The sequence below is a fragment of the Aquimarina addita genome, assembly GCF_039539305.1.
In the GTDB taxonomy this organism is placed as follows: Bacteria; Bacteroidota; Bacteroidia; order Flavobacteriales; family Flavobacteriaceae; genus Aquimarina; species Aquimarina addita.
In genome coordinates this window covers 288,358-346,028 of record NZ_BAABCW010000003.1, presented here as the reverse complement: position 1 = coordinate 346,028, position 57,671 = coordinate 288,358, and the positions used below count along the sequence as shown (strand labels likewise).

The following is a 57,671-nucleotide window of genomic DNA, read 5'->3' as shown; positions in this document are numbered from 1 at the left end:
TGGTGCCAACATCACCAAAATTTTGAGCTACGATGAGATAATCTAATTTTTCTGGATCTATCTTAGCATCCTTAATAGCTTTTTCTGCAGCAAAAAATGCCAAATCAGATGTTTTATATTGATTTGCAGCATATCTACGCTCTTCAATACCAGTGATTTTTTTAAACTTCTCAATAATAACAGGAGTAGGATGTGCTATGAGGGAACCATCTGTATTTAAAAATTGATGGTTTATAAAGTCTTGGTTTTTTCGTATCTCAGAAGGAATATAGCTACCAGTCCCTGTTATTTTAATGTTCATGTTTTTTTAGTTAGTTACAGGAGGTAAGATAGGAGTAAGAAAGGTAGGTGTTATGCGTGCATATTAAATTTTACGATGCCTACCGAGAATATTACCTGATCTTTATTTGTATAACCGTTGCAATAGAGCGCGCTCTTGTTTTCATAAGGTCAGCGTTTTTTCCGCTAAAGTTACTGTCAATTGTAGTATTAAATAAAGATAACCAGGTATCAAAATGTGTTTTATCTAATATCTTCTTTACGTGTAGATCTTTATGGATTTGGAGAACATTTTTCTTATAATCACCTGTGTAGAATAACTGTTGTTCCCAGAAACTAGTAATATGAGGAATATGATCTTCTAGATTGATTTGTGCTATTTCAGTAAAGAATACTCCAATTATTGGATCTTTTAGAGCTTTACTATAAAATAAACGTATAAGATATTCTATATCTTCTTTAGTAATAATATCTCTTAATTGCTCATTGCGATTCTTGTTCAAAATACCTTGTACTTGTTATTAATCTATAAAATTAAACAAATTATATGACTAGGTATTTTGACAAGACATCGGCTCTGGGCTACGGGGTTATGATTTTTGTTTCGATACTAATAGATCACGAAGTTCTTGTTGCTTTTCGTTTTCTATCATCTTCTGATGAGCATAAGCAAAAATAGCATTCTCAATAATTTCGTTTTCTCGTTCTCCGGAAACAATATAGGAGATTACTGTCTTAGAATATGGTTTTTTGTTTTGGTTAAAAATTTTGTTTTGTGATAGATACGCTTGTATTTTTTTTAAATGTTTGGTTCCGATAACTTTTAAAATAGCGGCGCGTTCTTCAGTTGTGATCATAAATAAGTTGGTTAATGTTATCAGTATAATTATATTTGTGAACAAAGCGTTATCGTTTCGTTATACAATATTATGCAAAATATTGGATAAATACAAATAATACTTACTATTTTGGATAAAAAAGATAAAATAATAGATAGAGTGATTGTTTTTGCCACTCATTTAGGAGTGAGTTTGCGAAGCTTCAGCCTTTCTATAGGTGCTAGTGCGGGATATTTACACAGATTACAATCAGCAAATAGTAATATTGGAGGAGATTTTATAGAAAAAATTATAGAATTGTATGCAGAACTAAACCCAACTTGGTTAGTGACTGGAGAAGGGGATATGTATAAAGAAGGTTATATTGTAAATGAATCAGGAGTGTTCTATGGCAGAAGAGATTATTTTAAAGCAGCTTTATTGAAGTATCTGGAAGATAAAGAAGTCGTAGAAAAAATAGCAAAGGCTGTCCAAGATGATAAGGATAAAACAGATCAGGATACATAGAATTAAGATTTTATATTGTGTAGAAGGTTTAGAACAAGAGTTTTAAACCTTTTTTTGTTTTTAATGCTGATTATATTAAATTTTGTATCTTTTTAATTTAGAAATAAATTAATAGGACAATGAAGTTATGTGCATTTTCAGTAAGTCTTAGTGTTAAAGATTTATAGGTTTCCTTGCGATTTTACGAAAATTTAGGTTTTACAGTACTACCAGGTGACGTGGAAATGAATTACCTTATTATCAAAAATGATACTGCACTTATTGGTTTATTTCAAGATATGTTTGATATTAATATTTTGACTTTTAATTCTGGTTGGGATGAAAACGCAGATTTAATTACACCTTTTGATGATATAAGGAGTATACAACGGCAGCTTAAAGATAAAGGGGGTTGTTTTAGAGTCTGAAGCTGATGAAAGGTATCTCACGACCTGCAAGTTTTGTAGTTATGGATTCTGATGGAAATCCTTTTTTGATTGATCAACATGTCTAAATTATATTGTTTAATATATCCACTATAGTATAAATAAATGAATCAAAAAGTTACTGACTATTATAATGATATTGCTGATACCTATGATAGTTCCAGATTTAAGAATACCTACGGAGCTTTTATAGATCAACAGGAGCGAAGTATTCTGAATAGATTACTAAAAGGAGTACAGAGTAAAAACATATTAGATATTGGGTGTGGGACTGGAAGATTTCTGGAATTTGCAGATTATGGGGTAGATATAAGTTCAAAAATGATACGTATAGCAAAAGCAAAATATCCTACAAAACAATTATTTAATGAAAGCGCTACGGATACTCATTTTGATGATTGTAGTTTTGATATAATAATTTCATTTCATGTATTTATGCATTTAGATAAGGCTACTATGGGTGGTATTCTTGATGAGGCCTATAGAATATTAAGAAAAGGAGGGAAGCTGCTCTTTGATATTCCATCTAAAAAACGAAGAAATTTTGTGGGCTATAAGACTCAAGGTTGGCATGGAGCAAATCATCTTTCGGTTACTGAGATTAAAGAATTGTGCGATACAAAATGGAATATATTGAACTATTACGGGATTTTATTCCTTCCAATTCACAGGGTTCCTGTAAAACTAAGAAATAAAACTGCTGTATTGGATAATGCTTTATGCACATCATTTTTAAAGGAATATAGCTCTTATTTGCTTTTTGAATTAGAAAAAAGATGAAAAAAAAAATACTATCTAAAGGTCTGCGGTTGCAAATACGTCTTATGATGAGATGGTGTGCTGATTTAATAAAAGGAAATCTTTTTAGGTTTGCATCATCGGGTAGAAAAAGTGATACGTTTGTTCATAAAATAACTATAAAGCAAGAAATCAAAAAAACGGATTCTACAGAAAATAAGATAGAGAATATTCGAATAGCTTCAGAAAAAATTAATAAAATAACTATAAAGCCTGGGCAATTATTTTCTTTTTGGAATATTGTAGGGAAAGCGAGCGCAGCAAATGGTTTTAGAAAAAGCCGAAATATTGTTCAGGGAGTGTTGCAAGAGGATTACGGAGGAGGTCTTTGTCAATTAGCAGGAATTATTTATCATAGTGCATTACTTACTGATTTAGATATTCTGGAGCGATTTAATCATTCACTGGATTTGTATACAGAAGATTCTCGATATACACCGTTAGGCGCTGATGCAGCAGTAGTATATGGGTATAAAGATTTGAGGATTCTGAACACCTATAGTTTTGCAATTTCCTTTGCTTTTGAAATTACCAATGAATCATTAAAGGTATTTTTGTTAAGTCCTGAAAACATTCACAAGAAAGATGTGTATTTTGAACGAGAATCATCAAATTCCAGAATCAAAGTAGTTACAAGAGATGGAAATGAAAAACTATTGGCAGTATCAGAGTATAAAAAACCATAATCCCGATTTTGTTTCTGTTCTCATAAAACGATTGCTCACAATAGAAGAATAAAAGCTAAAAAGGGTGAAATCAGAAAGATTTCACCCTTTTTGCATGTAATTTAACTTGTGTCTATCGACTGATAATTACTCTTTTCATGATCCTTTGAGAACCATTAGAAATGTTCATTAAGTATAATCCTTTTGCTAAAGAAGAAACATTTATTTTGGATTCAAGATCCGTTTTATTTAATGTTTTAGAAAATATTCTTTTACCATCTATACTAAAGAAATTAATTTCATTAAAACTGAGGTTTTGTCTTAGTATAGTAAGTTGATTATTCACAGGGTTAGGATACGTTGTAATTCCAGATTGTGACACTGCATTATATTCTTCAACAGATAATTGATTATTCAATTCTCCATAGAACTCTATTTCTGTTATACTATTCCAGTCAGTACCTCCGGGCTGGCCACCTCCTATGATTTTGATATGAGATGCTGCGGCATTTACAGGATAGCTTTCAAAATCACCTGTTGTATTACTGGAGACATCAGAAATTGAAGTAAACGTGTTTCCATCTGTAGAGACTAAAATTTCATATAGATATGTCTTATTTTCTAGTGTAGCAATATTAATAATATCTAAAAAATAGGTATTTCCTAAGTCGTAAATCACTTCGGCTTCAAGACCAAAACCAGACCATCTGGTATCAAAATTTTTATCTAGTGTATTAACCGCTTCATTACCTGTTTGTTCTGTGTTGGTGAATACTGACACAGGGTTTCCATTAGTTCCGGTATTAATTAGATTTAATCCTGCGGTGGGATCTGCTGCTTCCTGAGTGATAGTTAATGTTCTTGTGATATCACCGCCAGTAACGGTTAATGTCGCTGTTCTGCTTGTAGTATCTGTATTTTCTATGGTTGTTATATCAATAGTGCCATTATTAGTACCTGATGTATTGCTCAGACTTACCCAAGTAGGATTATTATCGATACTGGCACTCCATGCTATATTAGCCGTTACATTGGTTGTCAATGTTCCGCCAATAGCGGCAAAGCTGGATATTCCTGAGAGCGAGATATTATCAGAAGAACCGTTGATGTCATCTGTGTCCAGAAAGGGACATCCTATATCATTACCTATCTGGCTATCTGTGATTGGAGCATAAAATATACTTCCTGTACCTCCGGATACTTCGTGTGCCCCTACATCCATATTTGTATCAGGACGTATCAGTCCCTCAATATCAAAATCAACAGTTGAACTATAGGTGTTTCCGGCGGCATCTGCTGCTGCTCCGGTAGCACTTGGAGTAAAAATTTCTCCATTGGCAGAAAATTCGGCATCTGCCTCGGTAATCCCTGGATCTGTAATTCCAACCGTTGTCCCACCAAAAATATTACCTACATAAGTCATACCCTGACCTGTACCAGATATATCCCCTGTTACAATGTCAGTACTATTCACACTATATACTAAGTTATATGCAATGGTACCCGTAGGATCATAAGAGTTTCTGTCATTGTAGTGAAAAGGATCGTCACTGTTGTAAATAGTATTAAAAGCAATTAATACGTTATCCACATTCTGATAGCCATTACCACTTCCACCAGAAGATTCTCCTCCTCCCACTAAAGTGATTCCATTGTTCCAGATATCACCGTCATTACTCAATCCTTGCATGTAATTATTGATGATTACATGATCTCTATCCGTCACACGAATTCCTCCTGATTTAGCTTTGCCTTCTCCTAAGAAAAAGTTGCCTTCTACTAAGGCACCTGCCCCGTGTCTTAATACAAGAGATCCTCTGCAATTTCGGAAAGTATTGCGTTTAAAAATATTATTAGCACTTTTATTAGTGATGATTTCATTTTCTCCATCTGCTGCCTGAAAATAATTATTTTCTACCAGAACACTTGCGTTCAGTGATTGGAATTCACTAACTCCAATCCTAATAGCTTCGCAGTCGCCGGAATTAGTAGAGAAAGCATCTTTTGGAGTAATATTGTAAAAATAATTATTTTGTATAATGTGTCCTGCAATCGTACTTCCCTGGTATGCTAATTCTACGAGAATGACAGCACCTGCACTTAATTTATTAATAAAAGAGCAGTTTTCTACTACATTATTGGTACCGTGTAATACAATCCATCTACTTTTTTCGGGTTCTATAGTAAAAAGGTTATTAAACGCACAATTTCTAATAATACAATTGGTACCAAAATCGGTGTTTGAGCCATTACGTCGGAACTGTATATGATCACTGGTGCCGTTTCCTTCTTTCCAGTAAAAACCATCTACAATTAGATAGCTGCCAAAAAAGAATAGTTTAGAGGTTCCTGTAAAGATGACTCCACCGGGAGTTTGAGCTTTTAGTATGATTGGATTCGTGGAAGTTCCTGTAGCATTGATAAAATTAATCGTTTGATCCGTGTAGATTCCATCTGTCCAGGTAACTACATCACCTGCAACCAGATTTAAATTATTAAACTCTTCCGCAGAACTTACCGTGTATTCTGCAGCTACTATTGGTGTAATTGTGAGAAGTATGCATCCTAATATGCTAAACTGAATCAGCTTTTTTAATGGGTTTATAATCCCGTTTTTTTTCGATTTCGTTAGAAGGGGATCAATTTTTGTGTGATCACCTCTATTTAGAGATGTGTAAAAATTTTTCATTAAAAAAGTTTTTAAAATTAGTAATTAAAACGACGATGAAACTATGTGCATTTTCGATTCAAAAAAGAAATCCTTTTTTATAGTATCAGATTCAAATTTTGAAAAGTATAAATAAAAGGGCAGAGGTTTTATTAACAGAACTTCTGCCCTGTAGTTTTTTAATTTGATTTAATAACTTTTTGAGATGTTAGGATTTTACCGTAAGAATCTCTTAATTGAACCATATACATACCAGCCTGTAAATTACCAGCAATATTAATTTTGTCTCCTGATTTTAATTGGTGATCTTCAGCTACTATTCTGCCAGCCAGATCAATTATTTTGAGACTTCCTATCTCTTCCAGACTAGAAGAAAAAGTAACTGTCAAATCAGTATTAAATTGCGTTGGAAAAATTTTAATATTGTACGCATTGTCATTTTTATCAGTATTGATAGATTTGTCGATACTGCCGTGCGATTGGTTTAAAGCGTAGAAAGTTGCTTGATCATAATCATTATCAATGTCTGTTGTATTGTTTTGAGAATAAACTCCTGCTTTAAAATACATCCAATCATTTTCATAATCACTACCGTCCATATTAATATATTTTACAACATCATCTTTACCATCCCTCGATATAGTGACCCACTGATCATTCCCTACGACTTCAATTTTATAGGAGAATCGCTCGTTCAATTCAATACCATCAGACGGTTCTGTTATTTCATCATTAAGGCTACCCGAATCGCTTTCATCTTCAATATAATTTCCAATAATATTGTAATATGTTTCGTCTCCGCTAAAATCTTCATGAACAACATATATAGCACCCTTATCATGTTCAGGTAATTTATGATAATATAATCTGTTAGGTTCATTACTACTAGCATGAATTTGACCTACAATAACTCGACCTTTATGATTACTGTTACCATCTGTAGTAACGTGATTCACAGCTAAAGTAGCTGTTAAAACTCCATCAATGCCACCTGCTTCTTCTGGTATCTCATCAGAAGAACTAAAATACCAGTTATTAGCCGGGTTACTAGCACTAGGGCTATCACCAGTAAGCAACTCTCTCAATTCAGTTCTGGTATATGAAGTTCTGGTAGAAGTTTTTGGAGCATCTTTTGGATAATTTATAAAAACCATTCCGCCATCAGGACCTGTAAAAAAATAATCTCTGCCTTCTACGTTCATTAGTTCATATTTATTATTCAATTGTACTACGCTGATATTTGTAGATATTCCATCACCTCTATCTATAGGTACGTTTATATTCCAATTTGATAAATCGAAGTTTTCTGAAGGTGCTAATCTTGGATCTAAATCAGTATTTGAAGAAGTTCCATTTTGACTCACGTTTATTTCTCGTGACAAGCCATCTGCATTGACGGTTACAATAGCTGTCCTACTATTCACAGATGTATTCTCACTAACGCTAATATTAAAAGAACCATTATTAGAACCATTTGTCCTATCAATAGAAACCCAAGAAATATCTTCGGCAACTGTCCAATCAATATTTGACGTTACATTTACCGTCTGTGAACTATCATCAGAATCAAATGTACCTATTGATGATACTGATAATATATCTGTAGTAGGGGTTGAGCCACCAGCACAAATGACCTCAAATTCTCTAATAGAAATCCATGAACCGGTATAATCAGAAGCCCCTGTAACTGTAAGTCTTATATATCGAACATTCTGAGTGTCGAAACTTTTATTTATAACGGTGCTCCCGGAAGCATTATCAGTAGCATCTGTCAATGTTGAAAATCCTGAATCGGCTGATGTGGTAGATCCTTCTACTAAAAATTGATATGCTCTGCTTTCATATGGGTATAGATTGATTTGATCAACAGCATACGATGCACCCAGATCGATAACCGCATACTGTGGGTAATTTTCTGCAGACCACCTATTATCCGTTGTGTTTCCATCTATAAGATTAGCGACACCATTTGTAGAATTTTGTTCAGTACTAAAATCATTAATATCTCCGTTAGTACTTAGAATGGTTCCTTCTGTACACTCCGTAGAAATTGAGGAAGCTCCTTGTTGTGTAATTGCGATGGTTCTAGATATACCTCCACCAGAAACAAGTATAGTGGCTGTTCTTTCAGAAGTAGTTGTATTCTCCAAAGCAGAGATGGATATGGTACCGTTATTAGATCCACTAGCGGGTGAAATTGATATCCAACTAGCTGTATTCGTAGCTTGCCAAGCTACATTAGAAGAAATAATAGCGGTTAGCGTAGTGCCTTTTGAATCAAAATCATTTACAGAGGAAACAGTTAATTCATCAGGCGTGGTCGTATTACCTGCGCATAATACCTCAAACGAATGAATAGAAGACCACGTGCCATCATATCCGGATGCTCCTGTGATAGTTAATTTTACATAGCGTACAGATTGTGAATCAAAGCTTCTGTTAATAACACTTCCACCGTTTGTGTTTTCAGTAGCGTCGATTAACGTTGAGAATCCTGAAGTAGCAGAGTTGGCAGATCCTTCTACTATAAACTGATAGGCTCGATCTTCATATGGAGCCAGATTGATTTCATTTACATCGTATTCTCCACCCAGATCAATAACTGCATACTGAGGAAACCCACTAGCCGACCATCTGTTAGAGGTATTTTCATCCAGTATATTGGTTACCGTATTGGTTGTGTTTTCTTGTGTACTATAATTATCGATTGAAGAAGAAAGAGATAGGTTTGTTCCTTCTGTACAATCTTCTGGATTGGTAATCGTTTGTCCTGTTTGCGTAATATTAATAGTTCTTGATATACCTCCACCAGAAACAGTTACCGTTCCGTTTCTTTCGGAAGTGCTTGTGTTTTCAGTAGTTGTAATAGAAATCGTTCCATCATTAGATCCACTGGTTGGTGTTATTGAAATCCAACTTTGATTATCAGTAACAGTCCAATCTACATTAGAGGTAATAGTGACGGATCTGGATTGACCTTCAGCATTAAAATCACTTACAGAGGAAACAGTTAATTCATCAGGCGTCGTCGTATTACCTGCGCATAATATCTCAAACGAATGAATAGAAGACCAGCTACCATCATATCCGGATGCTCCTGTGATAGTTAATTTTACATAGCGTACAGATTGTGAATCAAAGCTTCTGTTAATAACACTTCCACCGTTTGTGTTTTCAGTAGCGTCGATTAACGTTGAGAATCCTGAAGTAGCAGAGTTGGCAGATCCTTCTACTATAAACTGATAGGCTCGATCTTCATATGGAGCCAGATTGATTTCATTTACATCGTATTCTCCACCCAGATCAATAACTGCATACTGAGGAAACCCACTAGCCGACCATCTGTTAGAGGTATTTTCATCCAGTATATTGGTTACCGTATTGGTTGTGTTTTCTTGTGTACTATAATTATCGATTGAAGAAGAAAGAGATAGGTTTGTTCCTTCTGTACAATCTTCTGGATTGGTAATCGTTTGTCCTGTTTGCGTAATATTAATAGTTCTTGATATACCTCCACCAGAAACAGTTACCGTTCCGTTTCTTTCGGAAGTGCTTGTGTTTTCAGTAGTTGTAATAGAAATCGTTCCATCATTAGATCCACTGGTTGGTGTTATTGAAATCCAACTTTGATTATCAGTAACAGTCCAATCTACATTAGAAGTTATAGATACCGATTTAGATTGTGCTGCTGCAGAAAATTCAGATACAGCGGTTACTGTTAATAAATTTGTGTTAGTTGCTCCACATTCACTGAGGGGTGATGCATAGGCATCAAGAAAACAAGCTCCTACAATATCGCCTACCTGACTATCTGTAATCGGACCATATATGACACTTCCACTTCCTCCCGAAATTTCGTGTGCGCCAACATCCATATTACTTCCAGGTCTTGTACGACCTTCAATATCAAAACCTACCACAGAATTATATGAGCTTCCGGCTGCATTTGCGGCAACGCCAGAACTGCTTGGTTTAAAAATTTCACCACTGGCAGAAAAATTGGCATCTGCTTCTGTAAATCCTGAATCAGAAAGTCCTAAATCAGAACCTCCAAATATGTTTCCTACATATGTCATGCCTTGTCCTGTACCGGAGATATCACCAGAAACTAAGGTTCCGTTAGTACTATACACAAGGTTATAAGCGAATACCCCTGTAGGATCATACGAAGACCTGTCATTATAGAAAAGCGGATCGTCTGCATTATAAATGGTATTAAATGCTACCAATATATCATCAACTCGCTGATATCCGTTTCCTGTACCACCTGAAGCATCTGATCCTCCGACTAGTGTGATTCCGTTATTCCATATATCATCAGCGTTATTTAATCCCTGCATGTAATTATTGATGATTGTATGGTAGCTATCCGTCACACGAATACCTCCTGAACCTTCTTTGTTTTCTCCTAAGAAAAAATTTCCTTCCACCCAAGCATTTGCACCATGTCGTAGAACTAAGGAACCATGGCAATTACGAAATGTATTGTGTTTATAAGTATTATTAGCACTCTTGTTTGTAATAATTTCATTTTCACCATCAGCCTCTTGAAAATAATTGTTTTCTACAAGCACACTAGCGCTTTTGTCTTGATATTCACTAGTACCTACCCGGATAGTTTCGCTATCACCTGCATGGGTTTCTCCATCAGGTCTTGCTACATAATTATAAAAGTAGTTATTTCTTATAATGTGCCCTACCGGATTGAAATCATTATATTCCAGCTCTACTAAAATAAGAGCTCCAGGGCTTCTCTTATTAAAAAAGGAACAGTTTTCGACTATATTATTGGTTCCGTACAAAACAATCCATCGATGCTTATCAGTTCCACTTTCACCTAAATCGTTAAATGCACAATTTCTGATGGTAGAATTATTTGCATAAGAACTTCCATTTCTAAATTGGACATGGTTGTTTGCTCCTTCGCCATCTTTCCAATAAAATCCATCGATAATAACATAATCTGCGGCTATTAGAACGGTAGAAGACCCTCCAAAAATTACGCCTCCTGGAGTTTCAGCTTGTAATATTATTGGATTGGATGCAGTTCCATTACCGTTACTGAAATTTATTTCCTGATCAGAATAATTTCCATTTTCCCAGGTTACTACATCACCAGGAGAGAGACTTAAATCATTGAATTCATCAGCAGAATTGACGGTGTAATCTGTTGCGAAAATTTGCGGAGAAATTAAAAGAGCTGCTATTATTAAGCTGAATGAGATTGTCTTTTTTTTAATCCTTTTTAATAGGAAGGTACATGTGCATGTGTCTGACACATAATTAGCCCCACTTAGAGAAGTGTGAGAGTTTTTCATTTTTTAATTTGTGTTAAGATTAGTTAGTTAAAGCCCTTATCAAATGAATCTTTAGTGTGCGTGAGTTAGATTCTTTTTTCCAGGCATTCATGTTAATTGATTTGTGTAATATTTCGGTTTTTGTGAAAAGTCGTTTTTACTTATATTTCTAATTGAATCGTTTATTTATTTATATAATTATGGGAGATCATTTGCTTGTATTTACTAATTCGGTTTATTAAGTCATTAACATAATTTAACAATAAAATAAGATTTCTACAATAATTTTATAAATTGGTTGACCAATATACATAATTTTTTGTAAAATATTGAATTACTGGCAATCAGAAACCGATTTCTTACGGTTTTACTATTCTTCGATAGTAGTTTTGTTGTTTTACAATTAATCTTTATCCCTGTTTTTAAGGGATCTGGGCATTTGTTAAAATTTGAGGTATTTTTTAAAATTTTATCATTTTGTGATTGAAATATTATTGATCATCTTTTTTGTGAAAATTAAAAATGAAACCATTGTAATTATTTGGTTGACCAATTTAATTTTATCTGGTAAACGTAAAATGATAGTAGAAGTATATACAGGTTTTGTTAAATTATTTTTGGAGGGTGTATCGATTAGTTTTTGGAATATTTCCACAGGTACGGAAAAATTCCTAATTTTACATTTTTAAAGAATTTTAATGATAGATAAATCATACGCAATTATAGATGTCGAAACCACCGGAAATGGGATACATGGTAATCGAATTACGGAGATTTGTATTGTACTTTTAAAAGAAGGTCAAATTATAGATAAGTTTACTTCTTTAGTAAATCCAGAATGCGCTATTCCTTCTTTTATTACGGGACTTACTGGTATCGATGATAATATGGTCAGGGATGCTCCTACCTTCCGAGAAATAGCAAAGCGTGTTTTGGAGATGACCTCTGAGGCTATTTTTGTTGCACATAATGTAAATTTTGATTTCAATGTCATTAAAGGAGAGTTTAAAAAATTAGGGTATTCCTTTGTGCGTAAAAAATTATGTACTGTACGATTATCCAGAAAATTAATTCCGGGATTGAATTCCTATAGTTTAGGTAAACTCTGTTCTGCATTAGGGATTTCGCTGGAAGGCAGGCATAGGGCAGAAGGGGATACGGATGCAACTGTGATATTATTTCAACGAATTTTGAGCTTGGATCCAGATTCAAAAGTGATTAATACTTTTTTAAATATTAGGTCAAAGGAAGCTACATTACCACCTCATCTGAAGTCAGAAAGTTTGGAAGCATTACCTTCTGAGACTGGAATTTATTTATTTAAAGATCAAAAGGGAAAAATAATTTATGCAGGCAAGGCTAAAAATATTAAACAGCGCGTATTAAGTCATTTTTATGATAAGAAAAATAAGGAATTTGCACTCTGTCAGGCAACTCATTCTATAGATCACGAAATTACAGGTAACGAACTGATAGCACTATTACTGGAGTCTGAAAAAATAAAACGGCATTATCCACAATTTAATAAGGCACAAAAAAAACCAATAGCTCCTTATTGTATTATCAGTTATACGAATAGAAAAGGAGTAGTTCAGTTAGCAATAGACAGATCCGATGCTACGAGTCATTCTTTAGAGGTTTTTTATACAAGGGCAGAAGCTGTAGAGAAATTGGAACAGTTATGTATTGAGTATCAGTTATGTCCACGATATTGTAGTTTACAAAGTACTACAGGCAATTGCTCTCACTATAAAATAAAGAATTGTAAAGGAATTTGTGATGGTAAAGAGTCTACGGCTTTATATAATATGAGGGTTCAAAAAGGACTAGCCGCTCTGAAAAATGATCAAAAGAGTTATTTAATCAGAGAACAAGGCAGAACATTGGGAGAAGATAGTTTTATTATGATAGAAGATGGTATTTATAAAGGTTATGGGTTTGTAGATGAAACAGCGCAAATTATCAGACCAGAGGATTGTAAAGTTTTTTTACAATTACAGAGTCATACCTACCATACTACCAAAATCATACAAGGGTACTTAAAAAAGAATGGCGAAAAAAATATAATTCCCTTATAAGAATAATATTTTTTTCACCTGAGTTATACTTCTTTCATTGTAATCTTTAATTAAGCTTCTTCCATATATGCCTCAATAGGTGCGCAGGTACAAATTAGATTTCTGTCTCCATAGGCGTCATTAACTCGTCTTACAGTAGGCCAAAACTTATTTTCTGCGATATAAGACAGTGGATATGCAGCTTGTTCTCTTGTATACGGAAATTCCCAGTGATCTGTCGTTAACATAGCTAATGTATGAGGAGCATTTTTCAGTACATTGTTAAGATTTTCAGCATTTGTTTCAGTAATTTCTTCTCGGATACTAATCATAGCATCACAAAAACGATCTAGTTCTGCTTTACTTTCACTTTCTGTAGGCTCAATCATCATAGTCCCAGCAACAGGAAACGAAACCGTAGGTGCATGAAATCCATAATCCATTAAGCGTTTTGCGATGTCGGTCACTTCGATTCCGTTTGTTTTAAAAGGACGACAATCAATAATCATTTCATGAGCAGCACGCCCACGTTCACCAGAATATAAAGTGTCATAATGGCCCGCTAACCGTTCTTTTATATAATTGGCATTAAGAATGGCGTATTCTGTGGCTTGTTTAATTCCTTTGGTTCCCAGCATGGTAATGTATCCATATGAGATCAGACAGGCTAATGCCGATCCCCATGGAGCAGCAGATATTGCTGTAATTGCTTTATTTCCTCCGGTAGGTATTAACGGATTGCCAGGTAAAAAAGGAGCCAGTTGTTTTGCAACACAAATCGGCCCCACACCGGGACCACCACCACCGTGAGGTATGGCAAATGTTTTGTGCAAGTTAAGGTGACATACATCTGCTCCGATAGCACCTGGATTTGTGAGTCCTACCTGTGCATTCATATTAGCACCGTCCATATAGACCTGACCACCATTTTCATGAATGATTTTAGTGATTTCTTTGATAGCAGATTCATACACTCCATGCGTAGAAGGGTAGGTGACCATTAATGCTGATAGATTGTCTTTATAATGTAATGCTTTTTCTCTAAGATCATCTACATCTATATTTCCTTCTTCTGTAGCCTTAGTTACTACTACCTTCATTCCCGCCATTACCGCAGAGGCCGGATTGGTTCCGTGTGCAGAAGAAGGAATGAGGCAAATATTTCTGTGATGATCATTTCTGGATTCATGATAGGCGCGAATCACCATTAGTCCTGCGAATTCTCCCTGAGCGCCGGAATTAGGTTGTAAAGACGTAGCTGCAAAACCAGTAATCTCTGTTAATTGATCTTCTAATTTTTTAAGAATTTCCTGATATCCTTTTGCTTGTACAGTAGGCACCAGTGGGTGTATGTTGCCCCATTGAGGATCACTTAATGGCAGCATTTCTGAAGCAGCATTTAGCTTCATAGTACAAGAGCCTAACGGAATCATAGAATGATTTAAAGAAAGATCTTTACGCTCCAGTTTCTTGATATAGCGCATTAACTCTGTTTCAGAGTGATAGGTGTTGAATACCTCATTAGTTAAAAAATCGGTATCTCGTTGTATGGTACTTTCTATATTCGCTGACGAAGGAATCTCTTTTATCTCAACAGCTTCTTTATTGGCTGCTTTAGCAAAAATAGCAATGATTGTATTTATATCAGTTACCGAAGTTGCTTCGTTTAATGATATTGATACAGTCTCGTCAGAAGGGTAATAGAAATTTACTTCTTTGGCTTCTGCAATTTCTTTTATTTGATTAGCATCCGCTTGTATTTTAATCGTGTCAAAATATAGCGTATTACATTGTTTAAAACCTAACTTTTCTAAAGTATTGCTTACTATGGTTGCGGCGTTATGTACTTTATTGGCGATATACTGTAAGCCTTTTGGCCCATGATACACCCCATACATTCCAGCCATTACTGCTAGTAATACCTGAGCTGTACATATGTTAGAGGTAGCTTTATCTCTTTTGATATGCTGTTCTCTTGTCTGTAGCGCCATACGTAATGCTCGATTGCCATTAAGATCCTGAGTTACTCCTATGATACGCCCTGGTATATTTCTTTTATACTCCTCTCTGGTAGCAAAATAAGCTGCGTGGGGTCCTCCGTATCCAAGCGGAATACCAAAACGTTGTGTGGTTCCTACGACAACATCTGCATCAAAACTTCCTGGTGATTTCAGAGTTACGAGACTTAGGATGTCTGCAGCAACTGCTACTTTGATTTCTGATTCGTGTGCTTTTTTCACAAATTCAGCATAATCATACACTTGTCCGGATACTCCCGGGTATTGTAAAATTGCACCATAGAATTCGTCAGAGAAATTAAATTTTCTATGATCGTCAACAACTAGTTCTATGTTAAGAGGTATAGCTCGTGTTTTAAGTAATGAGAGTGTTTGTGGTAGTATCTCATCAGAGACGAAAAATTTAGTTGTATTTTGTTTTTTCTGTGTTCTGGAGCGCACAGCAAATAACATGGTCATTGCTTCTGCTGCTGCTGTGCTTTCATCTAATAGGGAGGCGTTTGCCAGTTCCATACCAGTAAGATCACAAATCATGGTTTGATAATTCAATAAGGCTTCTAATCTGCCTTGTGCTATTTCTGCCTGATACGGAGTGTAGGCAGTATACCAACCTGGATTTTCCAGAATATTACGTTGGATTACCGCAGGTAAACACGCTTCGTGGTATCCTATACCAATATATGTTTTAAACACTGAATTTTTAGAAGACATTCTTTGCATATGTGCAGCATATTCCTGTTCTGTCAATGCGGGAGCAAGCTTTAGAGGCTTTTCTAATAAAATATCATCAGGAACTGTTTCATAGATGAGTTGGTCTATGGTGTCAGCTTTAATTGTTTGTAGCATATCATTTACCTCCTTGTCCGAAGGACCTAAATGACGCAGTTTAAATGAGTCAGTTTTCATAGCAAAAAAACAGTTGAGATTTAAAGCGCAAAAATACATATTAAAAACCTAAACATTTCTTAATTAAATCATACTAGCTTATCAAGTTTTTAACCAATTTATAGTGTTATTAACATATAACCTTAAATTAGTGGTGTGAAAACCTTCAAAAAAATATTTGATTTTTATATTAATAGTAGTATCCACGTGGCACAGGCGGTAGCTGCTCTTGTAAAACTTACGTTATTAAAGCTGGATATTACGACAGTACAGGGCGATATTTTTGTAGGTCTTAGTTTCATGGCTACGGTAGTAGGATATAATTTTGTTAAATATGTGAAGGTGGCAAATTTATACCATAGCAGACTCACTCGTTCTATGAAGGTAATTCAGGCTTTTACTGCTATTTGTCTAGTGGTACTTCTGTATCTGGTGTTTCAGCTTACGTGGACCGCTATTTTGTATGCAATTCCATTACTGGTTTTAACAATTATCTATGCGGTTCCTGTGTTTCCTAATAATAAGAATTTACGGAGTATAGCCGGTATTAAAATTTTTATTATTGGTTTAGTATGGACAGGGATTACCGTAATTATTCCTGTTATCTATAGCGAAAAGGAGATTAATTTTGATGTATGTATTGAAATCCTGCAACGATTTATATTTGTGGTGGTATTAATGTTGCCTTTTGAAATTAGAGATTTACAGTATGATGCCAGAGAATTAGGGACAATCCCTCAACGTGTTGGGATTACCAGAACTAAAGTTTTTGGGAGTATTCTGTTATTCATTTTTTTATTATGTACTCCTTTTAAGAATGACCTTTCTTCATTAGAAATTATTGTGTCTATAGTAATTACCATTATCTGTTTATTATTTTTGTGGGGTACAGAGAAAAAGCAATCTGAATATTTTTGCTCCTTTTGGGTAGAAAGTATTCCAATATTATGGTTAGGGATTTGGATATTCTTACAACATTTAATTTGTTGAAAATACAGTTATTACTATGTTTTTTTGATGACTTTATTAGTTTCTAAAAACAAAGATATGTTATTCTGAAAAGCTGTTTTTGGACTTCAATGGCTGCTTATGATTAATGTAAAATTATAAGCACTAATTTTTTAGTTTATTACATAGTAAGTCTTGAAAATTAGGAATAGCACTTATAAGTATGATTTTGGATTGATAGAATTGGATCATACCTGATATTATAATATACAAAGTATTAAAGTAACCGTAAATATCAATACTATATTTAAATTTTACTACATAGTAAAACTCTTATTGCTGTTCTGACATTTTTTCTTTGAGTTGCTTCTTCATATCAGTTTTTATGGCTGCATCCATGCGTATCACTTTTGGATCATTTATCAATCGTGTTAAGGTGTTGTTGTTTTTAGAATACTTTCTACACGCTTTACAATAAATGAGATGTATATTCAGCCTGACCTTTTCCCAAAAAGAAGCCTCCTTGTATTGATTTTTATCGCAAAAATGATTGGCATCTTCACAACTGACAAATATTTTATTTTCCTTACTCATGTTTTTAAAACCAGTTTTTTTTGAGGCATTCTGCCATCGATGTTCTTGCTCGATGTATAATTACCCATAGATTAGACGCAGTAATATCAAATTCATTACAGATGGCTTCTGTATCAAATCCTTGTATAGTTTTCATATCAAAAATACGAGCTTGTTTTTCGGGTAGTTTATCCAGGCAATTATGAATTGCTGTCCCTAATTCTTTATTTTCAATTTCGTTTTCAGCATTCTGATCAAATGGATCTGCAACTCTTTCTTCTAGCCAATCGCCTTCGCTCTCTCCATCATTGACATAATTGACACGAACTTCAGCTTTCCCTTTATTACTATTAATCTTTCTATAATGATCAATAATTTTTCTTTTAAGAATAGAGATTAACCAAGTGCGTTCTGTGGCTTCACCCTTAAAATTTTTCATAGACTTAAGACCTGCAAAGAATGTTTCTTGTACAAGATCTTGTGCAATTTCTTTATCATCAACTCTTACGACAGTGTAATTAAATAGATAGTCACTGTACTTATCTATCCAGGAATTAGGGTCAATTATGTTTGTTGACATAGTTTGTAGGTTCTCTTAATTTTCAAAAATAGGACAAAAAGTTGGATCTTAATTATGGTTTGCACTTTCAAATAACACAAAAAGTGTTAAAATGTTCCATTTTTTATTTGTTTTAATGGGTACCTTCGGTTTTTATTTTTATAAAGTTATTTCTGGAAACTAAAAAATTAGTAAGGTGATTTTTTAAGAATAGACGGTCAAAATAATTGCCAAAAATACCATAAGGTGTTTCATATTCTAAAATATCAATCATATTTGTTCCAGTTTCTGTGCGTTTAAAAATATGTTGATGTTTGAAGCTTTTGAATTTTCCTTCTACCATTTCATCTACAAAAAAGGTTGGGTATTCCAGACTTGTAATTTTACTGGTATGTGTTAAATAAATCCCAAAATGTTTTCCCTTCCAGGTTACTGTTTCGCCAAGATTGATTAATCCGGAAGTCGTCCCTGCAATAGCGATTTCTTTTGTTTTTTTGGCAGAATCCATATGTAGGTCAATATTTCTGGAAGCGTCAAAGACAATGTTTATGGGGGCATTAATGTGTGTAGTAAGATTAATTGTAGTCATTAGTGTTGGATTATTTGTTGTATCGCATTTGTAAGCGTAGGGTATTGAAATTGAAAACCGGATTCTATTAATCTTATTGGAATCACATTTCTACTTTTTAACACTAATTCAGCTTCAGTTTTAATAATACGAGCTCCTATTTTTATTAAGAACGTAGGTAGCGGAATCCCAATAGGTATACGTTGTACCTTTCGTAAGGTTTTCATAAGGATCGCATTTGTAGTTGGTTTTGGAGATACTATATTAATAGCCCCTTCTATATATGTTGTATTAATTATAAATTCAATACTTCTGGCAAAATCAATTTCATGAATCCAACTGAATTTTTGATTTCCATTTCCTTGTTTACCACCAAACCCCAATTTTACTAATGTAAGAATAGGAGGTAAGGCTCCTCCACTGGCACCCAATACTATGGATGTTCTTAGTGCTACTTTTCTTGTATGCGGAGTCTGTTGAGAAAAAAAAGTGTTTTCCCAGCTTGTAGCAACGCTGACAGAAAATCCTGCTCCTATTTCGCCAGAGATCTCGTCCATTTCTTTATCAAGTGAATGTCTGTATATAGTAGCGGTAGAAGAGTTTAACCATACTTTAGGAGGAGTAGTACAGGTGCTGATTGCTTTTCCTAAAACCGCAGTGGATTCTATTCTGGATGAAAGAATCATCGCTTTATTTTTATGATGATATCTACAATCTACAGATCTACCTGTCATATTGATTAACGCATCGGCTCCACATAGTTCTTGAGCCCACAAACCTATAGTTTTAGCATCCCACTGAACATATTTAATATTTTTATGAATGCGGCTTTTTCCACGGGTTAAAATCACAATAGTTTCTACTTTACTCTTCAAATGATCGATCAGGATATTTCCTAAAAAACCGGTGCCTGCTGCTATAATTAGTTTTTTCATAAAATGTTAAATTAAGAAAATGAAAACAATAAAATGGGGATCCAAAGAATTCGATACATCACCCAACTTATGGTTAAATAAAAGGGTAAGTTTAGTTTTTTTACTCTTCTGGCGTGTTCTGTAATCATAAATAATACTATAAAAAGGAAAAATAAAACGTTTGTTTTTATGGATATGATGAAGTATTCATTAACTATTAGTAAGGGTATTAATGCTAAAGAACCTATTAATGAAACGGTGATCATTTGGAATAAATAGGTAGTTATTTTTTTTCTTACAAATATGAATAGAATTGTACCTTGCCAAAGAATTTGACCAGCACACATAAAAACTTCTTTCGTTAAATTTTCGTTAGGAATTAATTCCGGAAGCATGTGCGCATAATAGTATAACGCTATCGATGAGATGATCGTAGCAATCACAATATATGACCATTGATAGATGAGTGTTTTGGTATTCATCAATTTATTTTTCTGCTGTAATTATATAATATCCAAAACTTCTCATATGTAATCCGGACAAAAGAGCAAATAAAGATCCTTTTAGATTTTTCCAACTTTGGGTTTTAAGCGTTTCTTTTTTGAAAAGCTTTTTAATAATAAATCCTGTAATAGCAAAAGGTACGTGTAACACAGAAGGAGCTACCTTAAAAGAAATATCTTCTATTTTTATATTTTTAAAACCAATGTTTTCTAAAGAACTTTTGACTCTGTGGATAGAACCCAGACTTTCAAGACTCCATCCTTTACATAATTGATCATAGCAGTAATAACTACCGGGACACAATTGTTCGGCTTCCTTTTTGAGAAAAGCGTCACCAATTACAAATTTAGATCCTGGTTTCAGGATTCGATATGCTTCTTCTAGTGCTTCTTCACTATGGCCAGAATGACACAGACTTTCTATGGCATAAGCGCCATTCATGCTATTAGAAGTAAATGAGGTATTGCAATAATTTTCCTCCAGGATGAGACCATCCATATGCTGCATCCTTTTATTTCCTTCCTGAACCTGAAAAGGAGATAATGTTACTCCAATTATATGCAGGCGAGGAAATTTTCTCAATCCATATCGCATAGTACCTCCAATACCACATCCCAGATCAGCTAATACCGCATTTTTTTTATCAAACTGCAATCTGTTAAAAATCTGATTATTCATTTCATTGAGCATCGTGTCTCTTTTGAAAAGGTTTGTTCGAAACGGAATGTAGTATCCAAAATGCATATTGAAATCTTTGCTCCAAAACTCATAATCTTCTGTTGCTTCATCATAGAGGTCAATCAAACTCTCTTTATTAGATTTCTGAAGTTTTATCTTTTGTATTACGGTTGCAATGCTCATAATCGTATTGTTATTTTTATAAATAGAAAGAAATTTAATAGAACAACTATGCAGAAGTAGGGTTAGATAGTCCTTGATTACTTATTTTTTGACTTTGTTTGGATTTTTTTCTTCCTCTAAAGAATAGGTAGAGGTTTAGAAATAACATAAACCCTAAATACATAGCAAATCCACCGATTTTAAAACTTAGTATTTCTATTAAGTTCTGATAGCTATTGTTAAAGTTATTTCGGTTTATTCTAAGGATAAGAAGTGCCCATCCCAGGTTTAATAGATAAAAACCAACTTCGAATAAACGATTTGTAGCGATGGCAATATCTTCTTTACCTTTGAAAATGTCAATCATAAATACTTTTCCGTTCTTAAAAAGTGTTTTAGATACAAAATAAGTAAGAAGAATGGCGATAGGTAGATAAATGAGGTATCCAATAAAAATCTTAGAAGTTTCCATAATATTTATATTTAAAGTTATTTAATGTTTTTAATAAATTTTGTGATCCAGAATAAGTTAAAGTAATGTAATACAGCTAGTATGCATATGATCGTGGCTGTACGGTTAGAGATACTCTCAATCATTTGTTCGATAGAATTGATTGTGGACCATCCTGATAATGTGATCACCGCATATCCAATATTGATCAGATAGTATCCTATTAGTAATATGTTATTGATTCGTAGACAAAAATCTTTATCACCGGGAACAAGGTGCATTACAAATGTATTTCCGTGTTGATAGCAGCGTTGCCCCACTTTAATAATGAGCAAAGCTGTTATTGTTAGATACATACAATATGTTATGATGTTGAGGTTCATTTTTAATTGATGTTAAATATCATTCCAATCATTTTAGTTTTATAGTGTTTTAAACTTTCAGTAATTATTGAAACTAATTTTGAAAAATAAAAGGGAATGAACCCTTTTAATGAATCTAACTGTTTAGTTTCTTACTCAGTTGAATCGATTATTTCTTCATTTTCTATATGCTCATTCTGATATTTCATTTTGTCAAGTTTAATTCGTTTGGTATTGTGCAATTTCCATGATACGTATACAAAGTAAGATGCGGTTAACATCGGAGTAACAAAAACAAAAGTTATTAGTTGAGCATCCTTCTTATTAGGGATCCAATCAGCAAATACTAACCCTATAAGTAAAGTACATAGCGTAACGAGTCCCCAATACACCTTCATAAGATTTTTTATGGCAGGATCTAATTTCTTCCATTTTGTTGAAATGATAATTGCAAGTATTAATTGTATGATTCCTAAGAAAAACTGAGCTATCATTCCAGGAATAATCATTACATACAACACCAGATTTATAATAAGAGATACTGTATTTATAATGTGTATTAATTTTGTATTCATTTTATTTTAAAGTTTCAGTAATTATTGAAATAATTTTTAAAAAAAAAGCTTATTCCTTTAGTTTATCCTTAATTTATTAGCTTCATTAAGGTTTTTGTAATCCAGTTAGATTCTTGGTTTACAATTTTGTTCATCATTATATCTGCATTGCTAGCTAAGTCGTACAGAGCTTTAGTTTGTTTAATGAGTTCTTTTGTTTTTTTAGAACCATCATTTTCTATAGCTGAAACTTCTCTTAATGTTTTAATAACTGGTTTTATTTCTCGTCTGCTTCTCTCTTTGGCTACTTGTCTTGCTAATTCCTGAACATCTTTTTCAGAAACAAAATATTCTTTTCGCTCTCCGGGTTTACTTTCTTTAAATACAATACCCCAATCCATTAGCTGACGCAGGTTCATACTAGTGTTTCCTCGTGAGATTTGTAATTCTTCCATAATATCTTCCATTGATAAAGGTTCTGGTGAAACCCATAATAATGCATGGATCTGCGCCATAGCTTTGTTAATTCCCCATAGCGTACCTAGAGATCCCCAGGTTGATATAAATTTTTCTTTAGCTTCTTTGTAATTCATAGATCAAATATACAATAATTTTTAAACTTTCAGTAATTACTGAAAGTTTATTTGGATTAAGAAGTATAATCTTATAGGTTATCCTTCTTAACTTTTTTTGTATACTGAATACTATTTATATAAATTCTTATATAGTAAGCTTTAACATGTGACTCTAATTAAATGAGGCCTGCACGTTTTAATAAAGCCTCTGGTTTAGGTTCTTGTCCTCGGAACCGTTTATATAAAGTCATTGGATTTTCTGTTCCTCCTTTAGATAATACGTGATCCTTAAATTTTGCCGCTACTTCTGTATTAAATATACCCTGTTCTTTAAAATATTCAAAAGCATCTGCATCTAATACCTCTGCCCACTTATAAGAATAATATCCAGCAGAATAACCACCCTGAAAAATATGCGAAAAAGCGGTACTCATGCAGGTAGATGCTACATCAGGATATAATGAAGTGCCGGCAAAAGCTTCTTTTTCGTATAGTTTTACATCTTTAATGCCACTAGGATCTTTTTCATGCCACGCTATGTCCAGTAATCCAAAACTTAATTGGCGTAACGTCGCCATACCTTCCATAAAGGTAGCGGATTCCTTAATTTTTTCAATAAGCTCTATTGGAATAATCTCGCCAGTTTCATAGTGTTTTGCAAACAATGCCAATGCTTCTTTCTCATAACACCAATTCTCTAAAATTTGGCTTGGCAGCTCTACAAAATCCCAATACACACTTGTTCCTGATAACCCGGGATATGTAGTGTTTGCAAGCATACCGTGCAATGCATGACCAAATTCATGAAATAATGTTGTCACTTCATTAAAGGTTAATAAAGAAGGTTTGCTAGGTGTAGGTTTGGTAAAATTACAAACTATAGAAACATGGGGTCTGATGTTTTTTCCGTCTTTTCTCATCTGGGATTTGTATGAAGTCATCCATGCGCCATTTCTTTTGCCAGCTCTTGGGTGAAAGTCCGCGTAGAAAAAAGAGATAAATGTACCATCCTGATCAGTGACTTCATAGGTTTTTACTTCCTCGTGATATGTGTCAATTTTATCCGTTTCTAAAAATCTAAGTCCAAATAGGGCAGAAGCCACTTCAAAAACCCCTGAGATTACATTTTCCAGCTTAAAATATGGTTTTAGTTTTTCATCATCCAGATTAAATAACTTTTGTTTTAGCTTTTCAGAATAATAAGATCCGTCCCATTTTTGAAGTTGATCAATACCATCCAGTTCTTTGGCAAAATTTTCTAGTTGTTTAAATTCTCTTTCGGCCGCAGGTTTGGCTTTTTTAAGAATCGTTGTTAGAAAATCAACGACCTTCTCAGGTGTTTGTGCCATACGCTCTTCCAGTACATAATGCGCATGAGACGTGTATCCCAAAAGTTGTGCACGCTTGTATCTCAATGTAGCGATTTTAAGAACAATATCCTGATTGTCTTGCTCATTTGCATTGAAACCCCTGGCTCCAAAAGCTAATGACAGTTTTTTACGTAATTCTCTATTATCAGCATAGGTCATAAAAGGAATATAACTAGGATAATCCAATGTGATTAACCATCCTTCTTTTTCTTTGCTTTCGGCTAACGCTTTTGCAGCTTCTATAGCTCCGTCAGGCAGACCCGAAAGATCAGCTATGTCTGTTAGTAGCATTTCAAACGCATTCGTTTCTGTTAAAATATTTTCACCAAAAGTGAGACTTAACTTTGCTAATTCCTTATCAATTTCTCTAAGCTGTTCTTTTTTATCATCAGGAAGATTGGCTCCATTTCTGGAAAATGATTTGTATCGCTTATCTAATAATGTAGACTGCTCTGGTGTGAGCGATAATATATCTTTCTGCGTATAAACTTCTTCTATTTTCTTAAAAAGTGCCGTGTTTAGAGAGATATCATTACTAAATTCTGAAAGTAAGGGAGACGCCTCTTGTGCAATTTTTTGAATTTGGTCATTGGTTTCTGCACTATTTAAGTTAAAAAATATGCTGGTAACTCTATCTAATAATTCTCCACTATATTCTAATTTTTCTATAGTGTTATCAAATGTAGGAGTTTCCGTATTAGTAACTATTGCATCGATTTCTTTCTTTGCAATTGCTATTGCGTTTTTGATTGCTGGTAAAAAATGCTCTGATTGGATTTTGGAGAAGGGAGCAAGGTCAAAGGATTGTAATAATGGATTATTCATTAGGATATTAAAAATTTTATGTTTTCCAGATCTTTTGTTTAATAATTATATTCTTTTAAAAAAAGGTTCAATAAGATCACATTGTAAGATCCTTATTGATAGTCTTAATAGACTTATTCTGGTTACTTATTTAACTAAATTGGATTAAGAATTGTTGCTATGTGATGTGAAACAATCATGAATCATTTGAATAGACCAAATATATCGAAAGAGACACAATTATTGTAGCTCTTTTTGGTTTTTATGCAATTAGTAATATGCTATACTTCATGCCTTTCTTTAGATTTATGAAATCTTTTGTAAAAAGACAGGGAGGTGTTAATATTTTATGAAAATTTCGAAGTAAAGTTATCCTAAGCAATCATTTAATTTTTTGAATTATTTGGATTTTAGCATACAGTATGTCTTAAAATTCCCTGAGATTGATAAACCAATATTTTTAAATTTGATAGTCTAAAAAATGGAATTTTACGCGTTTTTTTTAAAGCTGTCAGGGAATTTTTTCTTAAAACGAATGTATTTGGTCGATTAAATGTAAGTTTTGTCTAAATTAAAGATAATTTTAACATTATATGTATTGCGTAATCAAAGTAAGGGTTTACCTTTGTAGTAGGTTTTAAGAGTAGGGTCTTACAATGAATTTTTTGTGTAATATATTTAAGTTGGTTAATAAATATTGTTATATTCAACTGTAAGGCCTAATATTTGGAAAGAGTCACTGAGGAGTGGCTCTTTTTTTTGGTCTTTATTTTCTTACCTTTTTAGCTCCTTCTACTACTTTTTGTTTTAGTCCTTCTTTATAAGCTATTACTTTATTAAGAACACTAGTATTTGATGATCCAATAATCTGAGCAGCAAGAATACCAGCATTTAATGCTCCATCCAGTGCTACGGTAGCTACTGGGACTCCACCTGGCATTTGCAATATTGATAATACAGAATCCCATCCATCAATAGAATTAGATGATTTTACAGGCACTCCTATGATTGGTAATGGAGATAAAGAAGCTACCATGCCAGGTAAATGGGCTGCTCCTCCAGCTCCTGCAATAATTACTGATATGCCTCGGGTATGTGCGTTTTTTGCGTAATCAAATAATTTTTCTGGTGTACGATGCGCAGATACAATATCCACTTCAATTTCAATTTCAAAATCCTGTAGTATATCGATTGCTTTTTGCATGACGGGCATATCGCTGGTACTTCCCATTATTATTCCTACTTTACTCATGTATTGCTTGTTTTAAATGATGGATGCTTTTATAGGTTATTAATGATAAAATAATATTAATCATTTACTTACTCACTAATAACCTTAATGGTTTTTTTTACTTTTTCGGCAATTATTCGGGCTTCATTAATATCTTCATTTACAATAGTAACATGCCCCATTTTTCTAAAAGGTCGTGTTTGCTTTTTGCCATAAATATGTGGAGTCACTCCTTTCATTTTCATGATAGTTTCTATGTTTTTATATAGAACATTACCTGTATGTCCTTTTTCACCAACAAGATTAACCATAACACCTCCTACTTTACTATTTGTATTTCCTAATGGCAGATCCAGAACAGCACGAATGTGTTGTTCGAATTGATTCGTATAACTGGCTTCAATACTGTAATGACCACTATTATGAGGACGGGGAGCCACTTCATTAATAAGAATAGCATCTTCTTTTGTTAAAAACATTTCTACAGCTAATATTCCAACATGTTCAAATGCTTTGGATACTTTTTCGGCAATTTTTCTTGCTTTTGTTGCGATCTGTTCATCAATTCTTGCGGGACAGATTACATATTCTACCTGATTTGCTTCTGGATGAAATTCCATTTCTACAACTGGATACGTCTTGATTGTACCCTTTGGACTTCTGACGACAATTACCGCTAATTCATTTTTAAAATCAATAAGCTCTTCAGCGATGCATTCTGTATCAGGAAGTTTTGCAACATCAGAACCATTACGTACGATTGATACTCCGTTACCATCATATCCTCCTTGCGTACTTTTCCATACAAAAGGTAATTTTACCTTATTATTGGTTATCCCCTCTGTTAAATGCGCTTTATTAGAAAATCTAATAAATGCTGCTGTTGGGATGCCTTGCTCTTTATAGAATAGTTTTTGTTTTCCTTTATTTTGTATTTTCTCCAGCGTTTTAGGACTAGGATAAACTTTAGTTCCTTCTTTTTCTAACTGAAGAAGTGCTTTAAGATTTACCGTTTCAATCTCAAAAGTTAATATATCTACTTTTTTTCCAAATTTATAGACGGTATTATAATCCGTAAGATCACCTTGTTGAAAATGATTGCAAGCAATGCTGCTGGGCGCTTCCTTGCTGGGATCCAGTATATGTGTTTTGATATCATATTTTCTGGTTTCATAAAGCATCATTTTGCCTAATTGTCCACCACCTAGTATGCCTAACGTAAAATCTGACGAGAAATAATTGATCATTATGAGAATAATAAAAATGTATACGGATGCAAAAATAATTTTTTCAAAAGTAAAAACAGCAATAATAGGCGGTAAATGCAATCGAAAGTCTTATTTGGAATCACTATATTTGCCGCTTTACAATTAGAATGGCTGCGTGATAGCCTCTGGATACAATGGTTACATTACACGATTTACAGTTTACACCTTATATTGCCGAAGAAAAAATTACGAAGGCAATTGATGTGATGTGCGATCAATTAAATCAGGATTTTGTGGATCAGGTACCGCTGTTTCTAGGTGTATTAAACGGAGCATTTATGTTCGCATCCGAGGTCATAAAGAGATTTGACCATCCTTGTGAAGTAAGTTTTGTGAAACTGGCTTCATATACGGGAACTAGGACGACCAATCAAGTACAGGAACTTATTGGATTGCAAGAAGATATATCTGGAAGAACAGTGGTCGTCTTAGAAGATATTGTGGATACAGGAACTACAATTACCGAGTTGATAAAACTGTTACAACAAAAAGGGTGTCAGGATATAAGAATTGCCACTTTATTTTTTAAACCAGAAGTTTACAATAAGCAAATAATAATAGATTACATAGGGATAGAGATTCCTAATCAATTTATCGTAGGATATGGATTAGACTATAACGGACTGGGTCGAAATCTTACAGAAGTTTACCAATTAAAAGCAAAAACCATGACAAATTTAGTGTTATTCGGACCTCCGGGAGCAGGAAAAGGAACACAGGCAGAAGTACTAAAAGAAAAATATAATCTGGTTCATATTTCTACAGGAGATGTGTTTAGATACAATATAAAAAACGCTACAGAATTAGGCGTATCTGCAAAATCATATATTGATAAAGGACAACTGGTGCCGGATGCGATAACGATAAAAATGCTAAATGCAGAAGTTGATAAAAATGAAGACGCTAAAGGCTTTATTTTTGATGGTTTTCCTAGAACAGAAGCACAAGCAGCATCATTGGCAGAGTTTTTAGAAACTAAGGGCTCAGAGATTACCGCTATGGTTGCCTTAGAGGTAGATGATGAGGTTCTGGTACAGCGTTTGTTAGAAAGAGGAAAAACCTCTGGTCGTGTGGATGATGCGGATGAAGCTGTGATTCGTAACCGTATCAAAGTATATTATGATGAGACGGCAATTCTAAAAAACTACTATCAGAAAGAAGATAAATATTATGGAGTAGATGGTGTAGGGAGTGTTGATGAGATTACGAATCGATTAAGTACCGTAATTGATCAACTTTAAATATAAAGTTATCATAATGGCCAAGCGAATATGCATCATTCTATGCTTGGGTGTTTTTTTGTCATGCGACACTAAACTTAAGGAAATCCCATTAGATGAGATTTCTAAGGATCTAAAATGGAATGCAGACAAATCAGCAGAAAGTATTTTGGGATTTTGTGATAGTGAGGAAGACTTTGAAACTTTTAAGATGAGGTCTAGTGTCAAGTCTCGTATGCACATTCATACCGGTAAGTATAATTTAGCTTGTTATGTGTATGCTAATGATGTTTCTGAAATAAGTTTAGGGAAGCTCTATAGGGTGAATAGGCTTAAGGGTGGCGTTAAAAAATTTAAATATAAGTTAGCAATTAAAAGTCAGAGATTTGAGTTTATGGAGCTTCATGTAGATTTGAATTCTGAAAAATTTATTGCAAATTATAAGATATACGGAAAAGAGAAAGGTGAAGAATGGATTTCTGTATTAGATGATTTAGAACTGGAGGTACGAAAAGTGGTTAAAGAAAATAAGTAAACAAAAAGAGCGTAGCGAAAAATGACGGAAGGCAATTTTGTAGATTATGTAAAGTTACATATATCCTCTGGTAAGGGAGGGAAAGGTTCTGTACACTTACATAGAGAAAAGTATATTACCAAAGGAGGTCCTGATGGAGGAGATGGTGGTCGTGGAGGTCACGTGATCTTGCGTGCTAATCCTAATATGTGGACACTCCATCATCTTAAGTTTAAACGTCATTTTAAAGCAGGTCATGGCGCTCATGGTAGCAAAAGCAGAAGTACAGGAGCTGATGGCGAGGATGTGTATATAGATGTACCACTTGGAACAATTATCCGTGATACAGAGACACAGGATATTCTACACGAAATAGTAGAAGAAGGGCAAGAAATTATCATTGCTAAAGGAGGAATGGGAGGCCTGGGGAACTGGCATTTTAAAAATTCTGTAAATCAAACACCCAGATATGCGCAACCAGGAGTAGATGGTCAGGAATTTGATGTTACCTTAGAATTAAAGATACTGGCAGATGTAGGACTGGTGGGATTTCCTAATGCTGGAAAATCTACCCTATTATCTGTTATCACATCTGCAAAACCTAAAATTGCAGATTATGAATTTACGACCCTAAAACCTAATCTGGGTATCGTGGCTTATAGAGATTTTCAGACCTTTGTTATGGCTGACATCCCTGGGATTATCGAAGGAGCTGCAGAAGGTAAAGGGATAGGTCATCGTTTTCTTAGACATATTGAACGTAATTCTACATTATTGTTTCTTGTCCCTGCAGATGCGCCTGATATCAATGAACAATATGAGATTCTTCTGGATGAACTACGTAGATATAATCCAGACCTATTAGACAAGGAACGTCTGATAGCGATTTCTAAATCTGATATGCTGGACGATGAACTAAAAGCAGAAATCAAAGCAGAATTGGATGTTCAATTAAATATACCTTATTTATTTATCTCCTCAGTGGCGCAACAAGGGTTACAAGAATTAAAAGATCGTCTTTGGCAAATGCTAAATGATTAAACTTAAACGTGTTAAATTAAATACATCTCTTATAAGATATCAATGTCTTGCTTTCTTTCCGTTTACCACTAATTTTTTAGTGGTTTTTAGCATCTTATATCGTTGAATGGGTATTTTGAATCAGTATAGCACTCTCTATTTACAGGTATACACTAGCAAAATAATCACTATTGAATAGTTTATCTATTTGATAGCCATTGTTTTAATTTTACAGCCAGGCTTTATATAAGCTTATACACCGTTTTTGATATGTATATATAATGCTTGTCAATAAAGAAAATGTGTCTAAACGTTTACTAATTTCCTTCTTACGAATACTAGTTGATTAACAAATATTAACTTTAATTAAAATAGTTTTAACCCATATTAAATAATAGAATGTCGGTATTATGGTTATTCTATTATCAACCCCAAAAAAAGAGAAAAGAATGAGGACAGTAAGGTTATTCAGTATTTTAGTAGTATCCGGTGTATTAGCTATATCATGTAATCAAAATGAAAAAAGTAATGATGCACAGAACAATAGCGAAGGACTCATTGCTCAGGCATCCATTCCTGTTGAGGAGAAAATACCTACTATACAGGAAATAATAGCTTCTGATATAGGATTTACTGAACTAAAAAAACTAGTTCAATCTTCTGAGTTTGAAGAAATATTTAACCAAAAGGGACCGTACACTATTTTTGCTCCGTTAAATGGCGCTTTTAATAAATTACCAAAAGGAAGTCTTGAAAATATACTAAAGCCAGAAAACAAAGATCAACTTTCTGCAATTATGAACTGTCATATCATTCCCAGAGTTATTAATGAAGCAGATATGCAGAAGGCAATAGAAGAAGGTAAAGGAAGTATTACTCTAGAAACAATTAATGGAACTAATTTGATTGCCAGTTTAAAGAGAGGGAAGATTTATTTGATAGATAAAAATGGAAATGCTGGTAGATTAATGACTACTGATATTGAAGCAACTAATGGAATTGTTCATACTATAGAATCAGTAATGTTACCAAAGGATAAGAAATAATTAAGCAATACTAATTGCTTTATAATAATTTTGAGCTGTAATAGTTTATGTGTGATAAGCCTCTCGGATTTTATTCGTTGAGGCTTATTTTTTTAGATTCTATTTTGATCACTAGAATTATGTTAAGGAATTCCTTTAGTTTCGATAAATTATTTACAAGTTTAGGTAAAGATTTTCTGGAAATCTTGCTTGTCTGATAACACAATACCATTTGTTAAGCACAATGTCCGATGTTAGCTCCGTTAAGAAATAGTTCCTTTATATATCTATCGTTTTTTAATTGGAGGCACATATATTGATGAATTGTTATCCTTTTTTTTCAATGAGCTAGACCTGTCATATAAGATAAAACCCCAGCGGTATATACTGAGGTTTTATAATACCAGATCATAAAATAGTTCCTATTCTTTGATGATTGTAGCTTCTTTGTGAAGCGAACCATCACTATAAATTTTAAGAAAGTACATTCCTGTGGTTAAGTTATCTCCAAAACGGATTTCATTTTTCTGAGTTTCATTACTGATAATAGTATGTATCTTTTTACCTGAAATATCATAAATATCTAAGGTGATCATACTATCAACCCATGTATTCATAGGTATTGTAAAATAAGTATTACTTGGATTAGGAGAAATACGCAATGCTGAAGTTTTTGATCCACCTGTACTTGATGTTTTGTTGCAATTAGGTGCAGTATCTGATTCGGTAAAATATAATGAATATGCTCCTGTTTTAGAGACCATAACAAAATCATTATCTATAATGCTTACATCATATAATCCATCTAAGCCTTCAATACCACTTCCTTCAAAATTTAATGATGGTTGAGTATTAGCAAATGTATGGTTAGATATTGATTTTAAATTGATCCACCAGGACGGACTTCCGTTATTCGTATTAAAAGATAACTGCCATAGCCCATTGTTATACAGATCCCAGTTAATAGTGAAATTGGTAATGTTTGAAACATCAGGACCTCCTGTCCCGATACTATATATACCAGTATATGAACGGTTAATCGAAGGGAGCGGAGTAGAGATAGGTGTATCAAAAACACATCCGGAGGTGCCACCATCTACCGTTTTGACATCAATATCAATTCCTGCAGAAGCAGTACCACCACTAGTATTTGTCACTTTGACTACTGCTGTATAAGATCCATTATTGGTGTATATATGTGTAGGTGTTGCTCCAATACCAGTAGAATTGTCTCCAAAATCCCATTCATAGGTGAGAGTTTCATCCTGAGGGTCATAAGACTTCGAGGCATCAAAAGAAACACTTAATGGAGCTTCTCCAGTACTTACGGATGCTTCAGCGATTGCTGTAGGAGCGTGTATGACGATATCATCATCCGTAGGAGGATTCCCTTCATATCCTTCTTGTCCGGCTTTAGTTAATGATAGTATAAGGTATCCATCTTTAGTAGTGATATTTTCAGGAACAAAGTCTGCCATATTCTCTGCAAACGTATGATTTGCCTTTGTCCACGTATTGGTATCAAAGATTTCAAAATTATCTTCCATGGTTGGAGTGGTTGAAAACGAGCTACCATTCCATTCATAAAATTTAATCCAGTTGACAAACATATGAACCGGTAATATATTTTCATTAAAAGCTCCAACCCATTCTGGTATATTTGGATTCCAGATATTAAATCTTAAAGAAGTATCACTCGTCATAAGGGCAGCCTGTCCACCTGTTATAGTTCTTGCGACCATACCATCTACGCTCCATACTACAGCATTAGGTTTCCATTCGATGGTATAGGTGTGATATGTTTCTCCCAATCCATTTTGTGGATGTATACCTTCAGTTCTGGTTAGGTTAGTGTTTCCTTGTCCTGTAATTAAATTAGATTGCCAGGAATTAGCACCATCTTTGCCAAAAACTTCGATATCAATTTCTTCCCAAAATGTGGAGGGTAGTTCAGAACCTTCTTTAAATGTAAAAAAATTAGAAATAACACCACTACCTGTGGCTGCAAGCATTCTAATTTCCATTTTACCGTATTGATATTGATTTTCGGTATACACTTCTCCGGCTTTATATGTTTTATTTTGTGAGAAAATGCTTCCATAACACAACAATGCTATGCCTACAAGGATCGCTTCTTTTTTGAACATTATATAAAAGGTTTTAAGAAAATTTTATAGAACCGTAACAGATAAGAAAGGTATTTATTGTTTAGGTACAGAAGATTTTCATTACCTATTGAATGATCCTTCTTTCATTGATTCTTGTTTCCTCAAAATCTCTGGGTATATCGGTAGGCGGTGTGAATTGAGTAGTATCTGTGAGTGAATTCATAAAAGCAATAATGTCTGCTATTTCTTTTTGTGTAAGATCTAATGGGTCTGGAGATAACGTTTGATGTGATACTGATATACCAAGTCCAGCTCCTCCTCCCTTGTTATAGAAGTCCATCACTTCTTCTAAGGTATTATAAACTCCATTGTGCATATATGGAGCTGTTTTTTCTATATTTCGTAATGTTGGTGTCTTAAAAGCATTTTTATAAAAATATGCTACATCTTGTGTTACTCCATTTCCTAATCTACCTATGTCATCATCAAGTACCCAAGGAGCATTATTGGCATCAGGTACCCCGAGTACTTCTGCTTCACTTTCTACATATAGTGGTGGTACTAATCCTGAAAAAGTAGGTAAAAAATGACAGCTAGCGCAGTTGGCTTTTCCTGTAAATAAATTAAAACCTCTTTTTACTTGTTCAGGTAATGTTGCAGTACTTCCTTGAAAATAATGATCTACAGGGCTGTCAAAAGTATTTAGTTGCATTACGTAGGCAGTCAATGCATAATCTATATTGTTTGGTCTTATAGGGTCTTTGTAATCAGGAAATGCATTGTTAAATAATGATGTGTATGTTTTACTTGTTTTCAATTTCGAGATAATTGATATATAATCAGAATTAAATTCGTCTTTATTGAGCACCACATGTTCGAATTGATCTTCGAGTCTTTTAGTCCGTAAATCGTGAAAAAATCCAGAAGCAAAAGTAACATAATTAAGAGTCATTGCATTACGTTTTAGAGGGTAGCCCGTATTAGAGACACTGGTAGCTAAACCATCCGTAAATGCCTTATCGGGTGCGTGACAGCTAACGCAGGACATCGTGTTATTTCCTGAAAGTACAGGATCATAAAAAAGCAGTTTGCCCAAAGATGCTATTTTGTTATAGTTAGAATCATTAGCAATACTTACATAATAGAAAGAATTGAGAAACTCTTTTTGGAATAGTTGTGTCGCTTGGTAGTTGACAGCCAGGGGGTATGTTGATACTTCATCAATAGTTTCATAATCTAAGGTCAGATGTATATCTCTTATATTTTTATACAGTGGATGAACGACTGTTTTAATAAATAAAAGCCTGTCAAATTCTTCAAAACTCTTATGGGTTACTTGTGCTAGTCCTTGCGCCACTATTTTGTTAAATTCCTTTAATAAAGAACCTTTTCTAATACTGGTAAGCTCTCCCTTATAAAAGGTCATATAAGTCGATAAAGTTGCTAACTGCGTCTTTGTATCAGTAATTCCTATTTGCGTACCCGGAGTATCAAAACCTGTGATACCTAGTGTAGTTAATCTAATAAGAGCTTGTCTCGAGGCTTCAAAAAACTGACGGTCTGAGATACTACGTACGCTTAAATATTGTTTTATTTGTTTAACGTCATTTGCTAATTTTGAAGAAAGGGTTCTTAGTTCGTTGATTTCAGAAATAGATAATGAGTCTACTCCTATGAGTTCATCAATAACCTGTAGTCCTTTAGGTTTTAAAATAGTAAGATCCGCAACTTTTTTCTCTAGTTTAGGCAAGGGTGCTCCATTGATCATTTTGTCATACGCTTCTTTATCCAGATATTCTAGTAAGAAGCCAATCTTATTGGCTTTTACACGTAAATGCTGATATGATTCTTGAAGTGAGTTTCTGTCCTTAGTTTTCAGGAAACTATTTGTAGTGCTGTAAAAGTCTTCAGTAGCCTGATAAAAGCCTTTTAAATCCTGTTGGAACTGCTCATTTATGTTGCCCATCGCTTTTTCGATATACGTAGTATTACTTTTTTTAGGGCTATAAACAGCGATGAGTAAAGAGGAAAAAAGAATACTTGCAAATAATAGTATTGAATCTGATTTCATAAGAAAGAGATATTTAAAAGTTGGGTGAGTGTAGCACCCAACTTTTAAATAGGGATTAAATAAATTATTGTATTATGAGTTTTTTGGCATCACCTTCTTTTGTTTTTAGAAGGTAGGTACCTGATGCCATTCCTGTAATATCTATAGATTTAACATTACGGTATACAGCAACACGCTCTCCGGCAATATTGTATAAGCCTACATCTGTAACTTTATTAAAGTAGACGATACGTTCTGTAGGATTAGGATAGATCACAAAATCATTTGCAGGTGCATCCTGAAAATCTGGGTTAGATAAGGTTTGCATTGCAGCAAAATCATCAAATCCTGTAATCGCAAAGGTCAGGGAGTTATTATACGGAAAAGGGTTAGCGCCATCCGGGTGTTGAGAATTTACCAAAACAGATTTACCATCTGCTGTAGCACAAGCTCCTGTGATTTCTGCTCCTCTTGGAGTCTGAGTAAGACGAATAAGGTTATCTACTGTTGGGTTTTCTACCGCCATATCCAGAATATACATTTCGCATATTCTATCGTCTGGATATTCTATTGGAGTACGACCAAAAGAGGTTCCGTTAAGGTCTTCGTTAATTAACATATAGGTTTTAGCTACACCTTCTACAGTAACATACAGCATGTTTAATCCATCAGGGTTAGAAAGCTGCTTAGAAGGATAATTTTCTAATTCAGGACTTTCTGCAAAATAAGGACCCCCTTCTACATAAATATTTACAATACCTGTTGCCGGATCGTATTCTAGAACTCTTCCATAATAATCCCAGTATGCAGGGTCATCCGGACCTGTGGCACCTTGATCTATAGCTCTTTGGAGATGGTGAGGAGCGTACACACCTCCTGCTGTTGCTGCTCCTTCCCAGTTACTGGCCGGATTGTCACGTCCTGTTTCAGTCATATAAATTTTTCCAGTATTTTTATTGATAGTAATCCATTCTAAGCGATTAAACATTGTTGCTCCTGCGACTACCGCTTCTGCACTAAAATCTAACATCTTGTTAAAATCAGTATTATCAATTTCTACCCAAGGTTCGCTACCCGCATCGTGTTTGTAAACATAGGTGGTACCCTTTGTAAAATCACCCGCTACATCAGCAACAAATTTTGTAAAGAAACCTGGTGTAGCATCAGCCCCCATATATACTGTTTTGTTGTCATTAGCGACAGTCCCTCCTTCAAAAGGTTGACGACCCCAATTATATTGCTTACGGATGGCTTTTGCATTTCTTGGATCAATCTCTACCATCCAATTAAAGTTCTGATATTTTGGAATGGTTTGAAAATTTGCCATATCAAATTCTGTATATTTAATCGTAAAATCGCTGATATCACGAACTCCATTTCCATCGGCGTATATATCATCATTACTCCCTCTGAACCATTCTTCTGCCGTCCAGATGCGACCGTCTACATTAGAATTGATTCCTCCGCAGTTCATACCAGTTTCTCCTACAGCGCTAAAATCAACATTGAAGAAATCACCTTCACGTCCGTCACTTAATTTTTGCGGAGTTACATAAAGTTCATCAGTACCAGGTTGTCTTGCCATAAGAAAAGAAGTCATTCCTCCACCATCACCGATTTTATCGTCTGCGATAATCATTTCATGGTTAATAGAAACCCAACCAATAGCATTAGGGTCATCTACACAATCTTCTTCTGTTACCGGGGTAAATCCAATAAAGTCATGCCATTGTTTTGCAGGAACTTCTTCATTAATTCCCGTTTGTACCATATCTTCTCCACCTATAAATAATACTTGGTATTGAAATGGAGAAGGTGGAACGACTACTTCTGTAGCTTCCCAATCCATATCGACAAGATTAGAAGGGAAGTCACTTTGTGCTATCGAGGTCATATGGATAGCTAACAATACTAACAGTAAAATACGTTTCATTCTGTTTTTTAGTTTAATGATTATAATTGATTTGTTTAAAGAAATCTAAAACTAAAGAGAGATTGTTATCAAATCTTTAACTGCAGTTAAAAGAAATGTAAGCTTACTGTTAAATAGATAAAGACAAGTTTATTAAAATGAATAAAAACCTGCAAGGAATTAAAAATTTAGTAACAGAGTAAAATTATTTTAGAGATAAAATCCCCTGAGGTTTGTCTGGTAAGTATTAATTGCACTGTCATGTACGGGTAGTTTTTTGTTATGCCATTGCAAGAACTTTTTATGATGGCAACTACAAAACACCTCTATTTAGACTCTATCTTAATAGGAAATATTACTGAGTTTGGTTCTTAAAAACGATGCATAGAACCTTTTTTACATTTTACGTTAAATGTTTTATTTTTAGTGGTCAGATCCAAATAATTTATAGAAGAAGTCATAAAAAATAAATTATAATATATAAACAGAGTTTCCCGTTCTATATTTTCAGAAAGAGAAACTCTTATTGTGCGATCTTTATAGGATATGTATATTTTGATACGCGTTTTTCTATTTTATTTGGATAGGCATTTTAAATTTTAACCACCATCTTACCTGTATTAGTGCCGTTAAACAGATCAATAAATGCCTGTGGAATATGTTCAAAACCTTCTACAATGGTTTCTTTGTGTGTTAGTTTGCCTTGTTGCAGCCATGTTGCTAGTTGTTCAATTCCTTCAAGAAATTGCTTTTGATAATTACTTACAATAAAGCCTTGCATCAATGCACTGTTTTTGATCAAAAATGTTTGAGGGCTCATACTTGTTGGCATTTCTTTTTCATTATAATCAGCAATAGCACCACAGTTAATAATTCTTGCAAATTGATTGATATGAAAAAGTACGGCATCCGAAATGGCTCCACCCACATTATCCCAATAGACATCAATACCATCAGGACATACCTGGGCAAGTGCTTTTCGCATATCATCTGTTGTTTTGTAATTAATGCCTTCATCAAAATTAAAATCTTTTTTTAAGGTATTAATTTTATCATCCGTTCCAGCAATACCAACGACTCTACATCCTTTAATTTTTCCTATTTGTCCCACAATGCTTCCTACAGCGCCAGCTGCTCCAGATACTACCAGCGTTTCACCTTCTTTTAGCTTACCAATATCTTCTAGTCCAAAATAGGCGGTAAGCCCCGTCATACCTAGGACACCCAGATAGGCAGAAAGTGGCATGTCCATTTTTTTTACTTTTTGAATACTAGCGCCGTCAGCTATTAATAGCGTTTTCCACGGTAGGTTTCCTAAGACATAATCTCCTTTTACATACCTGTCATTTTTAGATTCAATAACTTCTGCAACGATGGCAGAGGTAATTGGTTGATGCAGCTCAAAGGGAGGGATATAAGATTTTATATCGCGCATACGGCCCCTCAGATAAGGATCTACAGAAACGAACAAGCTTTTTAAAAGGACTTGATCTGTTTCTATTTCCGGAACAGTTTCTTCAATAAATTTAAAATCAGAGTGTTCAGGAGTTGCTTCCGGTCTGTTGTTGAGTAGAATTACTTTGGTTTGATTGCTCATGAGTTGCTTTTTCTTTAAAATTAGATAAAATGAAGAAAAAGTACGTATTAGTTATCTTACATTAAGATGGTTTTAACGATCTTTTATACTAAAAAAGAGACCGCCCTTTCAGATGGTCTCTTTAAATATCACTCATATTTAAGTCTGGTTAAAAAAATCGTATACGATTAGTTTTTAATAAACCTAATCGTTTGTTCTGATACCTTTACAAAATACATCCCTACTGGTAAAGCATCAATATTTATGCTGGTTTCTGCAGTGTCTATTACCTTTACACCAATCGCATTATAAATCTGAATTGTTTGCCTTGTTGAAACACCAGAGATATTAAGGACACTTTTTGCAGGATTAGGAAATACCAATAGTGGCGTTAACTCAGTTTTTTCTGTGAGTTCCTCAACAACTTTTTCTTCTTGAATGATTCTGTTTGTATCAGAAGAAATTTCTTCAATAATAAGAGAGCGGATCTCATTTGCAAAATCAATATTTGTTAAACAAGTATCTGATGTAATTTCTACAAAATCACCATCAAAGTCTTTCTTATCATATCCGATCATTCTAAAACCGGCAGTTATTTGAACCGCAGAGATATCTTTTTTATCTGCACCTAAAGCGATTAAGTGATCTTCTGTATAGCTTCCTGCACCTAATGCTACAGACCATCCTTGTAAACTACAATGATCATAAATCGTAGCAGCAGGATTTTCACCAGGTATTGTTTCTACAATAACTGATCGTATTTTATTTTCATAGTCAGTATCTTCCAGACAGGTATCTGCTGTTAATACGATAGCGTCTCCTTTTATATCTTTTTTCTTGAATCCAATCAATCGATAGCCATTAGCTATTTCTGCTCCTGAAATATCTTTTTTATCTACTCCCAGATCTTCCAGATCATCTTCATCATAACTTCCTACAGGTAGTCCTACGATAAAACCTGTTAAATCACAGCGATCTAATACCGTAACAGGATCAGCAATAGTTATTGTGGTTGTTCCAGTAAATCCTCCATCATTAGTAGTTGCTGTAATTGTTACCTCACCATTAGCAATAGCGGTAACTAATCCAGTAGCATCCACGGTTACAATACTTTCATTATCACTGGTCCATGTAATAGTTTGATCTGTTGCATCGGTAGGATTTACCGTAGCTATAACCTGTATGGTATCACCAATTACTAAATCAGCAGTCTCTGGAGCAAGTGTAATTCCGGTTACTGTAATTGTAGAAGGGACACTAGTTTCCTGAGCTCCGATATCCACAATAGCTCCTTGAACTCTGGGATCACCATCATAGTCAGTTTCATCAGCAACTAGTGTAATAGCACTACCTGCATTTACAGCAGCAGAAGTATCCGGAATTTCAAATAAGTCATTGTTTAGATCAATAAAACTGGGATCAGCGAGTACAGAACCGGTAATTGTAAGTGCGCTCCCATTAGCGTTTAACTGTTCTGCTTCGGTTACAACAGTACCAGAAGTTTTATAGAATAAGTTATTGGTTATGATGTAGTTGGTAATATTAGGAGCTATATTATCAAATACAGTAATTCCGACTCCATTTGTTGTGGAACCTTCAATACCTTCTATTAAATGAATGATGTTGTTTGAAATTTCATTACCATCTCCTTTGCTTAAAGCAATTGCAAAAGTGTTAAATGAAGTGAGACCTAAAGTATTATTATTATAAAATACATTGTTTCTAACGATACAATTGTCTACAGAACTAAGTTCTGTTTCGCCTTCAGAAGTTATAGATCCCATAAACATTCCGGATTGTAAATTATCTCTAGCAATGTTATTTACCAGTGATACATTTTCAGCTTTGTTGCCTCCACCTACTTCACAACCAATAGAGAACCCTGTGCCTGAACCGGAGACGATATTTTCCTTAATAACAACATCTCTACAACCATCACAATAGATACCCGCTGATACAGCTACAGCGGATACAGCATTTGTTACCCTGTTACCACTAATTACGCCGTTTCTTGCTTGATTTAGTTCCGGATAATTGGTGTTTAAGAATTCTCCGGTTTCAAAGTCTTGTACATAATCAAAATGTCCTGCTGCATCAATACCTATATTAGTAACATCGGTTACTGTGTTACCATCTACTAAGAATCCATCAATATTACCTATAAGTGTAACACTTTCATTGGTACCCGTAATACAATTAGTCACGGTATTATTCAGGATATTCATATTTGTAATTTCACCATTGGTGTTTACAATACCACTACTGGTTGGGTTTTTGTTACCTAACACAATAATAGCATTCGCTCCAAAAGCGACACCACTGTCATCGATAGGATAAGCAGTAGCATCAGTACTCCACCCTATATTAGTAAAGGTATTGTTTTGGATCGTGTAAGTATCTCCGGATCCATATACAAAGATTCCCCGAGAATCAGGACCATAATTATTTCCTATGGTTAGGTTCTCAATAGTGATATTGGTATTATCGACCAATACGATTAATGATATACCAGCATCAACTGCCGTTGCATTTCCTTCTATAATCGCCCCATCTCCATAAGAACCAATGGTGATGTTATTTCTCCCTTGTAGAAATATAATATCCTCACTGGTTAAAAAAGTAAAGGTTCCCTCCAGCAGAAGTGTGTCTCCATCCACAAGTCGGTTAATTGCAGTCCGTAAACTCACAGGTGTCGTGGGTGTGGATACCAGATCAGGATCAGTACTTCCATCCGGAGAAGCATAGCGAATCGTTTGCGCCTGTAAACCTACGGTTAAGAAGCATAAAAATGTAATAAGTAAGATTTTTTCATGACATAATGTTTTAATTTTAAGAAAAATACATAATAATACAAAAGTATTTAAATATTATTAATAACTAAAAGAAAGAAATTATTTTAACTTTTCTTTCTTTTAGTTTCTTTTTGGGTAACCAATTAGAATGTTAGATATATGTGGTGAAATTTCGAAAAGAAATATTGATAAGGGAATTTATGTCAATCTACTACTTAGAGTAAAGAATCGACCAGGATGGATGTAGATGGACAATGAAAGTCTCGGTAATCAACGATTTTAATATCGACTTTATTAAAAATTCAGGTAGAACCGCTTACTATTGTTAAACAATGTCCTTTTTCAGGAGAACGTAACTCCTGCTTTTGTAAAAATATCTTTAAGTTCTTTTTTAATCGGAAATGGTTGTAAGGGCGGGACATTGGATCCTCCCGGATTTCCTACAGGAATTTTCCCTACAAATGATTTTATACCTCCAAAAATTAGGCGTGGAATCTGTCCTATAACTTCTTTACCACTTTTAATTTTAATACCGAATTGTAACATTTTACAATGTACAAAAGTATGAGCATAGGGATATTTTTGTCCGATGATATGAGCTCTTTCCAGATGATTCCAGGCACTTTTTAAATTTCCGTTGGTGTATTCTGTTTGGTATGTTGCCAATTCTGTTTTGTAATATGGTTTTAGATTTTTTGGCATTGAGGTGTAGAATTTCATTTCTATTGATTTAATTGTTTACCAGGTCTACAATACAATGTACTGTTATTTGCAAAATGCTGAGTTCTGGTTGTATCAATAAAGGTATTAATCTTTAGCATAAGCACCAGATGAATATGTTAATTCATAACTATGGGTGTAAATTTCAAACACTATACCAAATGGATCTTCTACATAACACATCTTGAATGGTTTTTCATCAGGATAATACTCTCTTATTGGCATCCTTTGCCTACCACCATAAGACACTATTTTTTCTATTAATTCTTCAATATTTGGATCTTGTACACAGAAATGAAAAAGACCTGTATTAAAAGGATTAAATTCAGGTGCTTCTTTTATTCCATTGGGGAAAGAAAATAATTCTATTCCAATTCCGTCTGAAGTTGCTAAATGAGCAATCTCAAATTCAGTCCAGTCATTTCCAAAAACGTCAATACACATTTGCCCAATAGCAGTTTCCTTTTCTTTTTTTACTTTTGAGGGTTCCATAATTATATACCAACCCATAACTTCTGAATAGAATTTTACAGCTTCATTAATATTTGGTACAGTAATGCCAATATGCGAAAATGATTTTGGGTAATTTTTAGTAACTGTCATAAGTATTGATTTTGGTTTCCAGGAAGGATTGAATGATGCTGATTTTCTGATGTATGGGTAACACTAAATTTATAAATCCGTGTTATCTCTATTTCTTGTTTAAGATATTGAAATTTAATATCTTAACAAAAGCGACCTTACACTTTTTTTGCATTTTATGATCAACCGATTATCGCTGTGTTGAGGTTTCCCACCAATGGATAAACTCTTTAAATTGGTTGTCTGTAATTGTATGTCCCGTGTCTTTGACACGCATATGGACTTTTATGTCATTTTCTTTTAAGAATACCTGCATTTTTTCGGCCAAACGTATGTCAATTCCTTTGTCTTGTGTCCCATGTGTTATAAAAAAAGATAACTTGCTACACGTATCAGAAATTCTAGTATCCATTGTATCAGGTAACATACCACTGAAAATTCCTATAAAATTGACTACTTCAGGATTTGTTAAAGCTAGATTTAACGAAAGTATAGCTCCTTGACTAAACCCTGCAATCGCAATTTTTTCTGTACTGATCTTGTGTTTTGATTGGATCGTTGTTATAAAGTATTCTATTTTTCTGGTGCTTTCATCCATTTGTACCACATCGGATAGATATGGTTTCTTAGTAACGTCAATATCATACCAGCGATACGCATTTTTTTTAGACGTAAAAGGAGCTTCTATGGCAATTACTAACGTTTTTTTAGGAATATATTTAACAAAATCATTCCACATATCAGTATTACTATTCATTCCGTGTAATAGAATTAAAAGTTGATCATTGACATGATGTTCACCCTTCAGAATTTTGTAATTCAATGCTGGGCTTTCACTTACACACGTTGCAAATGAAAAGGTAGAAAGTAATAGTATTGTAATTTTACAAAAAAATAAAAGCTGATTTAAACATTTCATGAAGTTGTTTTTATTTTATAGAACAAGGACTTAAAAAATTTAGTGGTATTATTTTTTAAAAAAAGATATTACCAGCCTAGTTTTGGTGAAGTAAATGATTTCCATTGTTCATTTATTTTAAACATTTCACCCAATTTACATCGAATCGTATCTCCTCCTGATTCCATTAAAATAAAGGTTTCCGTTACATAGATTTTTAATCTCTCATCATAAAGTTCTTCTCCTTCTCTTTCTCTACCAATATATTTCAGATCATTAAGTTGTTTTTTACGTATCAGTTTTTCTTTGAAAGCAAGAACAGATTCATAATATTTATCTCCTATATAGGAAGGCTTAATATTTCGTTTTTCTAACTCTTCAGGTATTCCTCGATACGAAAAGTTATTCTTTTTCATATAATCGACTGTTTTTTGATCTGGTGTTATGCTATAACAATAACTTTTTAGATTTTCCGTGTTCGCATCTTTTAGAGATACTACAAAATCAGCGTATAGCACATCTAAGTCAGCATAGCCATCTTGTGAATTGCAACTAATTAGTGAAAGTGTAACGATTAGTAATAAAAATTTAAATTTCATTCTGTTAGTTTTTTTATGATAGCTAATGACTCGATTGTAGCCAATGTAAGATTACAAATAACTCATTTTTTTTGAATTAGTACCTAACAAAATTATTTATTTTTTCTTTATTCTTACAAATGTCAAACTCTCATGCCAGGGTGTATTGCTGGTTTTGATAGCCTCACTTTTCGCAGAGGATATACCTCCATAAAATGCATAAAAAATAACCTGATTTGCTATGCGTTTATTAATAAAGAGCGTTGATTAATTTTATACAGCCATCATTTCTGTCTACAGTATTTTTAATTCTTTAGCTATTTCAATTCGCCATTTTTCTTGTTCTTCATTTTTAGCATTGTATTCGTCAATAGGACAATTTAATAGATTAAATAATTGTTCTGCATTACAAAAATCTAGTTGTTCAGCTACTTTTTTAAATTGATGCATAGTGATTTCATCATCAATTGTATCCTCAAAATACTGAATCAGAATATCCATTAAAAGTAAATTCCAATTAAGTTTATAATCATCATAAACTTTATCATTTTCCAGTTCAAAATGGATAATTTTTTGAATGGTATTAGTATATGCCAATACATAAAAAGACTCTCCTTCATCATATATCGGAAGAATGGTAAAACCTTTGAGTATCTCATAATTTGAAATGGTTGGTAAATAGAAATAGGCTCCTTCTACTGGTTCAATACGAAATTCTAATTCAGGTATTTTTCCTATATTTTCTACAAAAAGTCTGGGAGCTCCAAATTTTAGTAACTCGTGTATTCTTTCTTCTTTTGGAATTAATTTTTTCATAGTATACTTGACATATTTGTATAAAAATAGTTTCTTGAATAGGATCGCTCGTGTATCAAACACCAATGATATAAAGAATGTAAGATAATTTCAGAAAATAGTTAAAACAGATAAAGAATCTTATCACAAGGTTTTATTAAGAGTCATTTATAGGCATCGATGTGATGGTGATTAGAAAATAGACGTGTTTACAATAATGTAAAAGAGAGTTGTGCCACAACTAACATAGTTATAAAAAATTACTTTGTTACAAGTTTTTTTATTCCGTTTGCAGGAATACACATTGTTTCGGAGATATAACGATTTGGAATATTCATATAAGCGACTGATGACGCGACACAGCTCATACAATCGACATTAGAATTTGTAAACTGATAGATATCCTTTGATCTATTATTGTCTGGATCCATGCTATCGTATACAAAAGTTGTTGCTTTATAAACATATCCTTTTTGAGTATTACTTATTAATTCTGATTCACCCCAAATTGATTCTAAGTAATAACCCTTGTGATGTATAAAAGCATCTTCATCTATTTTTTTGTCAGTATAAAAGCATTTTAGAATTAATCCCGAGTGTTCTTTTTCTAAATTATTGATAAGCTCTACATCTGATCTAAAGGTGATGAAAAAAGAGTTTTCATACGCATCATTTTTTTCTATTTTGATAAACTCCAGATGAGCGATTGGTATATCATGCGTGCATGAAAACATCAATAAAGAAAACGTTATAATCAATACATATTTCATAGTTTTTATTTTGAATGGAATAATTTTATTGGATGAAGGAGCATGTAAAATGTAAAAGTATTAGTGCCTTTTGGTAGGTTTAAAAATATATAATCCGCTCCATTTTAACAACCGGGGCAATCACTAATATTATACATTATAGTGCTTTCTTTCTCAGGTATTATGATTTTTTCGTTTGCCATTTTTGGAACCAGTTAGGTCTTATTGCTATGTGGTGTTTATTATATATGTCATAGGAGAGCAAAATATTACCTAATTATCGACATTATGTGTGCATTGGTTGCTAACTTTTACTTTTTACAAGCATCACGTCTTCATTAATATTCAAGAATCAATAGATTCATCACTTAGCTGCTATGATCATGTATATAGTGTTAGCAAATATACTTTTTAGAAACTGAATTCTATTACTACAATCCGTTTGTGGAAATAGTCCTTAAAATCAGGATTAGAACGTAAAATTCCGTTAACCACCAGTTCATTTTGCATAATCCCAGCAGTTTCTCTTTTCGTCCAATATTTTTTAATTAAAGAGTCAGAATCTTTTATTTTGTGAAGAGCTCTCATATATTTTCCAACTCTATTAACTTGTAATCCGTAGACAGAATCTTTTGTATATATATCATTCCATAATCCACTTTCCTTGAATTCAGTATTTGTTTTGTCAGATTGGAATTGGAATTTATTCCAGTCAGTCGTTGAGCTCGAAATCATATCCGTTAAATATTGTCGATAAGCCTTTTCGGCAGTCAAATCAAGATAGATTTTGCTTAAGTTTTTTTCAAAGTCAGATACAAGTAAATTCAGAGATTTAGTTTCTCTTTCTCCTAGTACTTTCTCAAATTCAGGGATTCTATTGTCACCTTGTTTTTGAGAACAACTAAAAGCTAAAATCAGAATGAGAATTAGTAAGAATTTCTGCATATTGGTTTATAAGTTTGCTAACGTGTTTGTATATGGTTAGTTGCGTGTTTAAGTACCTAATTTAGCAAATAAAAACCGAATAGAAAATCCGCGAGGATTTTCGTAAGTAGGCGAGAACTAGCTATTAATTATAACGGTGTTGTAAAACGTTTTTTTTAATCAATTGGGATTTCAATAAATTCCGAGATTACTTTTCCGTTTTTAGAATTTATCTTTATCACTTTCGATTGGTTGTTTTTTAGTTTGTTTTTTAAAGTCCAAATTAGTCTTCTTTTTTCATAATCAATGTCCCAAAAATATATTTTATTCAGTCCATTTTCATTTCCAATTTCAAGTGCTTTTTTCAAGTCAATTTTTGTCTTATTCTGCAGAACTTTTAAATAAGGTTCTAAAATTTCTTGAGTGTCTTTTTTATTCCAAGGTGTTGTGCAATTCAGATTAAAAGGAATTAACAATTCGGTCAAACCAAGTTTTCGATGAGTTACTTTGTAATTCAGCCAGAACTGAATCGCTAGATATTCAGATTCTTTAAATTTCGCTAAACTTATGCGTTCAAGTCTTTGTTCTGCATTTTGGACTTCAACTATTGTTTTTGATTCTATAAACTCAAAATTGGATTCAAATATGTCTGTGCCAACAGCAAATTTTAATTTTTCATTAGCACTATTTTCTGCGCAATAAATTATTCCGTCGATGAAATTTTGAGAGTTAGAAACTCCAAAACTCAGAAGCAATAAAATAGTTAGCAGGATTTTCATTCAAATGTTCGTAAAGGGACATGGTTAGTAAGAAAATTAAAAATAGCAAACTTTTGATTAAACACTTAGCAATTTTTTTTATTTTGTTCTTTTAATGCCAAATCAAAAGATTTGGCGACTTTGTAAATAAGCTACGACCTTTCGGTTAATTACCAATCGCCCTATTGCTACATATAGTGTTGTAGCACGTTAATTTAATATGCTCTGAGTTAAAATAATTCTTCTAATACTTCTGTTGTCATCAAATGGAACTATGGTTGAAGAATCTAATTTATCATTTTTTATGAAATCAATTTCTGGTTGTTTAGAAGTATTGATTAAATCAACATATGTGCCATAATCTAAAGAATATATATTATATCTAACACCTGGATTATCTTTGTCAGAATAACCTTTCTTTACTAAATGAATAACCCTTGCATCAAATAACTGTTGTATAATAGGATGCCTTTCTAATTCTCTTGAAACAAGAAACGAACGAGCTCTTTTATTGCCAATAACTTCATCTATAATTAGCCTTATTTTTTGATGTAAAATATCATCTAAATTTTTAGATTTATCATTTTCAAACCATTGTCGTCCTGATTCGATGATAGTTTTTTTATCAATATTTTTTAAGCCTTTTCTCTGAGCATCAAAGAATGCCAAATTAAAAATGTTTATAAAATCTCTAATAACACCTTCGGATGCACGAACTAATTCGTTAAAAGCAGGCTTTCCTGAAAAAACACCTTGAATAAATTGATTTGAAGTTTTGATACTATAAGTATCTTCTAAGTAGTTAACAGGAAGTTCTGAAATTATATGTTTGTATAATATTTCAGTAAATACTTTTGTGATTTCCGTAGGGCTTCTGTCATAAACATAATATTCATCTATATCTAAATTAGTACTTATGTCACTTCCTAATTCGAAACCTATATAATTATGTTTCTCTCTAGGGATTGTGAAATTTGATCTATATTCTAGAGAACCTATTTTTAGTGTTACTTGAGGAGATGGAATAAATGATTTTTTGAAAAATTCTGCCAAAAATGGTTGGATATCTATCGGTATTGCAGACCATTCATCAATTATTAATATCAATTCTGTGTCAGCATATTCAAGAATCTTTTTAAATGGTAGTTTAAATCGGGAAAAATTATTTTTTCATATTCTTCCTTATCAAACGCTATAGTTTTTTCATTTCCATCATTGGAACTTTTCGTTTTAGCAGATGTAATTCCGACATTCTTAGTATCTATTTTAAAATCTGTAGTTCTCGATGTTTCATTATTTTTTAGAATCTTTACGTATTATTTTTTTACTTTTTTGAATTTCTCCTATGGATGCTTTTGAAAAATCATCCAATGAATTGAGAGCTAACTCAGAGTTCTCATTAGGCTCGTAAGCTATATGATTTAGCAAAGATTCATAAATTTCATTTAGTACATCTATGAATAGAGAAGAGCATCTATGAGATAAGGACAACCTTGTGTCAGAGAATTGTGGAGAACTTCCGAGTATTCTACAATCAATATAACAGACGGTTTTATTTATATTATCTCTGTATTCATTTTGCAAGTATTTTAAGATGTGAGTTTTTCCAGTACCTCTTCTTCCATATAATATTTGGTTATTATTATTAAGCAATTGAGGTAAAATACCTACTTCAACATATGAACTAATTATTTTATTTATATCCCTCTGCCTTTCTGCTCGTTGAGAAATACTTGAAATGGCTTGAATTACTTTTATATCTTTAATCATAATATTTTCTCAAATTTGCTACAACACTAGTATATAATCACCAAGGTAACTTTATTTCTCTATCACTAGATTTGTAACTACCATTCTTATTCTTATTACGAAGCTACTTTAACCCCCTCATTATTTATTGCATAAAACCGCAAGAGTTGTTCTTTAGGTATCAAAAGAACCATTGCATAATTTTTAATGATTTGGTTAGCCATTCAATTCATTAGATGATGTTTTTGGTGTTTCTTTGACTAAATATGCGCCTGCAATTGCCATGAGCCCTAAGTAAATTGGGACTGCTGACATATATCCGCCGCAATCGCTTGAAAAATTGCCAGTCCATTTAGAACTTAAATTTTTCAATTCTACAATTCGCCCAAAATCATTAGAAAATAGATTTAGAATAAATAATAAAACCCCAACAATTGGAGGTACTAAAAGAATCATTCCGATAATCTTTTCAGCTATTGGTTTACTCCAAATTTGTTTGTTTTTTTCCATGTTTAGTATTGTTGGTTTAAGTTAGTACGAATGCCTTTTATCAAGCGTATCAATATTTCATATTACAAAGAGACATTCTCTTACCTTTTAATAAGTACCGATTACCAACCAAAAATTATTCTTTTCTGGTACAGGTATTTTTATATAAACCTATTTTACGAGCTAAAAAATATCAAATAGTAAAACAAAGCAACCTTATCTCTGATAGAGGAGAAATATGACGATCATCTCTAAAACGAATCTAACTTAATTTCTTGATTCTTTTTTACGGAAAACCTCATTGAGATGTTTTAGTGTAAGAAAAGATTAGCAATATTAACCAGCCTAAACGCTCTATACTTACTTACGCAAAACCGCAGTGAATCTTCAATAAGCTGTATGGTGATGTGATTATGCATAGTATGCTAATTGACTAACCTGTATACTTGATAATGGTTCATGTTGACATCGTGCGCGCTATATAGATTTTATTATTTTCCATTACTTTTTAGTAATCTGCGTTTTTATACCATAGAGGGATTAAAAATATTCTCTCTGGTATTTGACTCAAAAAAGTGTGCTCTATTAACAGAAAGATTTAATCATTAGGATGCTTTTAACGCCAACTATTAAATAGGAGTTAAACCGGTATCGTTTTTTTTGAAAAAGTAGGGAATAATCGTATTTTGATTTTATGGAAAAAATATTAGTAGCAGGTGCAACAGGCACCACAGGAAAACAGATCATAGATGCATTACATAGTCATACCGCTTTTGAACCAGTTGCAATGATTCGAAAAGAAGAGCAGAAATCTCAGTTTGAAAAGAAAGGCGTTAAAACAGTATATGGAGATTTAACTCAAGACATTTCTGATGTCACTAAAAATATTGATAAAGTTATATTTGCTGCAGGTTCTAAAGGTAAAGCACTTGATGCGGTTGATAGAAAAGGAGCCATGAAATTGATAGATGCTTCTAAAAAACATAGAGTAGATAAATTTGTTATGCTAAGTTCTATGGGAGCTGATGCCCCAAAAAAGGCACAGGAATTACAAGATTATTTACAAGCAAAACGTGATGCTGATGAATATCTTTCTATAAGCGGATTAGATTATACGATTGTACGTCCGGGAACTTTAACTAATGATGTGCCAACTGGAAAAATTAAATCAGCTCAAAAATTAGATGCACAGGGAGAAATTCCAAGAGGTGATGTGGCAAAGGTGTTAGTAGATAGTCTAAAAGATACTGTGGCAAAACGAACAGTTTTTGAAATCCTGAATGGTGAAGAATTAATACAAGATTCCCTGAATAATATAAGCACCAATGGGATGTAGTAAAGAGGTACTTATATTAAACAAATTTATTTCTATTATAAAATAAAAACAAGGTTTTTTAAATATACTGAAACTGTATTATAAAGTTTATAGTTATTATTTAATTAACCTTTTTTCTTTCCTAGCGAAATCTTATAGTCATCTAAATTTCCTTTGACCTTTAGATTAAGATATCTTATTTTTTTAGTAGGATCTACTTCTAAAATTTCATTTTCTTGTTCCTCATCAGTAGTAGCATCCTTCTTGTTTCCAAATAATTTTTGCCAAGAAGCTTTTCTTACAGTTTTCCAGGGGATGCGTATATAATAATCAATATTTTGATTGTTATCGTGTGTGCCAGATAATTCCATGTGACCCAACGTAGATTCGATCCTCATAGTGGGAATATTAATCTTCCCTTTCTTTATATCCAGGCTATTTTGTAAGGTGTCAAACCTAATATTTTGAAGGTTTTTATCTCCCATATAATCTGAAAGCGCTAACATTGGATCGTAATTTTTTAATCTTCCATTTAATATCTTCACGTCCATTTCTATAGTAGATTGATCCAAATCCGGCACCATATCCGGATATACTCTAATCTTACCCTTAATTTTAGAGGTAAGTTTTCCTTGTAAATTTTCTGAAACGAGATGGTCTTGACCAAAATTTTCAAATTTGAACAGCAATTTATCCAAATCCACATTATTCATCACTAAATCCGGCTGCATATAAATATGTTCTGGGTCGCTGCCATTAAAATATCCACTTAATTGAATATTTCCTCCAGCGGCATCCATGTCTAACGTATCGATATAAATATAATGATTAGGTGTTGTTCTTATATCCGCTTTAATATTTTGAAGATCTATTCTATGATAGATAAAGTGAGCGATCTCTGCTTTAAATTGCATATCTGTAAATGGCAACTCATATATATTGAAGGCTTCTGCATGTTTTTTTACATCTGCAGTTTTTGAAGTAATAACTTCTGTTGATGTAGGTGGACTTACATCAAACTTAAAAAGCGCATCAAAGTCAATATAATTTGCCTTTACTGCGAGATAATTATCTCTTTTCTTTATTTGTGGATCTTTACCTAAATAATAGTTGAGGTCAAAATTAAAATTAGTAGTTCCTATTTCACCATGAAAATCTTTTATCACTAAGTGCTCATCCTCATAATGGATATTTCCTCTAAAATTATCAAAGCGCAATGGATGTAATTCCATTTTTGTATCTAACTTGTCTAAAGCCAGATCGATGGAATGCAAAGCAGAATCTTTATAATGCATACTAGAGGCAATATGCAATGCTAAATCATCAAAAATTTCATGTTGATATTCTTTAGGAACATAATTTTCTCCCTTATATGAAAAGACATCTTCTAGTCTTAACTTGTTTGAAGTAAGGTTGATGTCTAAATCCACATCTCCATTAAGTTGTGGTTGCATCCAAAAAGCATACTCGTGTATAAGCCCATTCAAATGAAAATCACTATCATCAATATACCCTGTAAAATCTACTATTTTTAAGTCTTTGTCATCGATTAATATATCAGCATGAAAATCGTGTAGTTTATGAGGATAATGCTTTAAATCTGCATATAAACTATCGATAAAAAACTCATCTTTTGGTAAATAGCTAGATGCTGTAAAATCTTTAGCAGAAGCTTTAAAGGAAAGTCCTAAACTCAGTTCTTTTATTTGTTCATCAAAACCGGTTTGGATAGTGTCTTTTTTAGAAAAACGGGTTAATTCTGCAACATCTAAATATTTTGAAGCAATATCTAAATGGACATCTACCGGGATGCTGGTATGATGTACAATTGCAGGTAAATCTGAAAGAAAACCGCTTATTGACAGATCTGAATTTCCCATCAACAGTTCAAACTTGTTCAGGGCTGCTTCTTTACCATTCATAACCATATGTACATTCAAATTGTGTAACGGAGCAGGAAGATCCTTGGCTTTTAAACTCAAGTCTTTTACAATCAATTCTGTAAAGTATGCTTGATTAAGTTTTTGTAATGCCTTTTCGGGTTGATCAATATCAATAATATCATGAAAATTCATTTTTAGTGAAATCTCTCCGGAGGCATCTTGCACTTGCGCTAGTTCAAAAAATTCTGTTATAAAATCGAGATTAAAATTGGAGTTTATTTTCATATCCACTTCTGGAGACTCAAAGTTTTTTACAAAAAGAGAACCTTTAAATTCTCCTTTTTCTAAAGATGCAGTCATATCAGTTAGCGAAAATTCCATAGTACTGGCGTCTCTGTTTTTTCCATTTGTAAAATGGCCGTTAAAACCCATATGATCGATCTTTTTCGCTCTTTTGGTATTTTCCAAGAAAGCTTTTCCAGCGCCAAAGTTGGCATTGATAAAAGGCCTATTACCTTTGTTAGCGGGTCCTTGGATATTAGCATTAAAATAAATTTCACCCGCATTTCTGTATTTCTCTAATACAGGTATGACATCTGTTGGGGCAAAAGCAATTAACATATCAAAATTGGGTTTCGTTCCCTTTATAGAAAGGTCAAGATCTACATCATTTTTAGTATCTATAGACCCTTCTAATTCAAAATCACCATTTTCCATGACAATCCCAGAGGGTTGTATATCAAGAATGCCTGTGTATTCATTAAAGACCACGTCTGTATGCACTTCAAAATGTTTATTATGGATGAAGGTGGTATCTCCATCTTTAATCACATTTAATTCAAAGCGAGTATCTATATGTCCGGCAGTGATGCTATCTTTTTGGCTAAAACCACCTGTGCCTTCATACATGAATTTTTCGATATCTGTATGTGTAGCTTCATCTAAGGTATGGATATCCAGATTTTTAAATCGAATTTTTTTTAAATGAATATTAGTAGAGGGTGTTTCTGTTCCAGAAGTACTTGCTAAGGAATTTTGAATGTTAGTAGTATTATTTTCATGAATAATAATATTAAAAATGCCTTCTTCTATTACTAAAGACTGAATATCATAATTTCCTTTGACTATATCCCATAGGTTAAAACCGATGTATATGTCTTTTACATCCATGATGATGGGCGCATTGTTTTCTTTAGTTTCAAAAATTTGCACATCATATACTTTTATAGAGATATATGGAAAGTTGTTAAAAAGGGATAATTCACTTTCACCAACACTAATAAGTCCTTTGTGTTCTTTGTTTAGTTTTGAGATCTCTCCTTTAATAATTTCGGATTGATTGTTCTGAACATACAAGATTAGGCCTCCTACTAATAGAGTTGGAACTAAGATTAGTACTATTAAAATTCGTTTCCAGAATTTTTTAATCTTCAAAGTAAATGTCTTTAGGGTTAGAAAAGGTGTTTGACTTTAAAAATAACGAATTCGTATGAAAAAAACTTGTTTTAGTATATGATTTAGTTTTGAGTCTTGAACATTACTAAAAGTTTGTATAATGTTACCACAGTTGATAACCTGAAAAGGTTACTGTAATAGGCAATCAATTTTATAAGAAATTGAATGGGAATGACAAAGGATTATATCCATTTAATTATTTAGCTGTTAAGAGATTTTTGTTGATCTTTTCTTTTTAAATCCCTGATTTATTCCTAAGGATTTTGATGTTTCAGACATTTATTAAGTAGATACTTTTTATAGTTTAATCTATGGGTTCCAGAGGATTGTTTTTTACCCATTGCAGGATAGTGTTAAATGTTCCTTTAGATTTTTCTTTCAGAGCAGTAAGTGCTTTTTTGACTAGAGATGGGTGTTTTTTGTAAAGGATTTTTAAAACTGTATAACGAGGTACATCACCAAAAGTATCGATGGGGTCCGATACAATATATTCTAATAATAGCGCTAATTTATCTTTAGATTCAGTTAAGTTTAAACAAAAGGAGGCAAGCACTCTCTGTACATCTGAGTATACATCTTCAAGACTTTGTTCTCCCAGATTTTCTTTTGTAAGATTGGTTATCATTTCTTCTTCTCCTAGTTTCGGATTCATAAAAAACAGGGCTGTATTCATTTGTTTTAGAGTATACATATCGGTAGCATCATACTCAGCTCTTATTTTTAGGAGGGTTTTTGCTGCAGGAAGGTTGACTGTATTGAATTCTGGTAGTAATGTTGTAATATGAAAATTATATGCTTGCTTATCCTTATTCCAATACTTCAATAAATTAGCTTGGGTTTCTTTAGGCTTTAATCGATACAATACGCGAAAAATGTTCGCTTCATCTTGATTAGAAGGACCGCCAGCGTGGATTTTTTCTATAAAAGAAAATGCCTTCATTTTATTTTCTGGAAAGAGCTCATCTGCCCAATGCTGAATTACCAGATATGATATTCCTTTTGTATATCGATCGGGAATTTCTGATAATGGTTGCGAAGCTATATACTGGTTAGCCCACTCTGCATTTGCTGAAACCGCAATGTAATAATTCCAGTCTATATGTTCGTGACTAACATTTCCTTCACAGATAGTTTCTTTTTGTGATTGTAGATATAAAATGAACTGTTGACGATTCTTAATATCTTCTGAAACTGAAATGGCTTCAAGATAATACTTACACCGATCAGAAGTTTCTACTAGCCTATTGTAATAATAGCCAAGGGGAGCGTTTATTTCTTTTAAATCGGGTCGATAAAAGGCGTGCATCCCTTTTTGTATATCTAATTCCCGGATTCTGAATAAGCTATCTTCTTTCTTTTTATACTTTTCGTATTCTATTTTGTTATTTTTAATTTCTGCTGCTTCTTTTTTTATGTGATCAATAAAGCTGTTCATATCCTGAGCATTTATATCTGGGATGACCATAACGCATACACAGATAATTTTTATGATTATACGAGTATTCATAGTAAAAAAATCAAACATTATTTTTTTTTGACGAGTAGAGTGTAGACTGAAAACGTTTTCCTAGTTCTAGTACTATTTTTTCCCATCTATTAAATCTATGTTATGCGTTAGAAAATCTATTTTATCATGGCATTGCTGTAAATTACTAACGCTTCATTTTATTTTTAATAACTATGCCTTCAAATGATCGATCGATTCGGTTTTTTTAGGCTTTTGTTCTATTTCACTAAAAACTTCAAATCATTAATACCTGAGTTTCTATGGGTGTTTGATACTAATAGCAAATGCCAGTATTATACTCCTTTACATCCTGGGTTTTTCATCATTAATATTATGTTCAGCGAATGATTTAAAAATTTGAATGTATTACGATTATGCGATTACAGGAATTTTGATGCCTACATCAAAAAGAAAGATATGTATTGATTGGCATAAAGACAAATATTACTAGTGGTATATCAAATATAGACACAACTCATACACTTATATATTTTCGTTAATTCTTTATCGCATTCAAACATATATTTATAGAAAATAATTAAGCTTATAACGATAATTTTTTTAAAAATTAATCCATTTACTATGGTAAAGAATTTTTGGAAGTTTTATTGCAAATAAAATAAGGTCAATTATTAGGTACTATTAAAAAATATAATACAAAACCAATAAATTGAAAGCAATGAAAAAAAAATGCAAAAATTTAATAATAGGGGTTATTTCAGTGTTTCTTATTGTTTCTTGCTCTAAAGAGATAAATGATAATTTAGCAGAAGTAGTATTCACGATAGAATTTGACAAAACCAGCAATATCGAAACATTTTTGGATACTAGTGAAGATTTACAGTTTAGTATAGTCAGTGAAAGTGCTATTAATGCTAATGATTACGAAATTAAATATAATGTAACAGAAGGTGCCGGATCTTATTTTATTGAAGATTCTGAAATTATAGAAAATCAGTTTGTAAGTTTACCAGCCGGTCCGGATTATGTTATGGGATATGTGGGAACTTCAATCGGAGAACATAGTGTGACAATAACCATAAGAAATGTTGATTCAGGACGAGAAGAACTAGTGGTGTTAACATACAATATA

General features: G+C 33.3%; 49 protein-coding genes (2 of these 49 only partly in view). 12 read left to right on the top strand and 37 right to left on the bottom strand.

Annotated elements, in window-relative coordinates; all coding sequences use genetic code 11:
- The 3 genes from ABD816_RS06405 to ABD816_RS06395 form a co-directional block, all read right to left on the bottom strand.
- Nucleotides 1-301, bottom strand: the beginning of a protein-coding gene (locus tag ABD816_RS06405; protein ID WP_344925707.1) for a 3-oxoacyl-ACP synthase III family protein. 758 nt of this gene lie to the left of the window's left edge; only the first 301 of its 1,059 coding nucleotides appear in the window; its start codon is at nucleotides 299-301; the stop codon falls past the left edge of the window.
- Between the two features lie 91 nt (nucleotides 302-392).
- On the bottom strand, nucleotides 393-782 hold the full coding sequence (locus ABD816_RS06400) for a group III truncated hemoglobin (protein WP_344925705.1): 390 nt from the start codon (nucleotides 780-782) through the stop codon (nucleotides 393-395).
- 87 nt (nucleotides 783-869) lie between these two features.
- Nucleotides 870-1,136, bottom strand: a complete 267-nt coding sequence (locus tag ABD816_RS06395; RefSeq protein ID WP_344925704.1) for a hypothetical protein — start codon at nucleotides 1,134-1,136, stop codon at nucleotides 870-872.
- A gap of 111 nt (nucleotides 1,137-1,247) precedes the next feature.
- Between ABD816_RS06395 and ABD816_RS06390 the strand changes: the two genes are divergently transcribed.
- The 4 genes from ABD816_RS06390 to ABD816_RS06375 all read left to right on the top strand — a co-directional run bounded on the left by ABD816_RS06390 (nucleotide 1,248) and on the right by ABD816_RS06375 (nucleotide 3,534).
- Entirely contained in the window at nucleotides 1,248-1,625 is a 378-nt protein-coding gene (locus ABD816_RS06390) for a hypothetical protein (protein ID WP_344925703.1), read from the top strand.
- 173 nt (nucleotides 1,626-1,798) lie between these two features.
- Entirely contained in the window at nucleotides 1,799-2,032 is a 234-nt protein-coding gene (locus ABD816_RS06385; RefSeq protein WP_344925702.1) for a hypothetical protein, read from the top strand.
- Between the two features lie 123 nt (nucleotides 2,033-2,155).
- The gene (locus ABD816_RS06380) at nucleotides 2,156-2,830 is read left to right on the top strand and encodes a class I SAM-dependent DNA methyltransferase (RefSeq protein ID WP_344925700.1); all 675 of its coding nucleotides are present in this window, start codon (nucleotides 2,156-2,158) and stop codon (nucleotides 2,828-2,830) included.
- Nucleotides 2,827-3,534: a VanW family protein gene (locus ABD816_RS06375; RefSeq protein WP_344925699.1), complete on the top strand. Its 708-nt coding sequence runs from the start codon at nucleotides 2,827-2,829 to the stop codon at nucleotides 3,532-3,534. The genes ABD816_RS06380 and ABD816_RS06375 overlap by 4 nt, the downstream gene beginning before the upstream one ends.
- A 112-nt stretch (nucleotides 3,535-3,646) precedes the next feature.
- Here ABD816_RS06375 and ABD816_RS06370 read toward each other — a convergent pair whose 3' ends face one another.
- Both ABD816_RS06370 and ABD816_RS06365 read right to left on the bottom strand, forming a co-directional pair.
- Nucleotides 3,647-6,202 carry a chondroitinase-B domain-containing protein gene (locus ABD816_RS06370; RefSeq protein ID WP_344925698.1) on the bottom strand — a complete coding sequence of 852 codons (2,556 nt, stop codon included), beginning with the start codon at nucleotides 6,200-6,202 and terminating at the stop codon, nucleotides 3,647-3,649.
- 158 nt (nucleotides 6,203-6,360) lie between these two features.
- Complete coding sequence (locus tag ABD816_RS06365; RefSeq protein WP_344925696.1) at nucleotides 6,361-11,499, bottom strand: chondroitinase-B domain-containing protein; 5,139 nt, start codon at nucleotides 11,497-11,499, stop codon at nucleotides 6,361-6,363.
- Nucleotides 11,500-12,176: 677 nt separating this feature from the next.
- Here ABD816_RS06365 and ABD816_RS06360 point away from each other — a divergent pair.
- Nucleotides 12,177-13,556 carry an exonuclease domain-containing protein gene (locus ABD816_RS06360; RefSeq protein ID WP_344925694.1) on the top strand — a complete coding sequence of 460 codons (1,380 nt, stop codon included), beginning with the start codon at nucleotides 12,177-12,179 and terminating at the stop codon, nucleotides 13,554-13,556.
- Nucleotides 13,557-13,606: 50 nt separating this feature from the next.
- Here the strand turns inward: ABD816_RS06360 and gcvP are convergent, their stop codons facing one another.
- Nucleotides 13,607-16,459: an aminomethyl-transferring glycine dehydrogenase gene (gcvP, locus tag ABD816_RS06355; protein ID WP_344925692.1), complete on the bottom strand. Its 2,853-nt coding sequence runs from the start codon at nucleotides 16,457-16,459 to the stop codon at nucleotides 13,607-13,609.
- A gap of 135 nt (nucleotides 16,460-16,594) precedes the next feature.
- On the opposite strand from gcvP, the gene ABD816_RS06350 reads away from it, so the two are divergent.
- A complete protein-coding gene (locus ABD816_RS06350) occupies nucleotides 16,595-17,428 on the top strand; it encodes a UbiA prenyltransferase family protein (RefSeq protein ID WP_344925691.1) in 834 nt (277 codons plus the stop codon).
- A 291-nt stretch (nucleotides 17,429-17,719) separates the two neighbouring features.
- Here ABD816_RS06350 and ABD816_RS06345 read toward each other — a convergent pair whose 3' ends face one another.
- The 13 genes from ABD816_RS06345 to ABD816_RS06285 form a co-directional block, all read right to left on the bottom strand.
- On the bottom strand, nucleotides 17,720-17,980 hold the full coding sequence (locus ABD816_RS06345; RefSeq protein ID WP_344925690.1) for a hypothetical protein: 261 nt from the start codon (nucleotides 17,978-17,980) through the stop codon (nucleotides 17,720-17,722).
- 4 nt (nucleotides 17,981-17,984) lie between these two features.
- Nucleotides 17,985-18,539, bottom strand: coding sequence for a sigma-70 family RNA polymerase sigma factor (locus ABD816_RS06340; protein WP_344925688.1), 555 nt, complete (start codon nucleotides 18,537-18,539; stop codon nucleotides 17,985-17,987).
- 112 nt (nucleotides 18,540-18,651) lie between these two features.
- Complete coding sequence (locus ABD816_RS06335; RefSeq protein ID WP_344925687.1) at nucleotides 18,652-19,107, bottom strand: SRPBCC family protein; 456 nt, start codon at nucleotides 19,105-19,107, stop codon at nucleotides 18,652-18,654.
- Complete coding sequence (locus ABD816_RS06330; protein ID WP_344925686.1) at nucleotides 19,107-20,021, bottom strand: TIGR01777 family oxidoreductase; 915 nt, start codon at nucleotides 20,019-20,021, stop codon at nucleotides 19,107-19,109. The genes ABD816_RS06335 and ABD816_RS06330 overlap by 1 nt, the downstream gene beginning before the upstream one ends.
- A gap of 11 nt (nucleotides 20,022-20,032) precedes the next feature.
- Nucleotides 20,033-20,482 carry a hypothetical protein gene (locus ABD816_RS06325; protein ID WP_344925684.1) on the bottom strand — a complete coding sequence of 150 codons (450 nt, stop codon included), beginning with the start codon at nucleotides 20,480-20,482 and terminating at the stop codon, nucleotides 20,033-20,035.
- A 4-nt stretch (nucleotides 20,483-20,486) separates the two neighbouring features.
- Nucleotides 20,487-21,365 (bottom strand): methyltransferase domain-containing protein, encoded by an 879-nt coding sequence (locus ABD816_RS06320; RefSeq protein WP_344925682.1) that lies wholly within the window; start codon nucleotides 21,363-21,365, stop codon nucleotides 20,487-20,489.
- Between the two features lie 46 nt (nucleotides 21,366-21,411).
- Nucleotides 21,412-21,816, bottom strand: a complete 405-nt coding sequence (locus ABD816_RS06315; RefSeq protein WP_344925680.1) for a hypothetical protein — start codon at nucleotides 21,814-21,816, stop codon at nucleotides 21,412-21,414.
- A gap of 17 nt (nucleotides 21,817-21,833) precedes the next feature.
- Nucleotides 21,834-22,151, bottom strand: coding sequence for a hypothetical protein (locus tag ABD816_RS06310; RefSeq protein WP_344925679.1), 318 nt, complete (start codon nucleotides 22,149-22,151; stop codon nucleotides 21,834-21,836).
- A gap of 158 nt (nucleotides 22,152-22,309) precedes the next feature.
- Nucleotides 22,310-22,732, bottom strand: coding sequence for a hypothetical protein (locus ABD816_RS06305; RefSeq protein ID WP_344925677.1), 423 nt, complete (start codon nucleotides 22,730-22,732; stop codon nucleotides 22,310-22,312).
- Between the two features lie 68 nt (nucleotides 22,733-22,800).
- Complete coding sequence (locus tag ABD816_RS06300) at nucleotides 22,801-23,304, bottom strand: GbsR/MarR family transcriptional regulator (RefSeq protein WP_344925675.1); 504 nt, start codon at nucleotides 23,302-23,304, stop codon at nucleotides 22,801-22,803.
- Nucleotides 23,305-23,462: 158 nt separating this feature from the next.
- Nucleotides 23,463-25,481, bottom strand: coding sequence for a M3 family metallopeptidase (locus tag ABD816_RS06295; RefSeq protein ID WP_344925673.1), 2,019 nt, complete (start codon nucleotides 25,479-25,481; stop codon nucleotides 23,463-23,465).
- 745 nt (nucleotides 25,482-26,226) lie between these two features.
- Nucleotides 26,227-26,712, bottom strand: a complete 486-nt coding sequence (purE, locus tag ABD816_RS06290; RefSeq protein ID WP_344925672.1) for a 5-(carboxyamino)imidazole ribonucleotide mutase — start codon at nucleotides 26,710-26,712, stop codon at nucleotides 26,227-26,229.
- Nucleotides 26,713-26,780: 68 nt separating this feature from the next.
- On the bottom strand, nucleotides 26,781-27,938 hold the full coding sequence (locus ABD816_RS06285; protein WP_344925670.1) for a 5-(carboxyamino)imidazole ribonucleotide synthase: 1,158 nt from the start codon (nucleotides 27,936-27,938) through the stop codon (nucleotides 26,781-26,783).
- A gap of 155 nt (nucleotides 27,939-28,093) precedes the next feature.
- Here ABD816_RS06285 and ABD816_RS06280 point away from each other — a divergent pair, with 155 nt between their 5' ends.
- The 4 genes from ABD816_RS06280 to ABD816_RS06265 all read left to right on the top strand — a co-directional run bounded on the left by ABD816_RS06280 (nucleotide 28,094) and on the right by ABD816_RS06265 (nucleotide 31,759).
- Nucleotides 28,094-29,200 (top strand): adenylate kinase, encoded by a 1,107-nt coding sequence (locus ABD816_RS06280; RefSeq protein ID WP_344925669.1) that lies wholly within the window; start codon nucleotides 28,094-28,096, stop codon nucleotides 29,198-29,200.
- Nucleotides 29,201-29,216: 16 nt separating this feature from the next.
- Nucleotides 29,217-29,714 (top strand): hypothetical protein, encoded by a 498-nt coding sequence (locus tag ABD816_RS06275; RefSeq protein WP_344925668.1) that lies wholly within the window; start codon nucleotides 29,217-29,219, stop codon nucleotides 29,712-29,714.
- 21 nt (nucleotides 29,715-29,735) lie between these two features.
- The gene (gene obgE, locus ABD816_RS06270; protein WP_344925665.1) at nucleotides 29,736-30,734 is read left to right on the top strand and encodes a GTPase ObgE; all 999 of its coding nucleotides are present in this window, start codon (nucleotides 29,736-29,738) and stop codon (nucleotides 30,732-30,734) included.
- A gap of 428 nt (nucleotides 30,735-31,162) precedes the next feature.
- A complete protein-coding gene (locus tag ABD816_RS06265; protein ID WP_344925664.1) occupies nucleotides 31,163-31,759 on the top strand; it encodes a fasciclin domain-containing protein in 597 nt (198 codons plus the stop codon).
- 401 nt (nucleotides 31,760-32,160) lie between these two features.
- On the opposite strand, the gene ABD816_RS06260 is transcribed toward ABD816_RS06265, so the two are convergent.
- The 16 genes from ABD816_RS06260 to ABD816_RS06185 all read right to left on the bottom strand — a co-directional run bounded on the left by ABD816_RS06260 (nucleotide 32,161) and on the right by ABD816_RS06185 (nucleotide 50,439).
- Nucleotides 32,161-33,885, bottom strand: coding sequence for a family 16 glycosylhydrolase (locus ABD816_RS06260; protein WP_344925662.1), 1,725 nt, complete (start codon nucleotides 33,883-33,885; stop codon nucleotides 32,161-32,163).
- An 85-nt stretch (nucleotides 33,886-33,970) separates the two neighbouring features.
- Nucleotides 33,971-35,917: a cytochrome-c peroxidase gene (locus ABD816_RS06255; protein ID WP_344925660.1), complete on the bottom strand. Its 1,947-nt coding sequence runs from the start codon at nucleotides 35,915-35,917 to the stop codon at nucleotides 33,971-33,973.
- A gap of 64 nt (nucleotides 35,918-35,981) precedes the next feature.
- On the bottom strand, nucleotides 35,982-37,829 hold the full coding sequence (locus ABD816_RS06250; protein WP_344925658.1) for an alkaline phosphatase PhoX: 1,848 nt from the start codon (nucleotides 37,827-37,829) through the stop codon (nucleotides 35,982-35,984).
- Nucleotides 37,830-38,400: 571 nt separating this feature from the next.
- Complete coding sequence (locus ABD816_RS06245) at nucleotides 38,401-39,405, bottom strand: NADP-dependent oxidoreductase (RefSeq protein ID WP_344925656.1); 1,005 nt, start codon at nucleotides 39,403-39,405, stop codon at nucleotides 38,401-38,403.
- Between the two features lie 167 nt (nucleotides 39,406-39,572).
- A complete protein-coding gene (locus ABD816_RS06240) occupies nucleotides 39,573-42,071 on the bottom strand; it encodes an Ig-like domain-containing protein (RefSeq protein ID WP_344925654.1) in 2,499 nt (832 codons plus the stop codon).
- Between the two features lie 447 nt (nucleotides 42,072-42,518).
- The gene (locus ABD816_RS06235; protein ID WP_344925653.1) at nucleotides 42,519-42,896 is read right to left on the bottom strand and encodes a DUF3703 domain-containing protein; all 378 of its coding nucleotides are present in this window, start codon (nucleotides 42,894-42,896) and stop codon (nucleotides 42,519-42,521) included.
- Nucleotides 42,897-42,983: 87 nt separating this feature from the next.
- Complete coding sequence (locus ABD816_RS06230) at nucleotides 42,984-43,499, bottom strand: VOC family protein (protein WP_344925650.1); 516 nt, start codon at nucleotides 43,497-43,499, stop codon at nucleotides 42,984-42,986.
- Between the two features lie 169 nt (nucleotides 43,500-43,668).
- Nucleotides 43,669-44,397 carry an alpha/beta hydrolase gene (locus ABD816_RS06225; RefSeq protein ID WP_344925648.1) on the bottom strand — a complete coding sequence of 243 codons (729 nt, stop codon included), beginning with the start codon at nucleotides 44,395-44,397 and terminating at the stop codon, nucleotides 43,669-43,671.
- 68 nt (nucleotides 44,398-44,465) lie between these two features.
- Nucleotides 44,466-44,975, bottom strand: coding sequence for a hypothetical protein (locus tag ABD816_RS06220; RefSeq protein ID WP_344925646.1), 510 nt, complete (start codon nucleotides 44,973-44,975; stop codon nucleotides 44,466-44,468).
- A 273-nt stretch (nucleotides 44,976-45,248) separates the two neighbouring features.
- Complete coding sequence (locus tag ABD816_RS06215; protein WP_344925644.1) at nucleotides 45,249-45,770, bottom strand: hypothetical protein; 522 nt, start codon at nucleotides 45,768-45,770, stop codon at nucleotides 45,249-45,251.
- 239 nt (nucleotides 45,771-46,009) lie between these two features.
- Nucleotides 46,010-46,519, bottom strand: coding sequence for a hypothetical protein (locus tag ABD816_RS06210; RefSeq protein WP_344925642.1), 510 nt, complete (start codon nucleotides 46,517-46,519; stop codon nucleotides 46,010-46,012).
- A 390-nt stretch (nucleotides 46,520-46,909) separates the two neighbouring features.
- Nucleotides 46,910-47,443, bottom strand: a complete 534-nt coding sequence (locus tag ABD816_RS06205; RefSeq protein WP_344925640.1) for a hypothetical protein — start codon at nucleotides 47,441-47,443, stop codon at nucleotides 46,910-46,912.
- A 155-nt stretch (nucleotides 47,444-47,598) separates the two neighbouring features.
- Entirely contained in the window at nucleotides 47,599-48,201 is a 603-nt protein-coding gene (locus tag ABD816_RS06200; RefSeq protein WP_344925638.1) for a hypothetical protein, read from the bottom strand.
- A gap of 189 nt (nucleotides 48,202-48,390) precedes the next feature.
- Nucleotides 48,391-49,287, bottom strand: coding sequence for a hypothetical protein (locus ABD816_RS06195; protein WP_344925636.1), 897 nt, complete (start codon nucleotides 49,285-49,287; stop codon nucleotides 48,391-48,393).
- A 186-nt stretch (nucleotides 49,288-49,473) separates the two neighbouring features.
- The gene (locus tag ABD816_RS06190; protein ID WP_344925634.1) at nucleotides 49,474-49,950 is read right to left on the bottom strand and encodes an ORC-CDC6 family AAA ATPase; all 477 of its coding nucleotides are present in this window, start codon (nucleotides 49,948-49,950) and stop codon (nucleotides 49,474-49,476) included.
- A 195-nt stretch (nucleotides 49,951-50,145) separates the two neighbouring features.
- Nucleotides 50,146-50,439, bottom strand: coding sequence for a hypothetical protein (locus tag ABD816_RS06185; RefSeq protein ID WP_344925632.1), 294 nt, complete (start codon nucleotides 50,437-50,439; stop codon nucleotides 50,146-50,148).
- Nucleotides 50,440-51,112: 673 nt separating this feature from the next.
- On the opposite strand from ABD816_RS06185, the gene ABD816_RS06180 reads away from it, so the two are divergent.
- Complete coding sequence (locus ABD816_RS06180; RefSeq protein WP_344925630.1) at nucleotides 51,113-51,754, top strand: SDR family oxidoreductase; 642 nt, start codon at nucleotides 51,113-51,115, stop codon at nucleotides 51,752-51,754.
- A gap of 104 nt (nucleotides 51,755-51,858) precedes the next feature.
- Here ABD816_RS06180 and ABD816_RS06175 read toward each other — a convergent pair whose 3' ends face one another.
- Nucleotides 51,859-55,050, bottom strand: a complete 3,192-nt coding sequence (locus tag ABD816_RS06175) for an AsmA family protein (protein WP_344925629.1) — start codon at nucleotides 55,048-55,050, stop codon at nucleotides 51,859-51,861.
- A gap of 325 nt (nucleotides 55,051-55,375) precedes the next feature.
- Nucleotides 55,376-56,578: a hypothetical protein gene (locus ABD816_RS06170; RefSeq protein WP_344925627.1), complete on the bottom strand. Its 1,203-nt coding sequence runs from the start codon at nucleotides 56,576-56,578 to the stop codon at nucleotides 55,376-55,378.
- Nucleotides 56,579-57,257: 679 nt separating this feature from the next.
- Here ABD816_RS06170 and ABD816_RS06165 point away from each other — a divergent pair.
- Nucleotides 57,258-57,671, top strand: partial view of an immunoglobulin-like domain-containing protein gene (locus ABD816_RS06165; RefSeq protein ID WP_344925625.1) — the beginning only. It continues 1,545 nt past the right edge of the window; 414 of the gene's 1,959 nt are visible here — the first part of the coding sequence; its start codon is at nucleotides 57,258-57,260; its stop codon lies beyond the right edge, outside the window.

Excerpts from the sequence above, each read along its gene's own strand:
- ABD816_RS06395 (WP_344925704.1), bottom strand. The coding sequence starts at position 1,136 with ATGATCACAACTGAAGAACGCGCCGCTATTTTAAAAGTTATCGGAACC.
- ABD816_RS06380 (WP_344925700.1), top strand. The coding sequence starts at position 2,156 with ATGAATCAAAAAGTTACTGACTATTATAATGATATTGCTGATACCTAT.
- ABD816_RS06375 (WP_344925699.1), top strand. The coding sequence starts at position 2,827 with ATGAAAAAAAAAATACTATCTAAAGGTCTGCGGTTGCAAATACGTCTT.
- ABD816_RS06370 (WP_344925698.1), bottom strand. The coding sequence starts at position 6,202 with ATGAAAAATTTTTACACATCTCTAAATAGAGGTGATCACACAAAAATT.
- ABD816_RS06365 (WP_344925696.1), bottom strand. The coding sequence starts at position 11,499 with ATGAAAAACTCTCACACTTCTCTAAGTGGGGCTAATTATGTGTCAGAC.
- ABD816_RS06360 (WP_344925694.1), top strand. The coding sequence starts at position 12,177 with ATGATAGATAAATCATACGCAATTATAGATGTCGAAACCACCGGAAAT.
- gcvP (WP_344925692.1), bottom strand. The coding sequence starts at position 16,459 with ATGAAAACTGACTCATTTAAACTGCGTCATTTAGGTCCTTCGGACAAG.
- ABD816_RS06345 (WP_344925690.1), bottom strand. The coding sequence starts at position 17,980 with ATGAGTAAGGAAAATAAAATATTTGTCAGTTGTGAAGATGCCAATCAT.
- ABD816_RS06340 (WP_344925688.1), bottom strand. The coding sequence starts at position 18,539 with ATGTCAACAAACATAATTGACCCTAATTCCTGGATAGATAAGTACAGT.
- ABD816_RS06335 (WP_344925687.1), bottom strand. The coding sequence starts at position 19,107 with ATGACTACAATTAATCTTACTACACACATTAATGCCCCCATAAACATT.
- ABD816_RS06330 (WP_344925686.1), bottom strand. The coding sequence starts at position 20,021 with ATGAAAAAACTAATTATAGCAGCAGGCACCGGTTTTTTAGGAAATATC.
- ABD816_RS06325 (WP_344925684.1), bottom strand. The coding sequence starts at position 20,482 with ATGAATACCAAAACACTCATCTATCAATGGTCATATATTGTGATTGCT.
- ABD816_RS06320 (WP_344925682.1), bottom strand. The coding sequence starts at position 21,365 with ATGAGCATTGCAACCGTAATACAAAAGATAAAACTTCAGAAATCTAAT.
- ABD816_RS06315 (WP_344925680.1), bottom strand. The coding sequence starts at position 21,816 with ATGGAAACTTCTAAGATTTTTATTGGATACCTCATTTATCTACCTATC.
- ABD816_RS06310 (WP_344925679.1), bottom strand. The coding sequence starts at position 22,151 with ATGTATCTAACAATAACAGCTTTGCTCATTATTAAAGTGGGGCAACGC.
- ABD816_RS06305 (WP_344925677.1), bottom strand. The coding sequence starts at position 22,732 with ATGAATACAAAATTAATACACATTATAAATACAGTATCTCTTATTATA.
- ABD816_RS06300 (WP_344925675.1), bottom strand. The coding sequence starts at position 23,304 with ATGAATTACAAAGAAGCTAAAGAAAAATTTATATCAACCTGGGGATCT.
- ABD816_RS06295 (WP_344925673.1), bottom strand. The coding sequence starts at position 25,481 with ATGAATAATCCATTATTACAATCCTTTGACCTTGCTCCCTTCTCCAAA.
- purE (WP_344925672.1), bottom strand. The coding sequence starts at position 26,712 with ATGAGTAAAGTAGGAATAATAATGGGAAGTACCAGCGATATGCCCGTC.
- ABD816_RS06285 (WP_344925670.1), bottom strand. The coding sequence starts at position 27,938 with ATGATCAATTATTTCTCGTCAGATTTTACGTTAGGCATACTAGGTGGT.
- ABD816_RS06280 (WP_344925669.1), top strand. The coding sequence starts at position 28,094 with ATGGTTACATTACACGATTTACAGTTTACACCTTATATTGCCGAAGAA.
- ABD816_RS06275 (WP_344925668.1), top strand. The coding sequence starts at position 29,217 with ATGGCCAAGCGAATATGCATCATTCTATGCTTGGGTGTTTTTTTGTCA.
- obgE (WP_344925665.1), top strand. The coding sequence starts at position 29,736 with ATGACGGAAGGCAATTTTGTAGATTATGTAAAGTTACATATATCCTCT.
- ABD816_RS06265 (WP_344925664.1), top strand. The coding sequence starts at position 31,163 with ATGAGGACAGTAAGGTTATTCAGTATTTTAGTAGTATCCGGTGTATTA.
- ABD816_RS06260 (WP_344925662.1), bottom strand. The coding sequence starts at position 33,885 with ATGTTCAAAAAAGAAGCGATCCTTGTAGGCATAGCATTGTTGTGTTAT.
- ABD816_RS06255 (WP_344925660.1), bottom strand. The coding sequence starts at position 35,917 with ATGAAATCAGATTCAATACTATTATTTGCAAGTATTCTTTTTTCCTCT.
- ABD816_RS06250 (WP_344925658.1), bottom strand. The coding sequence starts at position 37,829 with ATGAAACGTATTTTACTGTTAGTATTGTTAGCTATCCATATGACCTCG.
- ABD816_RS06245 (WP_344925656.1), bottom strand. The coding sequence starts at position 39,405 with ATGAGCAATCAAACCAAAGTAATTCTACTCAACAACAGACCGGAAGCA.
- ABD816_RS06235 (WP_344925653.1), bottom strand. The coding sequence starts at position 42,896 with ATGAAATTCTACACCTCAATGCCAAAAAATCTAAAACCATATTACAAA.
- ABD816_RS06230 (WP_344925650.1), bottom strand. The coding sequence starts at position 43,499 with ATGACAGTTACTAAAAATTACCCAAAATCATTTTCGCATATTGGCATT.
- ABD816_RS06225 (WP_344925648.1), bottom strand. The coding sequence starts at position 44,397 with ATGAAATGTTTAAATCAGCTTTTATTTTTTTGTAAAATTACAATACTA.
- ABD816_RS06220 (WP_344925646.1), bottom strand. The coding sequence starts at position 44,975 with ATGAAATTTAAATTTTTATTACTAATCGTTACACTTTCACTAATTAGT.
- ABD816_RS06215 (WP_344925644.1), bottom strand. The coding sequence starts at position 45,770 with ATGAAAAAATTAATTCCAAAAGAAGAAAGAATACACGAGTTACTAAAA.
- ABD816_RS06210 (WP_344925642.1), bottom strand. The coding sequence starts at position 46,519 with ATGAAATATGTATTGATTATAACGTTTTCTTTATTGATGTTTTCATGC.
- ABD816_RS06205 (WP_344925640.1), bottom strand. The coding sequence starts at position 47,443 with ATGCAGAAATTCTTACTAATTCTCATTCTGATTTTAGCTTTTAGTTGT.
- ABD816_RS06200 (WP_344925638.1), bottom strand. The coding sequence starts at position 48,201 with ATGAAAATCCTGCTAACTATTTTATTGCTTCTGAGTTTTGGAGTTTCT.
- ABD816_RS06190 (WP_344925634.1), bottom strand. The coding sequence starts at position 49,950 with ATGATTAAAGATATAAAAGTAATTCAAGCCATTTCAAGTATTTCTCAA.
- ABD816_RS06185 (WP_344925632.1), bottom strand. The coding sequence starts at position 50,439 with ATGGAAAAAAACAAACAAATTTGGAGTAAACCAATAGCTGAAAAGATT.
- ABD816_RS06180 (WP_344925630.1), top strand. The coding sequence starts at position 51,113 with ATGGAAAAAATATTAGTAGCAGGTGCAACAGGCACCACAGGAAAACAG.
- ABD816_RS06170 (WP_344925627.1), bottom strand. The coding sequence starts at position 56,578 with ATGAATACTCGTATAATCATAAAAATTATCTGTGTATGCGTTATGGTC.